Origin of the sequence: Pseudomonas sp. LA5, assembly GCF_028640825.1 — a bacterium.
Lineage (GTDB): Bacteria > Pseudomonadota > Gammaproteobacteria > Pseudomonadales > Pseudomonadaceae > Chryseomonas > Chryseomonas aestiva.
Window position 1 is genome coordinate 1 of sequence record NZ_JAQYZY010000025.1, and the last position, 56,915, is coordinate 56,915.

The following is a 56,915-nucleotide window of genomic DNA, read 5'->3' on the forward strand; positions in this document are numbered from 1 at the left end:
GCCATACCGGCATCTCGCGCATGGGATCGGTCCGCTTACGAAGTGCGCTATACCTACCCGCCGTCGTGGCGCTGACCTACAACCCGGCTATCAAGGCGCAAGCCGAGCGTCTGAAAACCAGGGGGAAGAAAGGTAAACAAACCGTCTGCGCCGCCATGCGCAAGCTGCTGACCATCGCCTATGGCGTGCTCAAATCAGGCAAGCCTTTCGACCCTGCTTTAGCGATTGCACACTGAGGGGCGAAGACGGTATCTACGACGGTGGTACCTTTGCGGGACCGGCCGCGTCTGCAGATCGCCATGGCCGTAAAAGGTCAATCAAGTCGTAGGTTGGGCTGAGCGCAGCGAAGCCCAACAGCTCCTGCCTCTGCGTCGGTCCCGTTGGACTTCGACGAGGGAGCCGTCTCGGCCCACTCTACGCTTCATCGCAACCCAGGCAGCCTGTCGTCAAAGCTCAGCCGAAGGCTTTTTGGGCGCCAGCGGATACAGATCCACCTCGTCCGCCAGCTTGGGCAGCTCGTCGAGGAAGGCGAGGGTGTGTCGCTGGTTGAAGTGGTCGTCCTGGGCGGCGACCGAGATCCAGCGGGCCTGGACCACCCAGACGTCATTGTCCTCGCTACCCTGGAATACCCGATAATCCAGGCACCCCTCGTCGTGCACTGCCACCGCGGCCAGATCCAGCAGGTGGGCGCCCAGCGCCTGGGAACGTTCGGGTTGGGCTCTGAACAGGGTAAGGCTGTGGACGTCCGCCATGGCGTGCAGGTCTCCTGGAGATTCCAGGCTTCGACCCTCCGGGCTGGCGGACGTCGCGGCCGACTCAGCGATTGATCAGGCTGAGGAATTCGGCGCGGGTGGCATCGCTGGCGCGGAACTGGCCGAGCATCACCGAGGTGACCATGGAGGAATTCTGCTTCTCCACGCCACGCATCATCATGCACATGTGCTGCGCCTCGATGACCACCGCAACACCGGCCGCACCGGTGACCTTCTCGATGGCTTCGGCGATCTGCCGGGTCATGTTTTCCTGGATCTGCAGTCGGCGGGCGAACATGTCGACGATGCGTGCCACCTTGGACAGCCCCAGCACCTTGCCCTTGGGCATGTAGGCGACGTGGGCCTTGCCGATGAAGGGCAGCATGTGGTGCTCGCACAGCGAGTAAAGCTCGATGTTCTTGACCAGCACCATCTCGCTGTTGTCCGAGGTGAAGAGCGCCTCGCCCACCACCTCTTCCAGCGTCTGGGTATAGCCGCGGCAGAGGTACTGCATGGCCTTGGCCGCGCGCTTGGGCGTGTCCACCAGCCCCTCCCGGCCGATGTCTTCGCCGAGTCCGGTCAGGATCGAGGAGTAGTGCTGTTCGAGAGACATTTGGGTTCCTGTTTGTCGATAAGGAGGTTGGCGCTCGGATGAGACGTCATCCGAGTCGCGGAGTCACTCGTCGCGACCTTCGAGCATGGTGCGCTTGAGCAACACATAAAGCGAGCCGGTGCCGCCGTGGCGGGGCAGGCAGGAGGTGAAGCCCAGCACCTGGGCGTGCTGGCGCAACCAGGTGTTGACGTGACTCTTGATCAACGGCCGACGCCCATCGACGCGCGCGGCCTTGCCATGGGTGATGCGCACGCAGCGGATTTCCAGGCGGGTGGCCTCGGCAAGAAAGTCCCAGAGGGTCTCCCGGGCTCTTTCCACGGTCATGCCGTGCAGGTCCAGGCTGCCCTCGAAGGGGATCTGGCCGCTCTTGAGGCGCTTCAGCTGGGTGTCCTGGACACCATCGCGGCCCCAGTAGAGTTCGTCTTCGGCGCCTACATCAATGACGAAGGCATCGCTCAGGCCATCCACCCGGGTCGTGGTCGAGGTCCTGGTCGCATCAGCCCGGCGCTGGGCGATCTGGCCCAGGTCGGCGCGTGACTTGCCGGTGTCGGCGCGATCCTGCCTGAGCGGACGGATCCCGCGGGTGAAGTCAGCGAAAGAGGCATCGTCGTCGTGCATGGCGTTCTCCGGTGTAGGACGTCATTCTACCGACGGGTCAAGACTCGTGCAGCAATCGGCTCACCGCGGCCAGCGCGGCCCTTTGCCGCTCGGGCCAGTCGCCGGCGATTTCCAGCACCGGCTGGCCATGGGTCCGCAGCCAGTCCCGGCAGTTGGCGAAGAATGCCAGGCGCTCGGTGAGCTCCGGCTGGCAGCGCTGACCGTCGTCCTGCCAGGCGACGTCGCGCGGGTCGAGCAGCAGATGCAGGTCATGGCGGCGTGCCAGCAGCGCCGGTTCCAGCCAGGCGGGCGCGGCATCGAACAGCAGGCGACTCCACAGCAGGTTGCTCAGCAGATGGGTATCCAGCAGCAGCAAGGCCGGTGCACTGGCCCGCGCCTGGTCTTCGCGACGCAATTGCTCGCGGGCGATGAGCTCCACATCCGCCAGGCTGGTGTCGGTGCCATGCGCCTCGCAGTATTCGCGAACGTACTCGTCGACCCGGACACCGCCGAATCTCTCGCTCAGGATCGTCGCCAGCCAGGATTTGCCACTCGATTCGGGGCCGGTCAGCACCACCACCTTCATCGTGCGGTCGCCAGGGCGCGGCGCCAGTCCAGCCAGCCATAGGCGGCGAGGCCGACAAAGACCGCATAGAGGATCGCGGTGGGGTAGAGGCCCTTGTAATAGAAGAGGCCCACATAGATGACGTCCAGCACGAACCACAGCATCCAGCATTGCAGCCGCTTCTGCGCCATCCAGAACTGCGCGACCAGGCTGAAACCGGTAAGCGCGGCATCCAGCCAGGGCAGGGCGGCGTCGGTATGGGTGCCCATGAGATAGCCGAGGGCAAGACTACCCAGCGCACCTACGGCCAGACCCGTCAGCAGGGGCCTCGCCGCGAGGGAGCTGACCACCCGACCCCGGTGCTGCTGGCCACCCCTCAGCCATTGCCACCAGCCATAGAGCTGCAGCACTGCATAGATGCACTGCAGCAGCATGTCGGAATACAGCTTCACGTCCAGGAAGATCCAGGCGTAGAGCACCACCATCACCAGCCCGATGGGCCAGGCCCAGATGCTCTGGCGGACCGTCAGCCAGACGGCGATCACCCCGAGAACGGCGGCCAGCAGCTCCACAGGCGACATGCCCAGCAGGGTGGTGAGGGACTCCAGAAACGACATGCTTCACATCCGGAAAGATTGGATTTGTCATTGTACGGCACCTAATGGCCGTCTATCGGTCTCTTCAACCGGTCTCGCTCTGGTAAGGTGCCGGGCGCTGACTTCAGCACATGCTGTCTTGGGTACCGCGAAGGGCCATGCCCTGCGGAGCGTCACGGTTCGAACCCCGTTGCCGCCGGAGCCTGCAGCTCCGGCTACCTGCAAATGTTTCACTTGGATGGAGTAATACCATGGACCTATGGAGTGCCTTGCAGGCGCTGATTCTGGGGATCGTCGAAGGCATCACCGAGTTTCTGCCGGTTTCCAGTACCGGCCACCAGATCGTGGTGGCGGATCTGATCGGCTTTCGCGGCGATACCGTCATTGCCTTCAACATCGTGATTCAGTTGGCGGCCATCCTGGCCGTGGTCTGGGAGTACCGCTTCAAGGTCTTCGAGATCGTCACCGACCTGCCGCGCAAGTCCTATGCGCAGCGCTTCACCGGCAATCTGATCGTCGCCTTCCTGCCCGCTGCGGTGCTGGGCGTGATCCTTGGTGATCTGATCCACGAATACCTGTTCAACCCCATCACCGTGGCCTTCGCCCTGGTGATCGGCGGCGTGATCATGATCTGGGCGGAAAAGCGCAAGCATCGCATCCGCGTGGAGGAGGTGGACGACATGCGCTGGCATGACGCCCTCAAGGTCGGCTGCGCCCAGTGCCTGGCGATGATTCCGGGCACCTCGCGCTCCGGTTCCACCATCATCGGCGGCCTGCTATTCGGCCTGTCGCGCAAGGCGGCCACCGAGTTCTCCTTCTTCCTGGCCATGCCGACCATGGTGGGTGCGACGGTCTACTCGGTCTACAAGTACCGCCACATGTTCGTTCCCAGCGATGCGATGATCTTCGCGGTCGGCTTCGTCACCTCCTTCATCTTCGCCATGCTGGCGGTGAAGGCGCTGCTGAAATTCATCGGCAACCACAGCTATGTGGTCTTCGGCTGGTACCGCATCGTCTTCGGACTGCTGATCCTGGCCACCTGGCAATTCGGCTGGATCGACTGGCACGCGGCCAAGGCGGCCGGGTGAAACCCGAGCAGGAACAGCAGAGCCGGCGCAAGCCGGCTCGTGCGGCTACGCAGAACGCGTCCCCCAAGGCCGCCAAGCGGGCAGGGTCGCTGACGCCCTACCAGCAACGCGCGGCCATCGCCCGCCAGGACATGCTGGCGCTGTTGCAGATCGCGGTCTTCATCCTGCCCTCGGTGGGCATGCTGTCCCAGGCCTTCGGCCGCGGGGTGCTCTGGCCGTTGCCGCTCTATCTGGTCGCGAGCATCGTCACCTACCTGCTCTACAAGCACGACAAGCAGCGCGCCCGCGACAAGGGCTGGCGCGTGTCGGAGCGCATGCTGCACCTGGGCGAACTGCTCGGCGGCTGGCCGGGCGCCCTGATCGCCCAGCAGCGATTCCGCCACAAGACCGTCAAGCTGAGCTTTCGGCTGGTGTTCTTCGCCATCGTCGCCCTGCACCAGCTGCTCTGGCTGGATGTGCTCTGCGGCGGCTTTCTGCATCGTCACCTGCCGCTCTAGGGCAGGCGCGGCGGCGCAGGGCCGGATGATGGGCTAGGCTTGGCGGGCGAAAGCCCCCGTTGCCCAGGAGCCCCACGTTGCGAACCCCCTTGTCGATCCTTACGCCTCTCTTCCTGTCCCTGACTCTCGCGGCCTGTAGCCAGAGTCGCGAGACCTCCTTGCCCACGGCTCCCGAGGCCGGTTCCGGTTACCGCCCTGGGTTGACGGCCAGCGCAGCCACCCGGCAGATGGCGGCGGCGGCCAACCCCCTGGCCGCCGAGGCAGGGCAGGAGATCCTGCGCCAGGGTGGCTCGGCCATCGATGCCGCCATCGCCATGCAGGCGGTCCTGACCCTCGTCGAGCCGCAATCCTCGGGAATCGGCGGCGGCGCCTTCCTGCTCTACTGGGACGGTCGCAAGGTCCAGGCCTACGATGGTCGCGAGACCGCGCCGGCGGGCGCCACGGAAAGGCTCTTCCTGCATGCGGATGGTAGCCCCATGGCCTTCGAGGAGGCGCGTATCGGCGGCCGTTCGGTCGGGGTGCCCGGGGTGTTGCGCGCCTTGGAGCTGGCGCATCGCGACCACGGCAAGCTGGCCTGGCAGGTGCTGTTCGAGCCGGCCATCCGCCTGGCCCGCGAGGGTTTCCCGTTGTCGCCGCGACTGCATAACCAGCTTGTGCACGATCCCTTCCTCAAGCAGTCGCCCGGCATGGCCGCGCTGTACCTGGATGCCCAGGGCCAGGTGAAGCCGGTGGGTACCCGGCTGCGCAACCCCGAGTTGGCCGAGACCCTGGCGCTGATCGCCCGGGAAGGCGCCGCGGCGCTCTATCGTGGCGAGCTGGCCAAGGCCATCGCCACGGCGGTGCAGCAAAGCCCCAATCCCGGCAGCCTGAGTCTCCAGGATCTGGCCGGCTATCGAGCCAGGACCCGTACGCCACTGTGCACCGACTACCAGCGCTGGCGTGTCTGCGGCATGCCACCGCCCGCCGGCGGCATCACCGTGGCCCAGACCCTGGGCATCCTCCAGGCCCTGGAAGCCCGTGATCCGGCCTGGGCCCTGGCGCCGCTGCGGCCGGTGCCGACCGCGCTGCCGGCGGGCCAGGAGCCGCGTCCCGAAGCCGTGCATCTGATCGCCGAGGCCGAGCGCCTGGCCTATGCCGATCGTGCCCAGTACGTGGCTGATCCGGAGCTGGTGCCGGTCAATGTCAAGGGCCTGCTCGATCCGGGCTATCTGGCCAGTCGCGCCCAGCAGGTTGGTGAGCGCAGCCTGGGCAAGGCCGCGCCGGGTGTTCCGCCCGGACCGACCCTGGCCTGGGCGCCGGATCGCTCGCCGCTGCGCATCTCTACCTCCCAGGTGGTGGCCGCGGATGCCTGGGGCGGCGCCCTGTCCATGACCACCACGGTGGAGAGCTACTTCGGCTCCCATCTGATGGTGAGGGGCTTCATGCTCAACAATCAGCTGACGGACTTTTCCTTCGTGCCGCAGGAGAAGGGCCTGCCGGTGGCCAATCGGGTGGAGCCGGGCAAGCGACCGCGCTCGACCATGTCGCCGACTCTGGTATTCGATCGCCAGAGCAATGAGCTGCTGGCCGCGCTGGGCTCGCCGGGCGGTTCGCAGATCGCCGGCTATGTGGTCAAGACCCTGGTCGGCCTGCTGGACTGGCAGCTGGATCCCCAGGCGGCGGCGGGCCTGCCGAATTTCGGCAGCCGCAACGGCCCCACCGAGCTGGAGCGCGGCGAGACCACCTCGGCCCTGCGCCAGGCGCTGGAGCAGCGTGGGCATCAGGTGCGCGAGGACGAGATGACCAGCGGCATCCAGGTCATTCGCCGGGTCGGATCTGGCTGGCAGGGGGGTGCCGATCCGCGGCGGGAAGGCGTGGCGCTGGGGGATTAGGCGGAAGCCTGGCGGATAAAGACTCCCTCACCCCAGCCCTCTCCCGGGCGAGGAGGAGGCGATTGGACGGGATAAGGAGCTTCGAAGCAGGTTTGCGGGGAAGAAGACGCCGGACCGGGTGAACGGTCCGGCATCTGCGGCATCACGCCGGCTGGTCGAGTTGCAGCACCCGGGTGGTGCGTTCGCGCACTTCGCGCAGCAGCTCCGGTTCTTCCGCCAGCTTGTGGCCGAAAGCCGGGAACATGGTGCGCAGCTTCGCCTGCCACTCTGCGCTCTGATAACGGCTGGGGAAGCAGCGCTCGACCAGGGTCAGCATGATGGACACCGAGGTGGAAGCGCCCGGGGAGGCGCCCAGCAGGGCGGCGATGGTGCCGTCGCCGGAGGCGACGATCTCGGTACCGAACTGCAGGACACCGCCTTTCTGCGGATCCTTCTTGATGATCTGCACCCGCTGGCCGGCCACTTCCAGGCGCCAGTCCTGCTTGCGCACGGCGGGGTAGAAGGCGCGCAGTTCCTCGACGCGCTGGTCGAAGGACTGCAGCACCTGGCCGACCAGGTAACGGGTCAGCGGCATGTTGTCCCGCGCCACGGCGAGCATGGGGCCGATGTTGCCCGACTTGATTGACTTGGGCAGGTCGAGGAAGGAACCGCGCTTGAGGAACTTGGTGGTGAAGCCGGCGAAGGGTCCGAACAGCAGCGACTTCTTGCCATCCACCACCCGGGTGTCCAGGTGCGGGACCGACATCGGCGGCGAATTGACCCCGGCCAGGCCGTAGACCTTGGCCTGGTGGCGCTCGACGATGTGCGGGTCGTCGCAGCGCAGCCACTGGCCGCTCACCGGGAAACCGCCATAGCCAGCGCCTTCGGGGATGCCCGACTTCTGCAGCAGCGGCAGGGCCGCGCCACCGGCGCCGAGAAAGACGAACTTGGCGATCAGCGTCCGGGTGGCACCCGAACGACTGTCCTCGATGGTCAGGCGCCAGCGCTGGTCGGCCTCGCGGGTCAGGTCCACCACCTTCTGGTTGTAACGGACCTGGGTGCCGGGGCGGGTCTGCAGGTGACCCAGCAGGCTCATGGTCAGGGCGCCGAAGTTGACATCGGTCCCCCCGGCCACATGGGTCGCCGCCACGGCTTCGGTGGCCGGCCGGCCTTCCATCACCAGCGGCATCCACTCGCGCAGCTTGGCGTGATCCTCGGAATACTCCATGCCGTCGAAGCAGGCGTGGTCCTTGAGCGCTTCATAGCGCTTGCGCAGGAAGGCGATGTCCTTGGCGCCATGCACGAAGGACATGTGCGGCACCGGGCTGATGAAGGCACGCGGCGAACCGAAGTGGCCTTCCTCGACCAGGTAGGACCAGAACTGCCTGGAGGCCTCGAACATGCCGTTGATGCTGAGGGCCTTGGTGACGTCGATGCTGCCGTCCGCCTTTTCGGGCGTGTAGTTCAACTCGCAGAGGGCCGCATGGCCGGTTCCGGCGTTGTTCCAGGGGTTGGAACTCTCCGCCGCGCCTACGTCGAGCAGTTCGAGTACCTCGACGGTACTCGTGGGCTCCAGCTCCTTGAGCATGACCGCCAGGGTCGCGCTCATGATTCCCGCGCCGACGAAAACGAAATCCGACTCTTCGTTACCACTGTGCATTCATCGTACTCCTGAGACAGTGTCTCGCTTTACACCTGAGGGAGAGCGGGCGTCGGAGCCCGACCTCGAGTTGGGCAACCCCGAGCTGGCCGCGAACGGACAGGCAGGGGTGGGCAACCGGTAGGGCATGGCAGTCAGTTGCGACAGCAGCCGTCCGGCAATGTTCTGATTTATTGAGTGGGGGCCAAGCGTCCTGGCAGGCCGGCGGAGGCCGGTGCCAGGAGGGGCGATCAGGATGCGACAGGGAACCCGTCGAGCGTGCCGGAAGGGGGCGCTACGTGTTACGAGACGTGGCAGGAGACCCCTGGTCTCCCGGCGCAAACGATAGGTGATGATCGCGGCGATCCTGGTCGAGTACCCGTTTCGGTGCGAAATGATACCTAGGGTAACTGCTTAGGGCACCATCTATTTTGTTCGTGTAGTGGGTGGCGCGACCCACTACACGAACCCTGGGGTCAGCCGTTGATGCCCTGGCTGCGCAGGTAGTCGTCGTAGCTGCCGCTGAAATCGACCACGCCGGTCTCGCTCATGTCGAGGATGCGGGTCGCCAGGGACGAGACGAATTCGCGGTCGTGGCTGACGAAGATCAGGGTGCCCGGATAGTTTTCCAGCGCCAGGTTCAGCGCCTCGATGGATTCCATGTCCAGGTGGTTGGTGGGCTCGTCCATCACCAGCACGTTGGGCTTCTTCAGGATCAGCTTGCCGAACAGCATGCGCCCCTGCTCACCACCGGAGATGACCTTGATCGATTTCTGGATGTCGTCGCTGGAAAACAGCATGCGACCCAGGGTGCCGCGTACCATCTGCTCGCCGCCCTGCGTCCATTGGCCCATCCACTCGAACAGGGTGGCATCGTCAGCGAAGTCCTCGGCATGGTCCTGGGCGAAATAGCCGACATCAGCGCTGTCGGTCCACTTCACTTCACCGCTCTGAGGAGCCATCTCGCCCACCAGGGTGCGCAGCAGGGTGGTCTTGCCAATGCCGTTGGGGCCGATGATGGCGACCCGCTCGCCGGCTTCGATCTGCAGACCCAGACGCTTGAACAGCGGGGTGCCGTCGAAGCCCTGGGTGACGTTTTCCAGGGTCACCGCCTGGCGGTGCAGCTTCTTGTTCTGCTCGAAGCGGATGAAGGGGCTGACGCGGCTGGACGGCTTGACCTCGTCCAGCTGGATCTTGTCGATCTGGCGCGCCCGGCTGGTGGCCTGCTTGGCCTTGGAGGCGTTGGCCGAAAAGCGGCTGACGAATTGCTGCAGTTCGGCGATCTGGGCCTTCTTCTTGGCATTGTCCGACAGCAGGCGCTCGCGTGCCTGGGTGGCGGCGGTCATGTACTCGTCGTAGTTGCCCGGGAACAGACGCAGTTCGCCGTAATCCAGGTCGGCCATGTGGGTGCAGACGCTGTTCAGGAAGTGGCGGTCGTGGGAGATGATGATCATGGTGCTGTTGCGCGCGACCAGGATGCCTTCCAGCCAGCGGATGGTGTTGATGTCCAGGTGGTTGGTCGGTTCGTCGAGCAGCAGCAGTTCCGGATCGGAAAACAGTGCCTGGGCCAGCAACACCCGCAGCTTCCAGCCGGGGGCGACGGCGCTCATGGGGCCGAAGTGCTGGTCCTGGGGGATGCCCAGGCCGAGCAGCAGCTCGCCCGCCCGCGCTTCGGCGGTGTAGCCGTCGTATTCGGCGAACTGCACCTCAAGCTCGGCCACGGCCATGCCGTCGTCTTCGCTCATTTCCGGCAGGGAGTAGATGCGGTCGCGCTCGGCCTTGACCTTGGCCAGCTCGGCGTGGCCCATGATCACGGTGTCGATGACCGTGCAGTCCTCGTAGGCGAACTGGTCCTGGCGCAGCTTGCCCAGGCGCACGTTGGGTTCGAGCATCACCTGCCCGCCGGTGGGCTCGAGATCGCCCCCGAGAATCTTCATGAAGGTGGACTTGCCGCAACCGTTGGCGCCGATCAGGCCATAGCGATGGCCGTTGCCGAATTTGACGGACACGTTCTCGAACAGCGGCTTGGCGCCAAACTGCATGGTGATGTTAGCGGTGGAGATCAAGGGGGGTACCTGTAAGGGGTTTCGGACCGGAGTTCGGCCGCTGTCCGGGCCGGCAGGCGGCCAGGACAGAGCGTTTCGATCGGATGGGCAGAGGTCCAGCGGGCAGGGTCAATGGGCAGCGACGGTGCGCGGCGGCCTGGCTGGGCTGCGGTAAAGGCGGGCGGTGCCCGACATGCCGCCTATTGTGTCATAGCTGCGAGGTCGTTTGTACGGGGCAGGCGGCGGCCGGGTGTCGCTGGACTAGTGGGCGGTCGGGCCGGGAGAGCCAGGGCGTGGTACCACGTTCCAGACCGCGTCGGTCAGTTGATCCAGCGTCCAGGGTTTGTGTAGGAAGGGTATTCCGGACGGAATGTCATTGCGCAGGCCGGTGTAGCCGGACATCAGCACGACGGGCACCCCGGGCCAGCGTTCGCTGACGATCCTGGCCAACTGCACGCCATCGATCACCCCCGGCATCCGCACGTTGGACACCACCACGTTGACCTGCTGCCAATGCCGTTCGAGAAACTGCAGGGCGGCATCGGCAGTGCCAAAGGTCTCCACATGGAAGCCTTCCTGTTTCAGGACCTCACGGACCAGCGCTTGCAGCAGCAACTCGTCTTCCGAAACGACCGCGAGCAGATTCGAGGCGTGAGGGGGGAGAGCGTTGGTTTCCATGGACGGCCTTTCCTGGGTGGAGAATCTTCTCAGTCTAGTCAGGCCTGGACCTTCCGCCTGGCCAATCGCCAGGATGTGCGGCCGCACCTGCTGCCAGGCTTGGCGAATTCTGTCCTGGAAGGTCACCAGCCGCTCTGGCGTACACCAGTCAGTTGCCTGCCATCCGGCGACGTGCGGTAGGGGTCTGGATGAAACATCCGGCCCCGCCGACCTACTAATCTCTGAGACCGACAGGCACAGGAGCCACGGCATGACCCTTTCTCTTTCTCCCGCGCCCGACACCACCTCGCCGCTGGCCCTCTGGCTGGGCGGCGATCAGGCACCGCTGAACGACTCCGACATGGCCGACGAGGAAATCGATACCGAGATCCCCGACGAGGTGGTCGAGAACCTGACCGAACCCGCCAAGCCCCCGGCGCCGATCCCGGATCCTGGTCCGCTGTAGGCACCACAGGAAGCCGGCAGGCGACAGCTGCTTGGTGATGCAGCCGCCGCCTGTCGCTGAGCCGGTCAGCCGCTCAGGCTGGTGTGAGGCCGGGACGCTCACGCAATGCACGGCGGTAGAGCAGGGCGCTAAGGCCCAGGCCAGCCAGGGCCATGAGGCCGGCGAACAGGAAGATGGCACTGAAGCCGAAGCCATTGGCGATGGCACCGGCCAGCGGCCCGGTGATACCGAGCGCCAGGTCCAGGCACAGCGAGTAGGCACCCAGTGCGGCACTGCGATTGGTGGGCGGCACCTTGACGATGGCCTCTACCCCCAGGGCGGGATAGACCAGCGACAGCCCGAAGCCGGCCATGGCCGCGCCGATCAGTGCCATCTGCGGGGTGACTGCCAGCCAGAGCAGCAGCAGGCCCAGGCTCTCGACGGTGAAACAGGCCAGGGCGACCCGAAAGCCACCCAGTTTGTTGATGGTGCCGGCGAACAACAGCCGCGCACAGATGAAGGCTGCGCCGAAGGCAGTCAGGCAGAAGGCGGCATTGGGCCAGCCATTGCTCGCATAGTAGAGCGTGACGAAGGTGGCAATGGCGCCGAAGCCGATGGAGCTCAGCAGCAGGCAGAGACCGAAGGGACTGATGCGCCAGAACACCTTGTGAAAGGGCAGTCGCTCACCGGGAATCACCGGCGCCGGTTCTTTGTTCCAAGCCAGGGCCAGGCCCAGGGCACCCAGCAGCGCGATCGCTACGCCCAGGCTCCACAAGCCGAGGCCGGCGACCATGGCCACGCCCAGCGGCGCGCCGATCGCGAGGGCGCCGTAGGCGGCTATGCCATTCCAGGAGATCACCTTGCTCACGTGCTGCATGCCGACGCTGCCCATGCCCCAGCTCAGGCAGCCGGTGCCGATCAGGGCCTGGGACATGCCGAGGATGACCCGGCCGACGATCAGCAGGCCCAGGCTGAGACCAGGCAGGCTCTGCAGCGAGGTGGCCAGTAGGGTCAGCACGCCGCAGGCGACGCAGCCGAACAGACCGTAGATCACGCCGCGCTTGGCGCCAATGCTGTCGGCCAGCTTGCCGGCCAGGGGCCGGGTGAACAGGGTGGCGAGGTACTGGATGCTGATCGCCAGTCCCGCGATCACCGAGCCGTAGCCGAGATCGTCGTGCACGTAGCCCGGCAGGATCGCCAGCGGCAGGCCAATCGCCAGGAACAGCAGGAAGCTGAAGACGACGATTGAGACGATGCGCAGCGTGATGGCGAGCGAGGTAGCGGGAGGGACTGTCGTGGTCATGGCTGTTCTCGAGAGGACTCGTCGAAACGGCAGAGGAGGCGGACGCTGAGGGCGAGCCCGGCGAGCGCGGCCAGGGCGGCGCAGAGAAAGCTGGCGGCATAGCCGAAGTGGGTGGCCACGGCGCCGATCAGGGGCCCGGTCACCGCCAGCGAAAGGTCGATGAATACCGAATAGCCGGCCAGGGCGGCGCCCCGGTTGGAGGACGGGACCCGCTGCACCGCTTCCACGGCGAGTGCCGGGAATACCAGCGAGAAGCCGATCCCGGTAAGGGCGGCACCCATAAGGGCGGTGGTCACGCTAGGAGCCAGCCAGAGGACCGCCAGACCGACCGCTTCCACCGCCAGGCTGACGATGGCGACGCGAAAGCCGCCGTGGCGGTTGATGGCGTTGGCACAGACCAGGCGTACACCGATGAAGAAGGAACCGAATACGGTCAGGCACAGGGCCGCGCCGCTCCAGCCCTGGCTGGCGTAATAGAGGGTAATGAAGGTCGCCAGGGTACCGAAGCCGATGCCGCCCAGCGCCAGGCCGAGGCCGAAGGGCAGGACCCGACCCAGCACGGTGGTGAAGGGCAGGCGTTCGCCGCGCACCGGGACGATTGGCGGACGGGGTTTGGCGATGCGATAACCCACGGCGGCCAGCCCGATGATGCTGACGCCCATGATCCACAGCCCCAGGGTATCCACCAAGACCACCCCCAGCGGCGCGCCTATGGCCAGGGCACCGTAGCTGGCGACGCCATTCCAGGAAATCACCTTGGCGGTATTGGTCGGGCCGACCCGGCCGATCGCCCAGGAAATGGCACCGGTGCCCGACAGGCTTTCGGCGCAACCCAGCACCAGTCGGCCGAGCAGCAGGGCGGTGAGGCTGACCCAGGGCCAGGCCTGGAGAAGCACCGAGGCCAGCATTAGCACGCCACTGAGGCCGCAGCCGAGCATGCCGTAGAGCACCGACTGCTTGGCGCCCACGGTATCGATGATGCGTCCGGCGTGGGAGCGCGAAAACAGGGTCGCCAGGTACTGACTGCTGATCACCAGGCCGGCGATGATGGAGTTGAAGCCCAGCTGGTCATGCACGTAGCCCGGCAGCACGGCCAGGGGGATGCCGATGGTAAGGTAGGCGATAAAGGTAAAGAGCACCGTGCCCAGGGTAATGCGGGTGGCCAGAGCGGGTGAGGGTGCGGGCGGTAGGCTGGCGGTCGACATCGGACTCGAGAGGTTGTCTGACAATGTGGGATAGATTGCTTTCGTCCGGTAAAGGTCACATGCGATGACATTTTTTGTCCATGCGCGCGAGGAAGCGAAACGAGCGCCAGGTCCTACTTGGGTCGGTTTCCTGCTGTTGGTCGCCATGCCCGGTTGGGCAGCGGAGCGGATCGAATTGCGGATCGGTGGGCAGCGCCTGGCCGTCGAGGTGGTAGCGACACCTGCGCAGCGGGCTCGGGGACTCATGGGGCGACCGCCACTGGGCGCCCGTGAAGGGATGCTGTTCGTCTTTGCCGGGGATGACGAACGCTGCCTGTGGATGCGCGATACCCCCAGCGCATTGGCCGCCGCCTTCATCGACAAGAGTGGCAGGATCCTCAATACCGTCGAGATGCAGCCACTGACCGATACCCATCATTGCTCTAAGGCCCCGGCGCGCTACGCGCTGGAAACCCAAGCCGGCTGGTTTTCAGGGCGTGGGATCAAGCCGGGCGAAGCTGTACAGGGGCTGGAGACGGTCGCGCCTGCCTCCCGATAGTCCTTCGATTTGGTATCGAGATAATTTTATATTTTGTTCTAAATCAATTAGATACGGTTATTTTATAATCTTAATTAGAATCTACTTTTAAGACGTTACCTTAAGTTTTTTACGAATCTGAATTGCTTGGCGACCGCTGTGCGTGCACTGCCGGCTGGCGCTGTAGGGGTGTGCTATACCTCTTCACGTTCTTGGCATAACACCTTGATTACTATTGAATCCAGGCCTCGACACGCCGGTTCTTTACTCGGCCATTGGGCGACAGTCCTGCAACGGGCAGCTGGTCGCCAAGAGAAAGCAATTCGCCGGCAAAGGCCTGCTGGTGACGCAACGCCGTGGCGACCGCGGTGGCTCGCAGGCGTGCCAGCAGGGAGGCGCGTGCCGGATCTTCAGTGGCATCGTTGAAGCCCACCAGAATCAGCTGCCGACCGGCATTTTCCGGCTGGCGCATGAAGGTGGCCAGCCGCTCGACATCACGCAGCGCCTTGTTGTCCAGGCGCGCGCTGCCGGCGGTGAAACGGAAGTTTACGGTGAGGCGCTGCGCCCGGCGCGCCAGTTTGCCGTAGGCCGGTGGCATGCCGCGGGTGCCGTCTATGGTCAGAGGCTCGATGCGCTGGGCGACAAAGCCGCTTTGTTGCACCACCGCCTGACCCGTCGGGGTCTGGCTGAATTCCAGCAGACTCTGCGCCCAGTCCGAACGCTGGGCAGGCGGCGCATAGAGGAAGAGGCGGCGGGCGAGCGGATAGTCTTCGGTGGCGATGCTGGCTTCGCTCGGCGCTATGGCGCGGCCTTCACCGTCGCGCAGGGCGAGCTTTGGCGACCCGGCAGCCGCCGCCAGGCTGGTGAAGCCTATGCCGGCGGGATCCTCGGCCACCCGCTGCGCCAGTTCTTCGTTGGATTCGAAGCGCCTGGCGGCAGCACTCAGGCGTTTGCCGGCAGGACTCAACACCAGCTCGCGAAAGGTGTCGTAGGTGCCCGAGCGATCATCCCGCGCATAGAGTCGGATCGGGCTGGCCTTGCCGCCCAGTTGCTGCCAGTCGCCGATGTCGCCGGAGAAAATCTGCGCCAGCTGCTGCAGATCGAGTTCTCGCAGCGGATTGCCGGGATGCACGATGATCGCCAGGCCGTCCAGGCCGATGACGTACTCCGCCTCCTTGCTGCGCAGGTCACCCAGGCCGGCCAGGGTGTTCACCTCGGCATCGGTGACCGGGCGCGAGGCGGCAGCGAGATCGGCAGTGCCCGCCGCCAGGGCGGTAAAGCCGGTACTGGAGCCATGGGCCGCGATCTGCACGGCCACGCTAGCGCCGTTCGGGGCGCGCGCCACCAGCTGCCATTCGTCCATCACCGCGGTGGGTACCACCTGGGGATCGCGGAAGCCGCGCTCGGCGAGCAGGGCCGCGACCAGGCGCGGACCCAGGCGGGCGTTGATGGTATTGGAGCCCTGCAGGCGCAGGCGGGTGGTTGGGGCGTCGTTGGCCAGCAGGGGGAGAGGCAGCAGCGGAAGCAAGGTCGCGAGCGCCGCTCGCCGCAGCAAGGCGCGACGGAATACCGGAGCAGAGCAGTTCATGGGTCGGCCTCGAGCCTAAGGCGAGGCCGACACCTTAGGGATGTCGCATGACGTCGATGTGACAGGACCTCACGTCAATTCCAGCCAGATCGGCGCGTGGTCGGAGGGTTTCTCCATGCCGCGGATGTCGTAGTCCACGCCGGCGGAGACGATACGCTCCTGCAGGATCCGCGAGGCCAGGATGGTATCGATGCGCAGGCCGCGCTTGGGTTCGTCTTCGAAGCCGCGACTGCGATAGGGGAACCAGCTGAAGCGGTCGTCGACCTCAGGGTGCAGCTGGCGGTAGCTGTCGATCAGGCCCCAGCCGAGCAGCCGCTGCATCCATTCGCGTTCTTCCGGCTGGAAGCTGCAGGCGCCGGTACGCAGCCAGCGCTTGGCGTTGGCTGCGCCGATGCCGATGTCGTGATCCTGGGCGGAGATGTTGAAGTCGCCCATGAGCAGCAAGGGTGTGTCCGGTGAGAAGCGCTCTTCAAGTAGATTCTGAAGATCCGCGTAGAACTTCCTCTTGCCTGGGAATTTTGTCGGGTGGGCAATGTTCTCGCCTTGAGGAAAATAGCCGTTCATGACCACCAGCGGCTGACCCTGGCGATCCGCGAAGACGCCATAGATGAATCTCTTCTGGGATTCTTCACCATCGCCCGGAAAGCCCTTGTGCAACTCCAGCGGCGCCAGGCGTGACAGCAGGGCCACCCCGTAGTGGCCCTTCTGCCCGTGGTAGTGCACGTGATAACCCAGGGCCTCGACCTCAGCCAGGGGAAACTGGTCATCCGCGACCTTGGTTTCCTGAAGACCGATCACATCTGGATCATAGCGTTCGATGATGGCGGAAAGTTGATGAGGTCTTGCGCGCAAGCCATTGATATTGAAGCAAACTACCTTCATGACACCCTCCCGAAACGTGGATGGCCCTAGCCTAGCAGAAAGCTTCTTGCCGAAACGGCCACCTGGCGAACCCTGGCCACTCCCGTTTGTCTCACAGCGCAACGCCCGTTAGCATCCCTGTATGAATAAGCCGAACGCTCTACGCCGCGCCCTGATTGGAATTTGTTGTCTGCACGGCGTGGCCTGGGCGGCACCGGCCGAAGTCAGCGTTCGCGTCCAACCCGCCAACAACGCGTTGCGAGACAACATCCAGGCCTATATCGGCTCGGTCGAGGGACGGGATGTCGCCGGGCTGCAGCGCCTGCGTCCGGCGACGGAACGGCAGGCCGAACAGGCCGCTCAGGCACTCGGCTACTACCACGCGCAGATCGAGACCCGGGTCGAGCCGGGGGAGACGCCACGGCTGGTGGTCGAGGTACGCCCGGGCGAGCCGGTCAGGCTGCGCAACGTCGATATCCGCATCGAAGGTCCGGCGCGCGAGTTGCGCGCCTTTCGCCAGCCGGTTCCGGCCGGGCTCAAGGCGGGCCAGCCGCTGAACCAGGGTCTCTACGAAGACGCCAAGAGCCTGATCCAGAACCAGGCGCAGCGGTATGGCTTCTTTCGTGGCACCTTCACCCAGCATCAGCTGCGTATCGATCCCGCCACCGGCTTTGCCGATATCGCCCTGGTGTTCGCCAGCGGGCCACGCTTTGTCCTTGGCAAGGTGTCCTTCGAAGGGGATGCGCCCTTCGATCCCGATCTGCTCCAGCGCATGGTGCCTTTCGCCCAGGGCACGCCCTACGATTCCGAGCTGATCGCCGACTTCCAGAGCAACCTGCTGGCCAGCGGCTTCTTCGATGGCGCACGGCTCGACACCTATCCCAAGCAGGAAGGCGCCGCCGAGGTGCCGGTGACGGTCACGCTGCGGACCCGCAAGCCACGGACCTTCGGCTTCGGCCCCGGCTATTCCACCGATGTCGGCCCACGGCTGAGATTCACCTGGGAAAACCACTGGCTCAATCCCCAGGGGCACAGCCTGGGTGCGGAAGCGGAGTTGTCGGCGCCACGCCAGAGCATTGCCACCTGGTACGACATTCCCGGGCAGGACCCGATCAATGACAAGTTCCGCTTCGCTGGCGGCTACCAGTACGAGCAGATCGCCAACGACGACTCCCTCAGCCAGTTGCTGACCGTGGGCCCCGAGTGGCATCGCAAGTTTCCCAACGGCTGGGAGCGGGTGCTCTCGCTCAAGTGGCGCAACGAAAGCTATCGGCTGGGTAATGACGAAGGCACCTCCAATCTGGTGATGCCCGGGGTGGATTTCTCCCTGCTGCGCAGCGACAACCGCATCGACCCCAATCGCGGCTACCGCCTGCAATTCGGCATGTCGGCGGCGAAGGAAGGACTGCTCTCGGATGCCAACATGATCCACGCCACGGCGCTGGCCCGTGGGCTGATCACCGTGGGCGACGGGCACCGCTTTCTCGGGCGCCTGCAACTGGGTGGCAACTTCACCAACGGCTACAACAAGGTCCCGCCGTCGCTGCGCTTCTTCGCCGGCGGCGATCAGAGCGTTCGCGGCTACGACTACCAGACCCTGTCGCCGGAAAACGATGAGGGCGACTACGTGGGCGGTCGCTACCTGGTCGCCGGTGGGGTCGAATACCAGTATCCCCTGCGGGACAAATGGCGCCTGGCGACCTTCATCGACCAGGGCAGCGCCTTCAACGACCTCAACAACTACGAACTCAAGACCAGCGTCGGCGTGGGCGTGCGCTGGGTCTCGCCGGTAGGACCGATCCGTGTGGACCTGGCCCACGGTCTCGACGAACCCGGCGGCATCCGCCTGCACTTTTCCATAGGGCCTGAGCTGTGAAGTCGGTAGGCGGTGTCATCCTCGGTGTACTGGCGGCCCTGCTGGGCGCCCTGGCCCTGATGCTGGGTAACGGCAGTATCGGCCGCCTGGTGCTGGATCACGTTCCTGGTCTGACCCTAAGCGATTTCCAGGGTCGCCTCGGTGGCCACTGGCAAGCCCGGCAGCTGGTGTGGGACGGTGGTGCTACCCGGGTGACGGTCGAGGCGCCCGAATTCGCCTGGCGACCCGGCTGCCTGCTCAGATTGCAGCTGTGCATCGATACCTTGGTCGCTTCGCGCATCGCCATCGACCAGGCGCCCAGTCCCGAGCCTACGCCCGAGCAAAACGGGCCCATCCAGTTGCCCAGCCTCGGCTTGCCGCTGGGGGTGCAGCTGGGCGAGGTGCGAATCGGCGAAATCCGCTACAACGGCGCCGAACAGGCTCGCGACCTGGCACTCCAGGCGCGCTGGCAGGCTGAGGGCATCGTCATCGAGCGGCTGGCCGGCCTGGCCCACGGCATCACCCTGGATATCCATGGCCAGCTGCAACCGAGTGGCGCCTGGCCGCTGCAGTTGCAGGGCACCCTGGGTCTGCCCGCGCCGGAGGCCGCGCCCTGGTCGCTGGCGCTCAAGCTGGACGGTGAATTGCAGAAGACCTTGCAGCTGGAGGCTGACAGCAGCGGCTATCTGCCCGGACGCCTGACCGGCACGGTGCAGCCGCTGGTGGAAAACGTCCCGGCCGACCTGCAGCTGGTGGCCGATGGCTTCAAGGCGGCCGCCAGCCTGCCCGATACCCTGCGGCTCAACGATCTCAAGCTGACCGCACGGGGCGACCTGGCCGCGGGCTACGCCCTGGTCGGCCAGGCCCGGTTGCCGGGCAAGGGCGGTCCGGTGGAGCTGAATCTGGATGGCCGCGTCGATGCCCAGGGCGCGCGGATCGCGGCGCTGCGCTTGCAGGCCGCGCCCGAACAGCGCGTGGCACTGGCCGGACAGGTCGACTGGCACCAGGGACTGGCCGCCGATGCCACGCTGGATTGGCGTGATTTCCCCTGGCGGCGGCTGTATCCCATGGCGGAGCCACCGGTGAGTCTGCAGCGCCTGCAAGGCGAGGTGGCCTACCGGGACGGCGCCTACCTGGGCAATCTCAAGGCCGCCGCCACCGGCCCGGCCGGCGCCTTCACCCTGGCCACCCCCTTCAGTGGCGACACCACCCAGCTCAATCTGCCATCGCTGGATCTCCAGGCTGGCCAGGGGCGGGCGCAGGGCAAGGTCAATCTGGGCTTCACCGACGGCGTCAGCTGGCAGGTGGCCCTGGACCTGAGCCGCCTCGATCCGGCCTTCTGGGTAGCCCAGCTGCCCGGCAGCCTGGGCGGTCCGCTGCGCAGTTCGGGCGCCTTCAAGGATGGGCGCCTGCAGCTGGATGCCGATCTGGACCTCAAGGGTCGACTGCGCAACCAGCCGGCCGTGCTGGCGGCCAAGGCCAAGGGCGCCGGCGAGCAGTGGCAGGTATCCGAGCTCGACATTCGCCTGGGTGACAATCGGATTCAGGGGCAGGGCGCCCTCGACCAGCGTCTGCGAGGTCAGCTCCAGCTGGACCTGCGCCGCCTGGCCCAGCTCTGGCCCGACCTTTCCGGAAGCGCCCAGGGCCGCCTGGACGTGGCCGGGACCCTCAAGGCCCCTGCCGGTCAGTTGCGCCTCAACGGTCGCCAGCTGGCCTATGCCGACAACCGCATCAGCAGCCTCGCGCTGGCCGCCAACCTGGATGATCGCCAACGCGGCACCCTGGACCTTACCGCCCAGGGGCTGCAGGCCGCTGGTCGTGATTTCGGTGTCCTGCGCCTGCAGGGGCAGGGTGATCGTCGTCAGCAGCAGGCGGATCTCTCGCTTAAGGGGTCGCAACTGAACCTGATGCTCGCAGCAGGTGGCACGCTGGCCGACAACGGGGACTGGAAGGGTCAGCTGGCGCGTGGCTCGGTCGCCGCCAGTGGCCAGAACTGGTCGCTGCAGAGTCCGGCACGCATCGAGCGCCTGGTCGACGGGCGCCTGGAGCTGGGCCGCCACTGCTGGCGTTCCGGTGCGGCCAGCCTCTGTGGCGACGATCAGCAACTGCTACCCGATACCCGCCTCGCCTGGCACCTGCGCGCCTTCCCGCTCGCCAGTCTGCAACCGCTGCTACCGCCGGAGCTGGCCTGGCAAGGCACCCTCGACGGCGACGTCGACCTGCGCCTGCCCAAGGCCGGACCCGATGGCGAAATCCGCCTCCAGGCCGGGCGCGGCAGCCTCAGGCTGCGCGACACTGCCGGTCAGTGGCAGACCTTCAGCTACGACAGCCTGGACGTCACCAGCGCCCTGAAGCCGCAGCAGGTCGACACCCAGGTGCACCTGGCCAGTGCCGATCTGGGCCGGCTCGACGTCCAGGCCCGGCTGGATCCCCGTGATCCGAGCCAGGCACTGACCGGTCGTTTCCAGTTGCAGGGCCTGAATCTGGCCCTGGGCAAGGCCTTTGTCGAAGGCATCGAACACCTCGAAGGCAAGATCAATGGCGCCGGCGAACTGGGAGGGACGCTGCTGCAACCGCGTGTCAATGGTCAGCTCCAGCTCAGCGGTGGCGACATCGGCGGTGGCAGCGTGCCAACGCGCCTGCAGGATCTCGGTCTGACCGCCCGCATCCAGGGCGATAGCGCCGTGCTCGATGGCGGCTGGCGCAGCGGACCCCCGGGGCGTGGCCAGATCCGGGGCAGCGTCGGCTGGGCCAATGGCCTGGACGTCAACGTGGCGGTCACCGGCGACAGGCTGCCGGTCAACGTCGAGCCCTATGCCCAGCTGGAAGTGGCGCCCAATCTCAAGATCCTGATGAAGGATGGTCGTCTGGCCCTGGCCGGCGAGGTGCGGGTGCCGCGCGGGCGCATCCGGGTCCAGCAGCTGCCGCCGTCCACGGTCAAGGTGTCGGACGATGCGGTCATCGTCGGCCAGGAAGCGCCCGCCAGGCAGCAGCCGATGCAGATCGCCATGGACGTCGATGTGCTGGTCGGTTCCGACAAGCTCACCTTCGATGCCTTCGGCCTGTCCGCCGAAATCGTCGGCAAGGTGCATATCGGCGACAATCTCGACACCCGCGGCGAGCTGAATCTACGCAACGGACGCTACAACGCCTACGGCCAGCGCCTGACCATGAGACGCGCCCGGCTGTTCTTCCAGGGCCCCATCGCCCAGCCCTATATCGACGTGGAAGCCGTGCGGGTGGTGCAGGAGAAAAATGTCACCGCGGGCCTGCGGCTCTCGGGCTTTGCCCAGCAGCCCCGTATCGAGGTGTTTTCCGAGCCGAGCATGAGCCAGGAGCAGGCGCTGGCCTACCTGGTCCTGGGCCGCCCGCTGTCCAGCGGCAGCGAAGGGGACAACAACGTGCTCGGCCAGGCGGCGCTGGCCCTGGGCCTGGCCGGCAGTTCCGGCACCGCGGGTGCCCTGGCGCAGCGGTTGGGCATCCAGAACTTCCAGCTGGATACGGCGGGTTCGGGGGACAAGACCAGCGTGGTGGCCTCGGGCAACCTGACCGACAGGCTGTCGGTGCGTTATGGGGTCGGGGTGTTCGCTTCGGCGAACACCGTCGCCCTGCGCTACCAGCTCACCCGGCGGCTCTATCTGGAGATCGCCAGCGGTCTCGCCAATTCCCTGGATTTCTTCTATCGCCGCGATTTTTGAAGCCGGGGCGCGTAACGCTTTGATCGCCTGCGGAAAACGTGTTTACTCCCTGTCCCGTCTCATGAGAAAGGAGCAGTTCATGGCAACCGTCAATTTGCGTGGCAACCCGGTCGACGTGCAAGGCAGCCTGCCGCAGCCTGGGCAACAGGCCCCGGCCTTCAGCCTGGTCAATGGTGATCTGCAGGACGTCACCCTGGCCAGCCTCGCCGGCAAGCGCAAGGTGCTCAACATCTTCCCCAGCGTCGATACCCCGACCTGCGCGACCTCGGTACGCAAGTTCAACTCCGAAGTCGACAAGCTGGATAACACCGTGGTGCTGTGCATCTCCGCCGACCTGCCGTTCGCCCAGAAGCGTTTCTGCGGCGCTGAAGGCCTGGAGAAGGTCGTGAACCTCTCCACCCTGCGTGGTGCCGAATTCCTCCAGGACTATGGCGTCGCCCTGGCCAGTGGTCCGCTGCAAGGCCTGGCCGCCCGCGCCGTGGTCGTGCTGGACGAGCAGGACAAGGTGCTGCACAGCGAGCTGGTGCCCGAGATCGGCCAGGAGCCGGATTACGCGGCGGCACTCGCCGTTCTCGGCTGATCGCCGACGACCCAACGCCCAGTGCGGTGGGTGCTTCGAAACGGGCAGGCGCCTCTCGTGCCTGCCCGTTTTGCTTTAGGTAAAAACGCAGTAAAGGGGCTGGTTAGCCGTCTCGCTACTGCTTATCTTCCGTCTTTCCCAGCGTGTACGTATTCTCGATGTCCGACTCTTCGCCTCGCTCTTCCTCCCGTCGCCGACTGGTCTGGCTGCTCGTCCTCGTGGCGCTGGCGGCCGCGGGTGGCTGGTATTGGTATCACCAGCACGGACAGAAGGGCGAGGCCGCCGCCGGCAAGGGCGCGCGCTCGCCCTTCGGCATGACCGGTCCGACTCCGGTACGGGTGGTGGCGGTGGAGCAGCGCAGCTTTCCCATCGTGCGCAAGTCCATCGGTACGGTGACGGCCCTCAATACCGTCAATGTGCGCACCCGGGTCGCCGGCGAGCTGGTACGCGTCGCCTTCGACGAAGGCCAGAAGGTCAAGGCCGGCGACCTGTTGGCCACCATAGATCCACGACCCTATCAGGTGGCGCTGCAGCAGGCCGAAGGCACCCTGCAGCAGAATCAGGCGCAGCTGCGCAATGCCGAGCTGGACCTCAAGCGCTACCAGGGTCTGTTCCGTGAAGACAGCATCGCCAAACAGACGCTGGATACCCAGGAAGCCCTGGTCAACCAGTACCGCGGCACCCTCAAGAACAGCCAGGCGGCGGTGGCCGATGCCAAGCTGAATCTGGCCTTCACCCAGATCAAGGCGCCCATCGCCGGGCGCGTCGGCCTGCGCCAGCTCGACGGCGGCAACCTGCTGTCCGCCAACGACAGCACCGTGGTGGCCGTGATCACCCAGACCCAGCCGATCTCGGTGGTCTTCACCCTGCCGGAAAGCCAGCTCGGCGAGCTGCTCAAGCGCGCCCGCGCCGGCCAGACCCTGGCGGTCGAAGCCTGGGATCGCGGTGGCTCGCGCAAGGTCGCCGATGGCACCCTGCAGAGCTTCGATAACCAGATCGACACCGCCACCGGCACCCTCAAGTTCCGCGCCCGCTTCGCCAACGGCGACGAGGCGCTGTTCCCCAATCAGTTCGTGACCGTACGGGTGCGCGAACAGGTGCTGGACCAGGCGCTGGTGGTGCCTTCGGCAGCCATCCAGTTCGGCTCCAATGGCACCTTCGCCTACGTGGTGGGGCCCGACAACAAGATCCAGGTGCGCAGCCTCAAGCTGGGCCCGGATGACGGCAGCCTGACCGTGGTTACCGAAGGCCTGGCCGCTGGCGACCGGGTGGTGACCGAAGGCACCGATCGGCTGCGCGAGGGCAACGAGGTGGAGGTGGTCACCGGGGCTTCGGCGGCGCCCAGCGAACCGGCCAAGCCGGCGGTACGCAAGCCCGGCAAGACCCAGGGCTGATCGGCCGCGATGGATATCTCGCGCCCCTTCATCCTGCGCCCGGTCGCCACCACCCTGTTGATGGTGGCGCTGCTCATCGCCGGTCTGCTGGCCTATCGTCTGCTGCCGGTGGCGGCCTTGCCGCAGGTGGACTATCCCACCATCCGCGTGCTCACCCTCTATCCCGGTGCCAGCCCCGATGTCATGACCAGCGCCGTCACCGCGCCGCTGGAGCGTCAGTTCGGCCAGATGCCGGGCCTGTCGCAGATGGCCTCCACCAGCTCTGGTGGTGCCTCGGTCATCACCCTCAGATTCAACCTGGAACTGGACCTGTCGGTCGCCGAACAGGAAGTCCAGGCCGCGATCAATGCGGCCAACAACCTGCTGCCCAACGATCTGCCGGCACCACCGGTGTACAACAAGGTCAATCCGGCCGATACGCCTATCGTCACCCTGGCGATCAGCTCCAGGACGCTGCCGCTGCCCACGCTCTACGACCTGGTCGACACCCGCATGGCGCAGAAGCTCGCCCAGGTGACCGGGGTCGGTATGGTCAGCCTCGCCGGCGGCCAGCGCCCGGCGGTGCGCATCCAGGTCGATCCGGACAAGCTCGCGGCCCACAACCTGACCCTGGCCGATGTGCGCAGCCTGGTCACCAGCGAGAACACCAACCAGCCCAAGGGCAGCTTCGACGGCCCCACCCGGGTCGCCACCCTGGACGCCAACGACCAGTTGCGCGATCCCAAGGCCTATGGCGACCTGATCCTCAACTACGCCGACAACGGCGCCCTGCGCCTGGGTGACGTGGCCACCATCGCCCAGGGTGCGGAAAACGACCGCCTGGCTGCCTGGGCCAATCGCAGCGGTGCCATCCTGGTCAACGTCCAGCGCCAGCCGGGTGCCAACGTCATCCAGACCGTGGATCGCATCCAGGCGCTCCTGCCCAGCCTCAGGGAAAGCCTGCCGGCCGGTCTCGACATCGCCGTGCTCAGCGACCGTACCGAGACCATCCGCGCCGCGGTCACCGACGTCCAGTACGAGATGCTGCTGGCGGTAGGACTGGTGGTGATGGTCACCTTCGTCTTCCTGCGCCGGTTCAGCGCCACCCTGATTCCCTCGGTCACGGTGCCGCTGTCGCTGATCGGCACCTTCGGCGCCATGTACCTGGCCGGCTTCTCGCTGAACAACCTGTCGCTGATGGCCCTGACCATCGCCACCGGCTTCGTCGTCGACGATGCCATCGTCATGCTGGAAAACATCTCCCGGCATCTGGAAGAGGGCGCCACACCCATGGAAGCGGCGCTCAAGGGCGCCCGCCAGATCGGTTTCACCCTGGTGTCCCTGACCGTTTCGCTGATCGCGGTGCTCATCCCGCTGCTGTTCATGCAGGACGTGGTCGGCCGGCTGTTCCGTGAATTCGCCATCACCCTGGCGGTGGCCATCCTCATCTCCCTGGTGATCTCCCTTACCCTGACACCGATGATGTGCGCGCGGCTGCTCAAGCGCGAGGAGGCGGGCGAGCACCAACTGGTCTGGCTGGAGCGGCTGATCGCCGGCTATGGCCGCGCGCTGCGCTGGTCGCTGGCGCACCGGGCGCTGATGCTGCTGCTGGCGGTGGCGACCTTCGTGCTCACCGCGGTGCTCTACCTGCTGGTGCCCAAGGGCTTCTTTCCGGCCCAGGACACCGGCTCCATCCAGGGCATCACCGAGGCGCCCCAGTCGATCTCCTTCCGCGGCATGAGCGAGCGCCAGCAGGCACTGGCCGAGGTGGTGCTGCAGGACCCGGCGGTGGCGAGTCTGTCCTCCTACATCGGCGTCGACGGTGACAACGTCACCCTCAACAGCGGTCGCCTGCAGATCAACCTCAAGCCGCAGGGCGAGCGCGACGTCACCGCCCAGGAGGTCATCGACCGGCTGCGTCCCGCAGTCGCCAAGGTGGTGGGCATCACCCTCTACATGCAGCCGGTGCAGGACCTCAGTGTCGAGGACCGGGTCAGCCGGACCCAGTACCAGCTGAGCCTGGACTCGCCCGACGCCAGCCTGCTCGACACCTGGGTGCCGCGCCTGATCGAGGCGTTGCACGAGCGCCCGGAACTCACCGATGTCACCAGCGACCTGCAGAACAAGGGGCTGCAGCTGTACCTGACCATCGACCGCGACGCCGCGGCGCGGCTCGGCGTACAGGTCTCGGCCATTACCGATGCCCTCTATGACGCCCTCGGTCAGCGGCAGATCTCGACCATCTATACCCAGGCCAACCAGTACCGGGTGGTGCTGGCCAGCGCCGCCGCCGACAGCCTGGGACCGGATGCCCTCAGCCAGGTCTGGGTGAAGGCGGGCAGTGGCTCCTCGTCCAGCGGCAGCAGCGGCACCGGTACGGCCACCAACACCGAGACCACCACGGACACCAGTCGCGCCCCGGTGCGGCTGTCCAGCCTGGTGAAGATGGAGCAGCGGCCGACCCGGCTGGTGATCAATCACCTGAGCCAGTTCCCGGCGGTGACCCTGTCGTTCAACCTGGCCAGCGGCGTTTCCCTGGGCGCCGCGGTGGCGGCCATCGACGCGGCCAAGCAGGAGATCGGCCTGCCGGTAGGCATCAATACCCATTACCAGGGCGCGGCAGCGGCCTTCCAGGCGTCGCTGTCCAGTACCCTGCTCTTGATCCTGGCGGCGGTGGTGGTGATGTATATCGTCCTGGGGGTGCTCTATGAGAGCTTCATCCATCCGCTGACCATCCTCTCGACGCTGCCCTCGGCGGCCATCGGCGCGCTGCTGGCGCTGCTGCTCACCGGCAATGACCTCGGCCTGATCGCGGTGATCGGCATCATCCTGCTGATCGGCATCGTCAAGAAGAACGCCATCATGATGATCGACTTCGCCCTCGATGCCGAACGCCACCAGGGACTGCAGCCGGAGGAGGCCATCTACCAGGCGGCGCTGCTGCGATTCCGGCCGATCCTCATGACCACCCTGGCGGCGCTGTTCGGCGCGGTGCCGCTGATGCTGGCCACCGGCGCCGGCGCCGAGTTGCGCCAGCCGCTGGGCCTGGTGATGGTCGGCGGCCTGCTGGTCAGCCAGGTGCTGACGCTGTTCACCACCCCGGTGATCTACCTGGCCTTCGACAGCCTGGGCGAGCGCCTGGGTCGACGCAGGGCGGTCTGAGGTGAATCTCTCGGCGCCCTTCATCGCCCGGCCGGTCGCGACCCTGCTGCTGAGCCTGGCGTTGCTGCTGCTGGGCGCCATCGCCTTCCGGCTGTTGCCGGTGGCGCCCCTGCCGCAGATGGACTTTCCCACCATCACGGTCTCGGCGACCCTGTCCGGGGCCAGTCCCCAGGTGATGGCCTCCAGCGTCGCCACACCGCTGGAGCGTTCCCTGGGCACCATCGCCGGCATCAGCTCCATGACCAGCCGCAGCAGCCAGGGCTCGACGCAGATCATCATCCAGTTCGATCTGGACAAGAACGTCAACACCGCCGCCCGCGAGGTGCAGGCGGCCATCAATGCCTCGCGCAACCTGCTGCCGAGCGGCATGCGCCAGATGCCACGCTATCGCAAGGTCAATCCGTCCCAGGCACCCATCATGGTGTTCTCGCTGACCTCCAAGACCCTGAGCAAGGGCGAGCTCTACGACCTGGCGTCCACGGTGCTGGCCCAGAGCCTGTCCCAGGTCAGCGGCGTGGGCGAGGTGCAGATCGGTGGCAGCTCCCTGCCGGCGGTGCGCATCGAGCTGGAACCGCGCCAGCTGGAGCATTACGGGCTGGCGCTGGACGACGTCCGTACCGCCATCAACAGTGCCAACCAGCGCCGCCCCAAGGGCGCGGTGGCCAATGACGAACACAATTGGCAGATCCAGGCCAACGACCAGCTGTTCAAGGCCGCCGACTATGCGCCCCTGATCATCCGCTACCAGGATGGCGCGACGTTGCGCCTGCGCGATGTCGCCAAGGTCAGCGATGCCGTGGAAGACCGCTACAACGCCGGCTTCTACAACGACCAGAGCGCCGTGCTGCTGGTGGTCAATCGGCAGGCCAATGCCAACATCATCGAGACCATCGCCGCGCTCAAGGCGCGCCTGCCGGCGCTGGAGGCCATCGTCCCGGCCAGCGCGCGCCTGGAAGTGGCCATGGACAGATCCGGGGTGATCAAGGCCACCCTGCATGAAGCCGAACTGACGCTGATCATCGCCGTCTTCCTGGTGATCGGCGTGGTCTGGCTGTTCCTCGGCCGGCTGCGCAGCGCGGTGATCCCGGCCCTGGCGGTGCCCATCTCCCTGGTAGGTACCTTCGCCGTCATGTACCTGCTCGGCTTCTCGCTCAATACCCTGTCGCTGATGGCCCTGATCCTGGCCGCCGGGCTGGTGGTGGACGATGCCATCGTGGTACTGGAGAACATCGCCCGGCACATCGATAACGGCATGGCGCCGCTCAAGGCGGCCTACCAGGGCACCCGCGAGGTGGGCTTCACGCTGTTGTCGATGAACGTTTCCCTGGTGGCCGTCTTCGTCGCCATCCTCTTCATCGGCGGTATCGTCGAAAAGCTGTTCCGCGAATTTTCCCTGACCCTGGCCGCCGCCATCCTGGTGTCGCTGGTGGTGTCTCTCACGCTTACGCCCATGCTCTGCGCGCGCTGGCTCAGGCCCCACGATCCCGCCACCGAAAGCCGCCTGCAGCGTTTCAGCGAGCGGGCCCATCGCCGGCTGGTGGCCGGCTACGACCGCAGCCTCGGCTGGGCCCTGCGTCATCGGCGGCTGACCCTGCTGAGTCTGATCGCGACCATAGCGCTCAACGTGCTGCTCTATGTGGTGGTGCCCAAGACCTTCATGCCGCAGCAGGACACCGGCCAGCTGATCGGTTTCATCCGCGGCGACAATGCGCTGTCGTTCCAGGTCATGCAGCCGAAGATCGAGATCCTGCGCAAGTCGCTGCTGGCCGATCCGGCGGTGGCCAGCGCCTCCGGCTTCGTCGGCAGTTCCGGCTCCGGCAGTGGGGTGAACAACGCGGTGATGCTGATTCGCCTCAAGCCCATCGCCGAGCGCCAGCTGGATGCGCAAAAGGTCATCGAGCGCATCCGCGCCAACGCGCCCAAGGTGCCGGGCGCCCAGCTGTTCCTCATGGCCGACCAGGACCTGAGATTCGGCGGTCGTCAGCAGAGCACCTCGTCCTATGAGTACAACCTGCTCTCGGGCGACGTCGGGCTGCTGGAAACCTGGCAACCCAAGGTATTGGCCGCACTCAAGGCGCTGCCGGAGCTGACCGCGGTGGACGGCCGCGAAGGCAGCACCCAGCAGATCACCCTGCAGATCGACCGCGAGAAGGCCAAGCGCCTCGGCGTGGACATGGAGACCGTCGCTGCGGTGCTCAACAACTCCTTCGCCCAGCGGCAGATCTCGACCATCTACGAGCCGCTCAACCAGTACAAGGTGGTGATGGAGATCAATCCGCGCTATGCCCAGGATCCGACCGTCCTCGAGCAGGTGCGGGTCATCACCAGCAGCGGCGCCCAGGTCCCGCTGTCGGCCTTCGCCTACTACACCAACAGCCTCGCCGAGGACCGGGTTACCCACGATGGCCAGTTCGCCTCGGAGAGCATCAACTTCGACCTGGCGCCGGACGTCAGCCTGGAACAGGCGACCCGGGCGGTACAGCGCGCGGTGGCGGCCATCGGCTTGCCGACCGATGTCCAGGGTCGCCTGGGCGGATCCGCCAACATCTTCGCCAGCACGGTGTCGGGGCAACCGCTGATGATTCTCGGCGCCCTGGTGCTGGTCTATATCGTCCTAGGCGTGCTCTACGAGAGCTACGTGCATCCCCTGACCATCCTCTCGACGCTACCGTCGGCCGGGGTAGGGGCCTTGCTCGCCATCCAGCTCACCGGTGGCCAGTTCAGCCTGATTTCCATGCTCGGCCTGTTCCTGCTGATCGGGGTGGTGAAGAAGAATGCCATCATGATGGTGGATCTGGCCCTGCAGCTGGAGCGCCAGCAGGGACTGACGCCCGAGGAGGGCATTCGCCAGGCCTGTCTGTTGCGCCTGAGGCCCATCCTGATGACCACCATGGCCGCCATCCTCGGTGCCGTACCGCTATTGATCGGCAATACCGAAGGCGCCGAGATGCGCCAGCCACTGGGCCTGGTGATCGTCGGTGGCCTGGTCTTGAGCCAGATCCTCACCCTCTACACCACCCCGGTGGTCTATCTCTATTTCGAACGCCTGCGCCGCCGCGTCAATCGCTGGCGCGGCATCCGTACCGACGCTGCCCTGGATACGCCGCTATGACTCCAACCCTGCGCCTGCCGACGCTGACCCTGGCTCTGCTACTGGCCGGCTGTACCCTGGGCCCGGATTACCAGCGGCCGACCACTGCGGTGCCGGTCGCCTACCGTCATGCCGAGGGCTGGCTGGCCGCCGCGCCCAGGGATCTGGAGGTCCGTGGCGACTGGTGGCGCCGCTACGATGATCCGACCCTGGATCGCCTGATGGTCCAGCTGAACCAGCGCAACCAGAGCCTGGCCCAGGCCGAGGCGACCTATCGGCAATCCCTGGCCCTGGTCAGTCAGGCGCGGGCCGCGTTGTTCCCGACCCTGTCCAGCAGCCTGGGCGCCACCCGCTCCGGGCGCGGGGGCGGTTCGGGCAGCAACACCGTCATCCGCAACTCCAATGGCACCAGCAGCACCTTCAGCAGCGGTGGCACCAGCACCATCAGCAACGCCTACGACGCCAGCCTGGGGGTGAGCTGGGAGCTGGATCTCTGGGGGCGCGTAAGGCGCCAGGTGGAGGCGGATCGGGCTTCCGCCCAGGCCAGCGCTGCGGAGCTGGCGGCCACCCGCCTGAGTCTGCAGACGCAACTGGCGACCAACTATTTGCAGTTACGGGTGCTGGACGCCCAGCAGCGGTTGCTCGACGCCACCGTGTCCGCCTACGAGCGATCCCTGCGCCTGACCCAGAACCAGTACCGCGCCGGCATCGTCACGCCGGCGGATGTGGCCCAGGCGACCACCCAGCTGAAGAGCACCCAGGCCGACGCCATCGACCTCAGGTACCAGCGTGCCCAGCTGGAAAACGCCATCGCGGTGCTGGTCGGCGAAGTCCCGGCCAATTTCCAGCTGGGCGCGGTCAAGACAGTTCCCGAATTGCCGCCGCTGCCGAGCGCCGTGCCCTCGACCCTGCTGGAGCGGCGTCCGGACATCGCCCAGGCCGAGCGCCAGGTCATGGCCGCCAATGCCGCCATCGGCGTCGCCGAAGCGGCCTACTACCCGGACCTGACCCTGAGTGCCAGCGGTGGCTACAGTGCCAGCCAGTGGGGCAATCTGATCAGCACGCCGAATCGCTTCTGGTCGATCGGGCCATCCTTTGCCCTGTCGCTGTTCGATGGTGGCCTGCGCCGCGCGCAGGTGGAGTCGGCCGAAGCCAGCTACGACGCCAGCGTCGCCGGTTATCGCCAGACCGTGCTCGATGGCTTCCGCGAGGTGGAGGACTATCTGGTGCAGCTGCGCACCTACGGCGACGAAGCCGGCGTGCGCCAGGAGGCCCTGGATGCCGCGCGCCGCGCCCTGCAACTGGCCGAGAACCAGTACCAGGCCGGGCTGATCGGCTATCTCGACGTGGTCACCCTGCAGACCACCGCACTGAGCAACGAACGCACCAACCTGACCCTGCTGGGCAGCCGCCTGAGTGCCAGCGTCCAGCTGATCGCCGCGCTTGGCGGTGGTTGGGATGGCAACGTCACCCCACCGGCGCCGCCGCAGCGACCCTGACTTCGGGCACAAAAAAGCCGGGCGATTGCCCGGCTTTTTCATGACTGGCGCTTAGTTGGGGAAGAGTTCGCCCAGCTTCATGCTCAGCATCATGTTGCCTTCGACGCGCAGTTTGCCGGACATGAAGGCCTGCATGCCGTCGGTTTCGCCGCTGACGATGCCAGCCAGGGTGTCCTGGTCCATGATCAGGGTGCAATCCGGGTCGGCGGCGTCGCCTTGCTGGACGTCACAGGTGCCGTCCTTGACGACCACGTAGTAGTTGTCACCGCCCTCGACGTCGAATTGATAGGTGAGATCCAGGCCGGCCGCGGCGGAGGGGTCGAACTTGCTCTTCAGGGTGGCGATGGCTTCGGCTGCGCTCATGGCGAGGGTCCTTGTGGTCTTTTTCGATGAGGCCCACTCCGGCGGGAGGGGCAGGGCACTCGACCGAGGGTAGGGGGCGGCAGGAGGCCTGTCAACGGATATTCATACGCTTGTTTGAAAGGCGGGTACGTGCGCACGGCCCGATGGCCGCCAATGGCTAGCGGGTGCCGGAAGACCGCCCGTGAGTCGCCGAGTTTCTATCAGTCGGGCGACTCGGTATGCTGGGCAGGGCACTGCTGCCGCCATCCTAGGAGAGTCCGTGGAGTTTCTTGCCGACTATGCCAGTTTCCTGGCCAAAACCGTCACCGTGGTGGTCGCCATCATCGCCGTGCTGCTGTTCACCGTCGCCGTCCGCGGCCGCAACCGGCGCAGCTCCGCTGGCCAGTTGCAGGTACAGAAGCTCAATGACTTCTATCGCGATCTGCGGCTGAGGTTGCAGCAGAGCGTGCTGGGCAAGGAAGCCTTCAAGGCCCTGCGCAAGCGCGAGACCAAGGCCGAGAAGACCAAGCGCAAGAGCGAGACCGGCAAGTCGCGGGTCTATGTGCTCGATTTCCATGGCGACATCAAGGCCACGGCCAACGAACACCTGCGCAACGAGATCACCGCCGTCCTGACCCTGGCGACGCCCAAGGACGAGGTAGTGGTGCGGCTGGAAAGCGGCGGTGGCCTGGTGCACAGCTATGGCCTGGCCGCCTCGCAGCTGGCGCGCATCCGCCAGGCGGGAATTCCCCTGACCATCTGCGTCGACAAGGTAGCGGCCAGTGGCGGTTACATGATGGCCTGCATCGGCGACCGTATCCTCTGTGCGCCCTTCGCCATCCTCGGCTCCATCGGTGTGGTCGCCCAGTTGCCCAATGTCCACCGCCTGCTGAAGAAGCATGACGTGGACTTCGAGGTCTTCACCGCCGGCCAGTACAAGCGCACCGTTACGGTGTTCGGCGAGAACGACGAGAAGGGCAAGGAAAAATTCCAGCACGATCTGGATACTACCCATGTGCTGTTCAAGAATTTCGTCGCCCACTACCGGCCGCAGCTCAATATCGACGAGGTCGCCACCGGCGAGGTCTGGCTCGGCCAGGCCGCGCTGGGCAAGCAACTGGTGGACGAGCTGCGCACCAGTGACGAATACCTGGCCGAACGGGCCCAGGTGGTCGAAGTCTTTTCGCTGCGCTTCGTCGAGAAGAAGTCGTTGCCCGAGCGCCTGGGCATGGCCGCGAGCCTCGGGGTCGATCGTCTGGTGAGCACCTGGTGTGAGCGCCTGGCCGAGTCGACCCGCTGGCGCTGAGGTCCAAGGGACTGACGGCCCATAACAAGACTCCAATGGAGGTTATGCGATGAGCAATTTTCAGGCGCTCTGGGTGACGGAAGGGGCCCATGGTGCTTTCCGGCAAGAGGTGGTGACGCGCAGCCTGGACGACCTGCCCGCGGGCGAGGTGCTGATCCGGGTGCGCTACTCCTCGCTCAACTACAAGGACGCCCTGTCGGCCATCGGCAACCGCGGCGTGACCCGGCGCTATCCCCATACCCCGGGTATCGACGCTGCCGGGGTGGTGGAGCACTCCAGCGCTGGCGAATTCGCCGTGGGCGATGAGGTCCTGGTCACGGGCTACGACCTGGGCATGAGCACTCCCGGCGGCTTCGGCCAGTACATCCGGGTGCCGGCCGCCTGGGTGATCCGCCGCCCGGACAATCTCGGCCTGCGTGAAGCCATGGTGCTGGGCACCGCGGGGCTCACCGCGGCGCTGTGCGTCGAGAAGCTCGAACAGATGGGCCTGACCCCTGAAGCCGGTACCGTGCTGGTCACCGGTGCCAGTGGTGGCGTGGGCAGTCTGGCGGTCAAGTTGCTGGCACGCCTGGGCTATCACGTGGCGGCGTCCACGGCCAAGCTGGAGCGCGCGGAGTGGCTGCATCGGCTGGGTGCCCGGCAGATCCTCGACCGTGCCACCCTGGCCGATGGCGTCGGCAAGCCGCTACTGGACCAGCAGTGGGCCGGGGCGGTGGATACCGTCGGCGGCGACATCCTCTTCAACGTCATCAAGTCGCTGGAATACGGCGGCAGCGTGGCCTGTTGCGGCATGACCGCCGGCACCACCTTCGCCGCCGGGGTCTTTCCCTTCATCCTGCGCGGGGTGAATCTGCTGGGCGTGGATTCTGTCGAGTTGCCACTGATGGCCAAGGCCGCGCTCTGGGACAAGCTTTCGGTGCAGTGGAAGCTGGACGACCTGGACAGCCTGACCCGCGAGGTCGGCCTTGCCGAACTGCCCGACACCATCAGTCAGATCCTGGCGGGCAAGATGGTGGGGCGTGTGGTGGTCGATCTCGGTTGAGCGAAGGCCAGACAAAAAGAAACCCGCCGCGGCGGGTTTTCTTTTGCGTCCGCGGCGATCAGGCCTGGCGGCGGCGGAACAGCGGCTCGGCCTGGTCGACCGCGCCCTGATAGGTCACGCTGAAGTCGCGCAGACCGGCCAGGGCCGCTTCCGGATCGCGGTCGGCACGGACCACGTAGGCATCGAAGCCGCAACGCTTGAGGAAGAACAGCTGGTCCTGCAGGACATCGCCGATGGCGCGCAGCTCGCCGGTCCAGCCGAAGCGTTCGCGCAGCAGGCGGGCATAGGAATAGCCACGCCCGTCGACGAAGGCCGGGAAGTTGATGGCGATCAGGGCGAAGTGCGCGAGGTCGCCGGCAATGCTCTCCGGCTCTTCATCGCTGTCCAGCCAGATGCCCAGCTTGCCATCGCGGCAGGTGAGGGCATGGCCGTGCTCCAGCCACAGGGCGGCCGGGATGATCACGTCGTCGCTGTTGGGGACGTCTGCCAAGGCGACGTCCTTGGGCAGCAGATGCCAGTTGTCGGTGACCAGCTGGTCGCCCTTAATGATTCTTTGCATAGACGCGCTCCTTGAAGGGGTCGATACCGATACGGCGGTAGGTGTCGATGAAGCGCTCGTCTTCGGTGCGTCGCTCGACGTAGACGTTGATCAGCTTGCCGATCACCTCGGGCATCTGGTCCTGGGCGAAGGAGGGGCCGAGGATCTTGGCCAGGGTGGCGTCACGGCCGGCGTCGCCGCCCAGGGACACCTGGTAGAACTCCTCGCCCTTCTTGTCCACGCCGAGGATGCCGATGTGGCCGACGTGGTGATGACCGCAGGCGTTCATGCAACCGGAGATGTTGAGGTCCAGCTCGCCGATGTCGAACAGGTAGTCCAGGTCGTCGAAACGGCGCTGGATGGCTTCGGCGATGGGGATCGACTTGGCGTTGGCCAGGGAGCAGAAATCACCGCCCGGGCAGCAGATCATGTCGGTCAGCAGGCCGATGTTGGGGGTGGCGAAGCCATGCTCGCGCAACTCGTGCCAGAGCTCCAGCAGCTGGTCCTGACGGACGTCGGCGAAGATGACGTTCTGCTGGTGCGAGGTGCGCAGCTCGCCGAAGCTGTAGCGATCGGCCAGCTCGGCCATGGCGTCCAGCTGGAGATCGGTCACGTCCCCCGGCGCGACGCCGGTGGGCTTGAGCGACAGCGTCACGGCGACATAGCCCGGACGCTTGTGGCGGAAGGTGTTGCGCTGGCGCCAGCGGGAGAAACCGGGGTGCTCGGCGTCCAGGCGGGCGAGGGCGGCGTCCTGGTCCTGCAGCTCGGCATAGGGCGGATCGACGAAGAAGGCGGAGACCCGCGCGACCTCGGCGTCGGTCAGGGTGACGGGGCCGTCCTTGAGGTGGGCCCACTCGGCCTCGACCTTTTCGGCGAAGGCGTCGGCACCCAGCGCCTTGACCAGGATCTTGATGCGCGCCTTGAACTTGTTGTCGCGGCGGCCGTAGCGGTTGTAGACCCGCAGGGTGGCTTCCAGGTAGCTGAGCAGGTGCTGCCAGGGCAGGAATTCACGGATGAATTCACCGGTGTGGGGAGTACGGCCCTGGCCGCCGCCGACCAGCACGCGGAAGCCCAGCTCACCGGCCTCGTTACGCACCGCTTCCAGGCCGATGTCGTGCACCTCGATGGCGGCGCGATCCAGGGCGGCGCCGTTGACGGCGATCTTGAACTTGCGCGGCAGGAAGGCGAATTCGGGGTGGAAGGTCGACCACTGGCGGATGATCTCGCACCAGGGGCGCGGATCGATCAGTTCGTCATGGGCGACGCCGGCGAACTGGTCGGTGGTGGTGTTGCGGATGCAGTTGCCGCTGGTCTGGATGGCGTGCATCTGCACGGTGGCCAGCTCGGCGAGGATCTCGGGGACGTCTTCCAGCTCCGGCCAGTTGAACTGGAAGTTCTGCCGGGTACTGATGTGGGCGTAGCCCTTGTCGTAGTCACGGGCGATCTGCGCCAGCTTGCGCACCTGGGTAGTGTTCAGCAGGCCGTAGGGCACCGCGACCCGCAGCATGGGCGCGTAGCGCTGGATGTAGAGACCGTTCTGCAGGCGCAGCGGGCGGTATTCTTCGCCACCCAGCTCTCCGGCCAGGAAGCGGCGGGTCTGGTCGCGAAACTGGGCGACACGCTCTTCGACGATCCGCTGATCGTACTGATCGTAAACGTACATGGTCATCCTGCTGTCAGGCGGCGCGCACGGCTGCGCGTGATCGAAGTCCTGGGCACCCCTGGGGTGCTCTGGAGACTTTTCTAGGCCGTGCACGATAGCAGCAGGTCTATATGCTTAAAAGCGATGTTTCTTTATATATAAATCTATTCCGGCGATAAGCGAGAGCAGGGTGGGCGGCGCCGGATACCACTTATGAATACCGTGGTTGATAAAACGTAGCGAGCGGCTGTCAGGCGGGTGCGCGCGGCGCGCAGGAACCGGAGTGTACGAGCGGTACATGAGGATTCCGAGCACTGCACGCGCCCGTTTGGCGGACGCGCAGTAGTTTTAGCAGCCGCGGTTAGTTCAGGCCCAGCTTGCCGCGCAGGGTGGAGAGATCTTCCGCCAGGGTGTTGACCGGACCGACCAGGGCCTTGCGATCACGCTCGCTGACCTTGTCGTAGGTCTCGAAGCCGCCGTCCTTGGTCTTGTACTTGGCCAGGATCCTGTCGACCGTGGCGAAGTTCTTGTCGACCTTGGCGACGAAGGCCTGGTCCTGCTTCTCGATCTGCGGGCGGAACAGGTCGACGATCTTCTTGGCGCCATCGACGTTGGCCTGGAAGTCATAGAGGTCGGTGTGGCTATAGCGCTCTTCCTCGCCCGACACCTTGGTCGCCGCCACTTCCTCCATCAGCGCCGCGGCGCCACCCACCACCTTTTCCGGCGGGAAGGTCAGGCCATCGACGCGGGCCTGCAGGTCCTTGACGTCTGCCAGCAGCTTTTCGGCGAGGGGACCCTGGCCTTCGGTGGTGTTCTGGGTAAAGAGGGCGTGCTCCAGGCGATGGAAGCCGGTGAAGTCCTCGGATTTGACCCCCTGCTCGTGGTCGTCTTCGCGGGAGTCGATGGCGGCGTCGAGGTCGCTGAAGAGTTCGGCGATGGGCTCGACCTGCTCGTAGGAGACCCGCGTCAGGGCATAGAGCCTGCGCGCGGTGGCCAGGTCGCCGCGCTTGACCGCCGCGGTGAAGGCCTGGGTCTGCTCGGTGAGCTTGGCCAGGTTGTCGGTGACATAGATCTTGTAGTCGGAGATGGGGCCGACCAGATCCAGCGGCGAGTTGGCAGCGAAGGCCGGCGTGGCGAGGGCCAGACTGAGGGCAGCGGCGAGGAACGAGCGTTTCATTCGACTTCTCCTGTCGAGGTTTTAAAGCGATGCGGCGGCCAGCAGGCTGCGGCCGAGATAGTCCTTGGCATCGGTGATCCCCGGCAGGACGAAGAAGTAACCGCCGCCGATGGGCTTGATGTATTCCTCCAGGGGCTCGCCATCCAGGCGTTTCTGTACGGCGATGAAGCCCTGCTCCAGATCGGCCTGGTAGGCGATGAACAGCAGGCCCATGTCGAGCTGGCCGTTCTTGCGCACGCCATTGGAGTAGTTGAAGGGGCGGCGCAGGATCAGGTTGCGCTGGCTCTCCGGGGTACGGGGATTGGCCAGGCGGATATGGGCGTCCAGCGGCGTGACCTTGCCCTTGGGATCGCTGGCGTAATCCGGCACATCGGTCTCGTGACCGCCGGCCATGGGCGCGCCACTGGCCTTGCGCCGCCCGAAGATGGCTTCCTGCTCCTGCAGCGGGGTGCGATCCCAGCGCTCGACGAAATTGCGGATGATGCGCACCGCCTGGTAGCTGCCCTGGGCGGCCCAGGCGGGCTCGCCGCTGCCGGGCTGGACCCAGACGATCCGGTCCATCGCCTGGGCGTTGGTGGAATCGGGGTTGGCCGAGCCGTCGCGAAAGCCGAGGAAGTTGCGCGCGCTTTCCGCCGGTTGCCCGGGTGGCGGATCCTGCACCGGCACGCTGCCTTCCTGCTTCCAGCGGATCGCCAGCAGGTCGGGCAGATTCTTCAGGAGGTCGCGCAGGGCGTGGATATTGGTGTCCGGGGTATTGGCGCAGAACTGCAGGCAGAGATCGCCGTGGCAGCAGTCCGCTTCCAGGGCGTCGTTGGGAAAGCCGGTCATGCGCTGCAGCTGGCGCGGCTTTACCGCGCTCAGGCCGAAACGGTCATCGAACAGCGACTCGCCCACCGAGACGGTGATGGTGAGGTTGTCCGGCGTCACCACCGGACCGAGGATGCCGGAATCCAGCGGTGGCAATCTGGGATCGACCTCCGGCACCGGACCGCCCTGCATGAGAAAGCGGATGCGCTCGTCGAGGGTCCGCAGCAGGCGTTCCAGGTCCTCGCGGTCGCTGGCCAGCACATCGAAGGCCACGATCATCCCCGCCGCCGGCCGTGGGGTGACGATGCCGCTCTGGTGCTGGCCAAGGAACGCCTGGCGCTGGTGGGTATTGGCGCTGCCGGGGGCACGGGTCACCTCGGCGGTGCTGGCCGCCCGGGCGTGCATCGGGCAGAGCCCGGCACCGGCCAGGGCCACGCTGGCGGCGCCGAGGCCACCCAGCAGGCGGCGACGGTCGATATTGGGCTGATCGGGAGCGGACTTCTTCATGGCGTGGTCTTGGTCGCGGCCAGGCCCAGGGCCGGGGCGACTTGGTCGAGGGAGTCGGCCAGGGCCTGGGCCGCGGCGGCGATGCGCTGGCGGTCGTCAGGGGAAAGGGAAGAGTAGGGACGCTGAACATCGCCCAGGGCCGCGGCCAGGGCGTCGGCCTGGGTATCCAGGCTTTGCTGCAGCTCGGGATGCCCCTTGCCGAGCAGCGGGCGCAGCAACTCGATCACCTTGCGCGTGCCGTCCAGATTGGCGGCAAAGCCGGGCAGCACGAGCTGGCTGTAGCGTTCTTCCTCGCCCGAGATCCGGGTGTTGGCCAGGTTGTGCAGCAGGCGTGCGGCGTTGCCGCTGAGTTGCTCGGGCGGCAGCGACTGGCCAAGCAGGGCATCGCGCAGGGCGGCGGCGTCCTGTTGCAGGCGGGCAGCAACGGGTTCCAGGTCCCGGGTGCTGTTGCCGGCGAAGAGGCCTTGTTCAAGACGATGGAAGCCGCCGAAGGCCGGATCCTGTTCGCGCTTTTCGTAGTAGTCGGCGCGGGCATTGAGGCGATTGTCCAGTTCGGCGAAGCGCTGCGCGGTCGCCGCCAGGCGCTGGTAGGGCAGGCGGGCGGCGGCATAGGCGGCGCGCGCCTGCGCCAGGTCGCCCGCGGCCAGGGCCTGCTGGAGGGTAGTGAGGCCCTGCAGCAAGAGGCGGCTCTGCTGATTCAGGTAGACGCGGTATTCCGACAGCGGACCGACGAACTGGGTCAGGGTCGGGCCGGCCTTGCTGGCGGCTTCCGAGGCGGCGGTCGGGAGTACCTTCAGCGTGCCCCGAGGATTGCTCAGCAGACCGCAGGTGATGGCGTAGTCGCCAGGTGCCAGGGTGGCATTGATGACCTGGCTGAGACCGGGGGCGATGTTCTCGCGCTCCTCGACCACCAGGACGCCATCGAGGATTTCCCACTCCACCGCCCGATCCGAGCGGTTGACGATACGAAAGCGCGCCGGCCCGGCAGGCACTTCCAGGGCGTTGGGCTCGCAGCGATTGGCCAGGATATCGACCTTGATTTCGCCGTCGGCCACGGTGGCGTGACGCTCGCCTGCGGAGCGCGAGGCGTAATAGAAGGCGGCGGCCGCGGCGATCAGCAGGGTTGCCGAGCCGATCACGGCCAGGCGCATGGCCGTGGAGCCCTGCTTCGGCGAATGGGGGTTGGCGTTGTTCAAGACGGGCGCTCCAGCGAGGCGGGGGTGGTTACCACAGGACGCTGGGGCGGCGCCGGGGTGCGGAAGAACAGCGGCAGGGTGACCGCCAGGAACAGCAGATAGGCGCCGAGGGTGCTCACGGTCGGGGTGTCCTGGTAGCCGAACATGCCGGCCAGCACCGTACCCACCGGGCCGTCGGCGGGCAGCACGTGGCTCCAGTCGAACAGCACCTGCTGCAGCGAATTCCACAGGCCGGCTTCATGCAGGGCCTTGACCGAGTTGGTGAACAGGCCGGCCGCGACGAAGAGGATGAATAGGCCGGTGAAGCGAAAGAACTTGCCCAGGTTCAGTCGCACGCCGCCGGTATAGAGGCCGTAGCCCACCGCGATGGCGATGATCAGGCCGAGCAGGGCACCCAGGGGCGCACCGGGGCCGGCGCTCTGCTGGAAGATGGCGAGCAGAAAGAACACGGTTTCCAGGCCCTCGCGGGCCACCGCCAGAAAGACCATGCCGATCAGGGCATAGACCTGGTTGCGCGAGGCGGACAGGGCGTTTTCCAGGGAGTCGTGGAGTTCGGTCTTGATCGAGCGCGCCGCCTTGCGCATCCAGAACACCATGGAGGTGAGGATGGCGGTGGCGGCAAGGCCGACTACCGCTTCGAACAGTTCCTGCTGACGCTGCGGGAATTCGGCGCTGGCCAGTTGCAGTCCGGCGCCCACAAACAGGGACAGGGCGGCGGCCAGCATCACCCCGATCCAGACCGCGGGCATCCAGTGGCCACGACCGGTGCGTTGCAGATAGCTGGCGATGATGCCAACGATGAGCGCCGCTTCGATACCTTCGCGGAGCATGATCAGAAAGGGAACGAGCATGAAAGCTATCACCGACGGAAGCTGAGGGCGCAGAGGCGCCCGGAGGTCGGTGATTTGTATCACAATGATTCGGATTGTTAAATGCGGATGATTCTCGTGCCTTGCGGATCCGCCGACTGGTTGGCAGCGGATCAGCGTGCAGGCGCGCGTCAGGCCTGGAAGACCACGGCGGTATCCGGAGCCTTGCCGGTGGCGAAGCGGCGGATCTCGCGCCAGTTGCGCAGGTCGACCACTGCCAGCTGATTATCTTCCAGCGCCGCGAACAGCCACTCGCCGCGGGGATCGAGGTTGAGGCCGGGCACCGCACTGCCCATGGGCAGATAGGCCACTTCGGCGAGGGTATCGGGCCGCAGCAGCGAAAGACTCTTGTCCGCCAGATTGGACACCAGCAGGCGGCCATCGGGCAGGGCGGCTACCCGTACCGCTTCGCCCCGCAGCTTGATCTGGCGGATCGGCGCCAGGTCGCGGGCATCCAGCGCATGGAGGATGCCGGCGAAACGGTCGAGTACATAGAAGGTACGCTCGTCCGGACTCAGGCAGCAGCCCTCCGGCGCCTGGCCGAGGTATTTCTTGACCGGCAGCACGGCGGGATTGTGCGCGTCCACCAGGATCACCAGGCCGCTCAGGGTATCCGCGACGTAGGCACGGCGTCCGTCACGGGTCAGGACGAAGTAGTGGCTGCGGGTCCCGCCGACCGGGACGATCTGGCTGGGCGATTCGGCGGTGGCGGGGCGATCGAAGCGGATGAGCAGCGAGTCGGTTTCGCTGAGCACATAGAGGCGACCCTGGTCGTCCAGGCGCATGCCGTGCAGGCGGTGATAGGGCGACAGGTCGATGGATCTCACCAGGCGGCGCTCGGCGAGATCTATCACACTGACCTGGTGGCCGCCCTCGCCAGGCGCCTGCCAGCTCTTGACCCCATACTGGCCGATATAGGCATAGCGACCCTGGCGGTCGGCGACGATCTCATGAGGTTGCTCCGGCAATTCCAGACTGCCGACGCGCTTGCCATCGGCCAGGCGATAGAAGCCGATGCCGGGGGCTTCCTTCTCGACCAGGGCGAGGTATTCATCGCCCGCTGCGAAGGCGCGGAGCGGATAGCCGCCCAGCAGGGGCAGGGCGGCACTGGCAGCCAGCAGGCCGAGGGTCTGACGGCGATTCAGGTGGGGCATAGGAGGTCTCCCAAGGGGCAAGCCTCCCTGCCAGGGTCAAGCGAATCCGTGCTACTCGAATAGACCCTTGAACCAGGTCCAAACTCCGAAGGAGTAGTCGGGAAAGATGTCGATGCCCAGCGCGGACTTGAGCAGATAGAGCAGCAAGAGGCCCACCAGGCCGCAGGCCAGCAGGATCACCGCCAGCACCGTGGCCTTGCCGAGCAGGGACAATTCCTGCTCCAGGCGCGAGAGTTGACGGTAGTTGCGACCGGCGAGGAAGACGAAGTAGTAGCGGCGGTGCCAGAACTTGACGGTGCCGCGCAGATCGACGCTGTGCTTGCCCCAGCTGCGGGTGCCGAACGCCAGCTTGAGGGCTTCCAGCTGCTCCTCGGTAAAGGATTCACGCAGCGCTTCGGGCAGGCGTTCCTTCAGACCGGCGATGAAGGGGTCGTGGCGTTTGATGCGATCCTGCATGGAAAAGCTTCCCTCTGAATGGTGCGAATGCACTCTGAGGGGGCGCCCGACCGGGCGTTCCGCCGCACCTGATGGGCGGGGCCCCGCGCAGGACGATCGGTCAGGCGCTGACCCGTACGGGGCGCAGCACCTCGGCCCGGGCGCGCAACTGGCCGCAACCGCCGTCGACATCCTGGCCCGCGGAATTGCGCACCTTGGTGAGCAGGCCGCGGCTGTGCAGGTAGCGCACGATCTGCACGATGCGCTCGCCGTCGGGGCGCTGGTAGTCGTCCACTTCCAGGCTGTTGTAGGGAATCAGGTTGAGTACGCCGTACTTGCCCTTCATCAGCCGCAGCAATTCGTCCATCTCGTCCTGGCCGTCGTTGATGCCGGCAAGCAGCGTCCACTGGTACTGGATCGGATAGCCGATCAGTCGGGCATAGGCTTCACCCTGTTCGATCAGCTCGCTGGGTTCGTAGCGGGGCGCCTTGGGCAGCAGGCGGGCCCGACGCTCGGCATTGGTGCTGTGCAACGACAGCGCCAATGCCGGCCTGACCGTCTGCTGGGGCAGTCGCTCGAACACCCGCGGATCGCCGACGGTGGAAAACACCAGGTTGCGATGGCCGATACCGCCGGCGGTGCCCAGCAGGTCGATGGCTTCCAGCACGTTGTCCAGGTTGTGCGCCGGCTCGCCCATGCCCATGAAGACCACCTTCTTGACCGCCCTGAGGCGTCGCGCCAGGGCGACCTGGGCGACGATCTCGGCGCTGCCCACCTGGCGCAGCAGGCCGGTCTTGCCGGTCATGCAGAAGACGCAGCCCACCGCGCAGCCGACCTGGGACGACACGCAGAGCCCGTCGCGCGGCAGCAGCACGCTTTCCACCGCCTGGCCATCGCCCAGGGTCACCAGCATCCGCGCCGAACCGTCGGCTCCCGGATGCTCCGAGGTCACCCGGGCCAGGCCTTCCAGCCGCGCGGTCAGTGCCGGGATGGCCTGGCGTACCTCCAGCGGCAGGAAGTTTTCCGCCTGCTGGCGCCGGGTGCCGGTATCCAGGGCCAGTCCCTGGCACCAGGCGCGCAGGATACGGGCACTGTGCTTGGGCTTGGCGCCGGCATCGGCGAGCAACTGGACGACATCGGAAATACGCATGGGAAAAGGGCAGGTCGAGGGCGGGCGGCGATAATAGGACAGGGCAGGGATGCTATCCTAGTCCTTTGCAAGACGAGGACCCGTCATGAAGTTCATCCACCAGCGCGAGCATCTCAACGAGGGCGATCTGGTCGTCATCCAGAGTTCGGGGGTGTGCAACATCCGCCTGATGAACGATGCCAATTTCCGCAGCTTCAAGAACGGCGGCCGCCACTCCTATCACGGCGGCGCCTTCGACACCTTTCCGGCGCGCATCACCGTCCCGAGCACCGGCTTCTGGAACATCACCCTGGACACCGTCACCAAGCGGCCGATCAGCGTTACCCGCAAGCCCGAGATCAAGCACTCGATCAAGATCGTCCGTCGCTCGCCTTCCGAGTTGCGTTGAGACAGCGGTCACCCGTCCCTGGGTGATCCTGCTGGCTATTTCGGCTGCAACTCCAGCAGCCGTGCGTTGGCGCCGTCTTCCAGTACCCAGAGGCTGCCGTTGGGACCTTCCTCGACGTCGCGGATGCGCGTGCCCATGGCATAGCGCTCGACTTCGCGTGCCTCTTCGCCCTTGAGTTCGATCCGCACCAGCGCCTTGGAAGACAGGCCGCCGATGAATGCATTACCTTTCCAGGCCGGGAAGCGGCTGCCCTCGTAGATCATCAATCCGGCCGGGGAAATCACCGGCGTCCAGGTGATCTTCGGCGGGATGAATTCCGGGCGGGTCGCGTGATCCGGGATCGGCTTGCCGCCATAGTGATCGCCATTGGAGACCTCGGGATAGCCGTAATTGCCGCCGCGCTGGATCAGGTTCAGCTCGTCACCGCCCTGGGGACCCATCTCTTGTTCCCACAAGCGGCCTTGGGCATCGAAGGCGATGCCCAGCGGGTTGCGGTGACCCAGCGACCAGACCTGCGCCGCTACGCCGCCCTGCTGGGCGAAGGGGTTGTCCGCAGGCGTACTACCGTCATCGTTGAGGCGGATGAGCTTGCCCAGGTTGCCGGTCATATCCTGGGCCGGGGTGAATTTCTGCCGCTCACCCGAGGTGATCCACAGCTTGCCGTCCGGGCCGAATCTCATACGATGGCCATAGTGACCATTGCCACTGACCTTGGGGGTCTGCCGCCAGATCACCTTGAGGTCACTGAGCGACCCGCTGCCATCTTCTTTCAAGGTCAGCTTGGCACGGGCCACGGCAGCACCCTGGGTACCGTCTTCGCCGGCTTCGGCGTAGCTCAGGTAGATCAGCTGATTGCTGGCGTATTGCGGATGCAGGATGACATCGCCCAGCCCGCCCTGGCCGGCGGCGACCACCTTGGGCACACCGCCGATGTCCTGCGCCTTGCCAGTCTGCACGTTCAGGTGCTTGAGGACGCCGCCTTTCTCGGTGACCAGCGCCGTGCCGTCCGGGAGAAAGGCGATGGCCCAGGGCGCATCCAGGGTGGCTCGTGACGTCGCGGTGAAGGGCCACTGAGCTTCACTCAGCGCCTGGGGTGCGGCATTGGCGTTCAGGGTGGCGAGACCGAACAGGAGACTGCCGGCGGCTAAGGTAAGGCCTTTCATGGGCACGCGGTCCTCGTCGATGGAAGTCCCTACACCCTAGTAGGGACGCCCGCGAAAAGGGCTGCGTTTTTGTTACCTGAGGCGTCTGCCGGGCTAGTTGTCATACCCCAGATTCGGCGCCAGCCACCGCTCCATCACCGCCAGCTCCTGGCCCTTGCGCTCGGTGTAGCTGCCTACCTGATCCCGGTCGATCTTACCCACGGCGAAGTACTGGGCTTCGGGATGGGCGAAGTACCAGCCGCTGACGGCGGCGGCCGGGAACATGGCGTAGTGCTCGGTGAGGAAGACGCCACTGCGACCGGCCTCGTTGAAGCTGGCCTCGGGGTCCAGCAGCTTGAACAGGGTGGCCTTCTCGGTGTGATCGGGGCAGGCCGGATAGCCGGGGGCAGGGCGGATGCCCTTGTACTGCTCGCGGATCAGCGCCTCGTTGTCCAGGGTCTCGTCCGCGGCATAGCCCCAGTGCTCCTTGCGCACCTGCTCGTGCAACCATTCGGCGCAGGCCTCGGCGAGGCGGTCGGCGAGGGCCTTGACCATGATCGAGTTGTAGTCGTCGCCCTTGCGCTCGTAGTTCTTGGCCAGTTCCTCGGCGCCGATGCCGGCGGTGACGATGAAGCCACCCATGTAGTCGGTCACGCCCGTCTCCTTTGGCGCGACGAAGTCGGCCAGGGACAGGTTGGGCTTGCCCTCGGGCTTGATGGTCTGCTGGCGCAGGTGGTGCAGGGTGGCCAGGGGCTGGCCGTCCTCGCCGTAGACTTCCAGGTCGTCGTCACGGACCTGATTGGCCGGCCAGAAGCCGAACACGGCGCGGGCCTTGATCAGCTTCTCGTCGATCAGCTTGCGGAGCATGGCCTGGGCATCGTCGAACAGCGCGGTGGCGGCTTCACCCACCACCTCGTCGCTGAGGATGCGCGGGTACTTGCCGGCCAGGTCCCAGGAGATGAAGAAGGGGGTCCAGTCGATGTACTCGGCCAGCACCGCCAGGTCGATGTCTTCCAGCACCCGGGCACCGGTAAAGGTCGGTTTGGGTGCCTTGTAGCCGAGCCAGTTGAAGGCCGGCTTGTTGGCCACGGCCTTTTCGTAGGACAGGCGTTCGGTGCGGGCGCTGCGGTTGGCGGTGCGCTCACGGACCTCGACGTAGTCGGCGCGAGTGCGCTCGACGAAGCCGGCCTTGAGTTCCTTCGATAGCAGCTGGGTAGCCACGCCCACCGCACGGGAGGCGTCGGTGACATAGACCACGGCATCGTTCTTGTACTGCGGCTCGATCTTGACCGCGGTATGGGCCTTGGAGGTGGTGGCACCGCCGATCATCAGCGGCAGGGTGAAGCCCTGGCGCTGCATTTCCTTGGCGACGTGGACCATCTCGTCCAGCGAGGGGGTGATCAGGCCGGACAGACCAATGATGTCGCACTTCTCGGCGATGGCGGTCTGCAGGATCCTTTCCGCCGGGACCATGACGCCCAGGTCGACGATGTCGTAGCCGTTGCAACCCAGCACCACACCGACGATGTTCTTGCCGATGTCGTGGACGTCGCCCTTGACCGTGGCCATGAGGATCTTGCCCTTGGCCTCGGGCTTGTCGCCTTTTTCCGCTTCAATGAAAGGGATCAGGTGCGCCACCGCCTGCTTCATCACCCGGGCGGACTTGACCACCTGGGGCAGGAACATCTTGCCCGAGCCGAACAGGTCGCCGACCACGTTCATGCCACTCATCAGCGGGCCTTCGATGACCTCGATCGGGCGCGCGCACTGCTGGCGGCATTCCTCGGTGTCCTCGACGATATGGGTGGTGATGCCCTTGACCAGCGCATGCTCCAGTCGCTTGCCCACCGGCAGGCCGCGCCATTCCTCGGTCTCGGCTTCCTTGACCGCGCCACCGCCCCTGTAGTCGTCGGCGATGGCCAGCAGGGCGTCGGTGCCGGCCGGGGTGCGGTTGAGCACCACGTCCTCGACGCGCTCGCGCAGCGCGGCCGGGATCTCGTCGTAGATCTCCAGCTGGCCGGCGTTGACGATGCCCATGGTCAGGCCGTTCTGGATGGCGTGGTAGAGGAAGACCGAGTGGATGGCCTCGCGCACCGGGTTGTTCCCGCGGAAGGAGAAGGAGACGTTGGATACGCCGCCCGAGGTCAGGGCGTAGGGCAGGTTGTCGCGGATATAGGCGCAGGCGTTGATGAAGTCGACCGCATAGTTGTTGTGCTCCTCGATCCCGGTCGCCACGGCGAAGATGTTGGGATCGAAGATGATGTCTTCCGGCGGGAAGCCGACCTGGTTGACGAGGATGTCGTAGGAGCGCGCGCAGATCTCGTTCTTGCGCGCCTCGGTGTCGGCCTGGCCGTCTTCGTCGAAGGCCATGACCACCACCGCCGCGCCGTATCTCTTGCACAGCCGGGCGTGATGGATGAAGCACTCGACGCCTTCCTTCATGGAGATGGAATTGACGATGCCCTTGCCCTGGATGCACTTGAGACCGGCCTCGATCACCTCCCACTTGGAGGAGTCGATCATGATCGGCACCCGGGAGATGTCCGGCTCGGAGGCGATCAGATTGAGGAAGGTGACCATGGCCGCCTTCGAATCCAGCATGCCCTCGTCCATATTGATGTCGATGACCTGGGCCCCGGCTTCCACCTGCTGCTGCGCCACTTCCAGGGCCTCGGCGTAGTTCTCTTCGCGGATCAGGCGGGCGAACTTGGCCGAGCCGGTGATGTTGGTGCGCTCGCCGACGTTGACGAACAGCGACTCGCGGCTGATGGTGAAGGGCTCCAGGCCGGAGAGGCGGCAGGCCTTGGAGATATTCGGCAGCCGCCGCGGCGCATGGCGGGCGACGGCTTCGGCGATGGCCTGGATATGCGCCGGCGTCGTGCCGCAGCAGCCACCGACGATGTTGAGCAGGCCGCTGGCGGCGAATTCCTCGACCACCGCCGCCATCTGCTCGGGGCTTTCGTCGTATTCGCCGAAGGCATTGGGCAGGCCGGCATTGGGGTGGGCGGAGACGAAGGTGTCGGCCTTGGTTGCCAGCTCCTCGACGTAGGGCCGCAGTTCCTTTGCCCCCAGCGCGCAGTTGAGGCCCACGGAAATCGGCTGGGCATGCCGCACCGAGTTCCAGAAGGCTTCGGTGGTCTGGCCGGAGAGGGTGCGGCCGGAGGCGTCGGTGATGGTGCCGGAGATCATGATCGGCAGCTCGATGCCGACCTCCTCGAACACGCCCTGGACGGCGAAGATCGCGGCCTTGGCGTTGAGGGTGTCGAAGATGGTCTCGATCAGGATGAGGTCGGCGCCACCTTCGATCAGGCCACGGGTGGCCTCGGTGTAGTTCTCCACCAGCACATCGAAGGTGACGTTGCGGTAGCCGGGGTTGTTGACGTCTGGGGAGATGGAGCAGGTCCGACTGGTCGGGCCGAGGACCCCGGCGACGAAGCGTGGCCGATCCGGGGTCTCCAGGGTCTTGGCATCGGCCACCTCGCGGGCGACCCGGGCGCCGGCCAGGTTCAGTTCGTAGGTGATCTCCTCCATGCCGTAGTCGGCCTGGGAGACGCGGGTGGCGTTGAAGGTGTTGGTCTCGAGGATATCGGCGCCGGCGTCCAAATAGGCCTTTTCGATCTCGGCGATGATCCGCGGCTGGGTCAGCAGCAAGAGGTCGTTGTTGCCCTTGACGTCACTTGGCCAGTCGGCAAAGCGCTCGCCGCGGTAGTCCGCTTCTTTCAGCCGATAGCTCTGGATCATGGTGCCCATGCCGCCGTCGAGGATGAGGATGCGCTGCGCAAGGGCGTGGCGGAGGGCGGCGAGGCGAGAGCTGCGATCGGTCATGGGCATTCCACAGAGATGAAGAGACGCTGGACAAAGGGTGGCAGCATAGCAAAAGCCGGCGCCCGCCTCGGTATCGGCAGTGGTCCATGATGAGCAGCGCTCATGAAGGGTCGGCGAGTCTTTCATGCCAGGGATATTTGGCGATCTAGAGCGGCCGGTGGGCAAGCCCTCGAAGTGCTGCTTTACTGACAGATGACCGACGTTTACTGTGCGTCAAAACTGCGTCATGGAAGGTGGCCGTGATTCCTCTGGTGATATGCGACGACTCGAACATGGCGCGCAAGCAGCTGGTTCGCTCCCTGCCCGAAGGCTGGGCGGTATCCATCACCCAGGCCACCCATGGCGAGGAAGCCCTCACGGCGCTGCGCCAGGGTCTGGGCCAGGTGATGCTGCTTGACCTGACCATGCCGATCCTGGATGGCTATGGCACCCTGGCGGCCATCCGCAACGAAGGCCTGGCGGTCAAGGTGATCGTCGTCTCCGGCGACGTCCAGGAGCAGGCGGTGGCCCGGGTACGTGAACTGGGCGCCCTGGACTTCCTGCGCAAGCCCGCCGATCCCGCCGAACTGGCCGCGGTGCTCGCACGCCACGGCCTCTACAGCCCCAATCCGGCGGTGCCGGCGGAGCCCGTCCCGCGCCCCGAGCTGGAGGTCAGTTTCCGCGATGCCTTCCGCGAGGTGGTCAACGTTTCCATGGGCCGTGCGGGGGCGCTGCTGGCCAAGGCGCTGAACGTCTTCGTCCAGCTGCCGATTCCCAACGTCAATATCCTGGAAGTCAGCGAGCTGCACATGACGCTGGTGGACGCCCAGCGTGAGGATCGCCTCAGTGCGGTCTGCCAGGGCTACATCGGCGAGGGCATCGCCGGCGAGGCGCTGCTGATCTTCCATGATTCCGAACTCGGCGACATGGCCCAGCTGGTGCGCTGGCGCGAGGCGGGGGAGTCCGGCGACATCGAGATGCTGCTGGACCTGTCGAGCATCATCATCGGCGCCTGCCTGGCCGGCATCGCCGAACAGTTCGACATCCGCTTTTCCCAGGGCCACCCGACCATCCTCGGTCACCATGCGTCCATCGACGAACTCATCGTCGTCAACAAGACGCGCTGGAAGAAGACCCTGGCGGTCGAACTCAGCTACAGCCTGGAAGGCCATAACGTCCACTTCGATCTGCTGCTGCTGTTCACCGAGGATTCGGTGAAGCGCATCACCCGCAAGATCGGCTACCTGATGAGTTGAGCATGGCCGCACAGATCGATATCAACGAACTCCACTGGTTGCTGGACATCGTGCAGAACATCGATGTCGGCGTGGTGGTGCTGGATCTCGACTACCGTATCGAGGTCTGGAACAGCTTCATGGAAAACCATTCCGGGCGGATCCTCAGCGAGGTCAGCCAGCAGTCGCTGTTCGCCGTCTTCGCCGAGATCGACGAAGCCTGGTTTCGCGCCAAGGCCGAGAGCGTGGTGCTGCTGGGCACCCGGGCCTTTTCCATCTGGGAACAGCGACCCTACCTGGTCCACTTCAAGAGCTACCAGCCGATCACCGGCGTGGAAGCCTTCATGTACCAGAACGTGACCCTGCTGCCGCTACGGGATTCCACCGGGGCCATCGCCCATATCTGCGTGGTGATCTACGACGTCACCGATGTCGCCATCAACAAGCGGCAACTGGAGCTTTCCAACGACAAGCTGCAGGAGCTGTCGCGCACCGATCGCCTCACCGGGCTGGCCAATCGCGGTTACTGGGAAGAGCGGCTCACCGAGGAATTCGCCCGCCACCAGCGCTATGGCGGCCGCCTGGCGCTGATGATGCTCGACATCGACCACTTCAAGCGCATCAACGATACCCACGGCCACGCCGTGGGTGACCAGGCGATCAAGGCGCTGGCCGGGGTGATCAAGACCCATGTGCGCAATGCCGACATCGCCGGGCGCTACGGTGGCGAGGAATTCGGCGTGGTGCTGCTCGACACCGGCGTGGAAGGCGCGCGGCTGCTCGCCGAGCGCCTGCGCGAGGCAGTGGAGGCCATGCGTCTCGATATGCTGGGAACACCCATCGCCTTCACCATCAGTATCGGCCTTACCGATCTGTCGGTGCCCCTGGGCAATCACGAGCAGATGATCCAGCAGGCGGACAAGGCGCTCTACGAGTCCAAGCACGCCGGGCGCAACCGGGTGACCAGTTTCGTGCAGCGGCTCGATTGAGTCGATTATCCGACTGTTTCACTAGGGCTTTCGTCGCGGGGTGGGGTGGCGTAAACTTGGGACACCTGTTGAGGAGTGACCATGAGCGCCATCACGATTACCGACGCGGCTCAGGATTACCTGGCCGACCTGTTGGAAAAGCAGAACACCCCCGGGATCGGTATCCGCATCTTCATTACCCAGCCCGGCACCCAGTACGCCGAGACCTGCATCGCCTATTGCAAGCCTGGCGAAGAGAAGCCCGATGATCAGCCCGTAGGGTTGAAGAGCTTTACCGCCTACCTCGATGCCATCAGCCAGCCCTTCCTCGAAGATGCCCTGGTGGACTACGCCACCGACCGTATGGGTGGCCAGCTGACCATCAAGGCGCCCAATGCCAAGGTGCCCATGGTCAACGAGGACAGCCCGCTCAACGAGCGTGTCGACTACTACCTGCAGACCGAGATCAATCCGGGGCTCGCCAGCCACGGTGGCATGGTCAGCCTGGTGGACATCGTCGATGACAACGTGGCCGTGCTGCGTTTCGGCGGTGGTTGCCAGGGCTGTGGCCAGGTCGATCTGACCCTCAAGGATGGCGTCGAGCGCACCCTGCTGGAACGGATCCCCGAGCTCACCGCCGTGCGCGACGTGACCGACCATACCAACCGCGAAAACGCCTACTACTAGAGATAGCGCGTTTTGCGGGTACGAAGGGCTATCGACCGGTTCGATAGCCCTTCGGCGTTTCAGTGGCGCGCGGCGTCAGCCGGCAGGGCCATCAGGCGCTGTTCCTGCGCCCAGTCGAAGACCTCGCCGCGGGATTCCGCCTCGTGACGACGCTCGTCCAGTCGCTGATAGAGCGCCAGCTCTTCGTCCGGCATGAAGTGCAGGCAATCGCCGCCAAAGAACCACAGCAGGTCGCGTGGTACCCGGTGGGCGATCTGCGGATAGCGGCTGAAGACCTGGCTGAGCAGGTCCTGGCCGAGATAGGCGTATTCTTCGGGCGCCTGCGGCAGGCCGGCGACCAGTTCGTCGAAGCGGTCGAGGAACAGCGCGTGATTTTCCGACGGCACCTGCTCGGCCGTGCCGACGTCGGCCAGGAGCGCACGCAACTGGGCGAGGAGGGCAACGTGGTGGTCGAGATAGGAAGTGGCCATGGGTGTCTCCTGAAAAAGCGGCTGCGCAGTATAGGGGCACTGTCCGACGTTGTCTGGTTCGACTAGGATCGAACCTTTGCCCTCTGCCGGGGTTATAGGAAGTAGCACTTTTCTTTGCGAATCAGTTCTTGCCGGGAGGCACATGAGTCTAGCTCTCTCCATTCGCGGTCTGACCAAGACCTACAACAACGGCTTCACCGCCCTCAAGGGCATCGACCTCGATGTGGTCGAAGGTGATTTCTTCGCACTGCTCGGTCCGAACGGAGCGGGCAAGTCGACCACCATCGGCATCCTCTCGACCCTGGTCAACAAGTCGGGCGGTGAGGTGTCGGTGTTCGGCAACGACCTGGACAAGGATCCGGCGGGCCTCAAGCGCTGCCTCGGCGTGGTGCCCCAGGAATTCAATTTCAACCAGTTCGAGAAAGCCTTCGACATCGTGGTGACCCAGGCGGGCTACTACGGCATCCCGGCACGCATCGCCGGTGAACGCGCCGAGGAGTACCTGACGCAGCTCGGGCTGTGGGACAAGCGCGATACGCCGTCGCGCATGCTCTCCGGCGGCATGAAGCGCCGTCTGATGATCGCCCGCGCCCTGATCCACAAGCCGCGCCTGCTGATCCTCGACGAACCCACCGCCGGGGTCGACATCGAGTTGCGCCGCTCCATGTGGAGCTTCCTCACCGAGCTGAACAAGCAGGGGACCAGCATCATCCTCACCACCCACTACCTGGAAGAGGCCGAGCACCTCTGCCGCAACATCGCCATCATCGACCATGGCGAGCTGGTCGAGCACACCAGCATGCGCAAGCTGCTGCAGAAGCTCAACGTCGAGACCTTCATCGTCGACGTGGTCCAGCCGTTGACGGCAGCGCCGCAGCTGGACGGCTATCCGGCCAAGCTGTTGGGCGATCACTCCTTCGAGGTGCAGATCGACAAGGCCAGTGGGGTCAACGCCCTGTTCCGCCAGCTGGACGCCGCCGGCATCCAGGTGCAGAGCCTGAGAAACAAAGCCAATCGCCTGGAGGAGCTGTTCGTCTCCCTGGTGGAAAAGAATCTAGCCAAGGTCGCCCGATGAGTACCGAATTCCAAGCCAACATGGTGGCGCTGCGGACCATCGTCCATCGCGAAGTGCGCCGCTTCACCCGCATCTGGGCGCAGACGCTGCTGCCCCCGGCGATCACCATGGTCCTGTACTTCGTGATCTTCGGTAATCTGATCGGCAATCGCATCGGTGGCATGGGTGGCTTCACCTACATGCAGTACATTGTGCCGGGCCTGATCATGATGTCGGTGATCACCAACGCCTACAGCAACGTGGTCTCCAGCTTCTTCAGCAGCAAGTTCCAGCGCTCGGTGGAAGAACTGCTGGTCTCGCCTGTGTCGCCGCACGTCATCCTCATCGGCTATGCCATGGGCGGCATCCTGCGCGGCCTGGCCGTGGCCGCCATCGTCAGCGTGCTGTCGCTGTTCTTCACCCACATGCAGGTGCACCACCTGGGCATCATGCTGCTGGTGATCATCCTCACTGCAGCGATCTTCGCCCTGGGCGGCTTCATCAACGCCGTCTACGCGCGCAACTTCGACGACATCTCCATCGTGCCGACCTTCGTGCTGACGCCGCTGACCTACCTGGGCGGGGTCTTCTACTCCATCGACCTGCTGCCGGCCTTCTGGCAGAAGGTGTCTTTGATCAATCCGATCCTGCACATGGTCAACGCCTTCCGCTATGGCATCCTCGGGGTGTCCGACATCCGCATCGGGGTGGCGATCGCCTTCATGCTGTTCGCCGTGGTCGTGCTTTATCTGGTCAGCATCCGCCTGCTCGTGAGCGGGCGCGGCATGCGTCATTGAGTGTCAGAGCTTCATGCATAGCGTAGAACAATCGCCCTTGGGCAAAAGCACCGAGTACGTCAGCCAGTACGCGCCGACGCTGCTGTATCCGATCCCGCGCGCGCCCAAGTGGGCGGAGCTGGGCCTGGACGGGCAGGACCTGCCGTTTCACGGGGTGGACGTCTGGACCTGTTACGAGCTGTCCTGGCTGCTGCCGTCCGGCAAGCCGGTGGTGGCCATTGGCGAATTCGCCATCCCGGCCGATTCGCCGAACATCATCGAGTCCAAGTCCTTCAAGCTGTACCTCAACTCCCTGAACCAGTCGATGTTCGCCAGCCCGGCCGAACTCGAAGCCGTACTGGTCAAAGATCTGAGCGCCGCAGCCGGCGGTACCGTCGGTGTCAGCCTGGTATCCCTGGATGACTGGACGGCACGGGGTGTGCGACGCCCCGCTGGCCAGTGCGTCGACGATCTGGATATCAGCCTGGATCGCTACGCCCACCCGCAGGTTGAACTGTTGAGCGTGAGTGAGGCGCGGGATAGTCAGAGGTTTTACAGCCACCTGCTCAAGTCGAACTGCCCGGTCACCGGCCAGCCGGACTGGGGCACGGTGGTGATCGACTATGAAGAGGGGTTGGCGCTGGACGCGGCCAGTCTGCTGCGCTACCTGGTCGCCTTCCGCCAGCATGCGGATTTCCACGAGCAGTGCGTCGAGCGCATCTATCTGGATCTGTGGCGGCTGCTCAAGCCGGCGAAGCTAACCGTGTTCGCCCGCTATGTGCGGCGTGGCGGACTGGACATCAATCCCTACCGGAGCAGTGACGCCATCCAGCCCGCCGCGGAACGTTACGTCCGGCAGTGATCAGATGCCCATGCTGCTCAGGCTGTTCATGATCGAGCGGAGCGTGCCGGCCATGGTCGGGTGACTGACCTCGAAGCGCTCCACCGCCAGATTGACGCCTTCCACCAGGCTGCCATCCCGGGTATGGGTGGCATCTTCGTTGGCCAGCTGGAATTCGATATCCCGGATCAGCAGTTCCAGTTCTTCCCGGTCCTCGGGCGAGGCGGGCGGATCCTGGTCCAACTGGTGGCGGAGGTGGTCGAGTTGTTCCTGCAGATGAGAGGTGGTCATAAGGCGTTTCTCCTGTGTTCGGATTCTTTGACCGCAACCTTGGGTCAAAGATCGAGTCACAGCGCCGGGCCCTAAGCCAAACTGGCAAAGCTATGACTATAATCGGCGCCTTTCAGGCGTCTGAGTGCAACGAGGAGAGAAGCGATGACGGTCGAGCGACGTGGTTCCAAGGTTTGGGGAGCGCTCCTTGCAACGGCCCTGACGTTTGCCGGTCAGGCGATGGCGGCCGAAGCCGAGAATCCCGATCCCTGGGAAGGCTTCAACCGCAAGATCTTCGTGTTCAACGATACCCTGGATACCTATGCCCTCAAGCCGGTCGCCCAGGGCTATCAGCGCTTCACGCCCGGCTTCGTGCAGACCGGCGTGAGCAACTTCTTCAACAACCTGGGTGACGTGCGCAACCTGGCCAACGATCTGCTGCAGGGCAAGGTCGAGCACGCCGGGGTCGATACCGCGCGCCTGCTGATGAACACCACCCTGGGTGGCCTCGGCCTGGTCGACGTGGCGACCAAGGCCGGTCTGCAGCGCAACGACGAGGATTTCGGCCAGACCCTGGGCAAGTGGGGCGCCAACAGCGGTCCCTACCTGGTGTTGCCATTCTTCGGTCCCAGCAGCGTGCGTGACGGCCTTGGCCGCATTCCGGACAGCTACACCAGCGCCTATCCCTATGTCGACGATGTCGCCGTGCGCAACAGCGCCTTCGCCCTCAGCACCGTCGACACCCGGGCCGGTCTGCTGCAGGCCGAGCGCCTGATCACCGGCGACAAGTATGTTTTCATCCGCAATGCCTACCTGCAGACCCGCGAATTCAAGGTCAAGGATGGCCAGGTGGTCGACGACTTCTAGTCGCCGTCCAATAAAAAAGGCAGCCTACGGGCTGCCTTTTTTATTGGGGATCGGAGCCTCTAGCGCATTTCCAGTACGGACAGGCCGAGCAGCTGCTTGCCAGAGTCCGTCGCCTGGACGCGCAGGACCTCGGTATCGGCTTCCAGGCCGGGGAGTTCGGCATGGCTGGAGG

49 protein-coding genes, 1 other RNA gene and 1 pseudogene (1 of these 51 running past the window's edge) are annotated in these 56,915 nt (G+C 65.5%); 23 read left to right on the top strand and 28 right to left on the bottom strand.

All coding sequences use genetic code 11. The features are described 5' to 3' along the window. Positions 1-236: pseudogene (locus tag PVZ72_RS06670) on the top strand (IS110 family transposase); the annotation flags it as partial. A gap of 210 nt (positions 237-446) precedes the next feature. Here PVZ72_RS06670 and PVZ72_RS06675 read toward each other — a convergent pair. From PVZ72_RS06675 to pnuC, 5 genes are all read right to left on the bottom strand, one after another. Continuing rightward, entirely contained in the window at positions 447-752 is a 306-nt protein-coding gene (locus PVZ72_RS06675; RefSeq protein WP_273861499.1) for a putative quinol monooxygenase, read from the bottom strand. 64 nt (positions 753-816) lie between these two features. Further along, complete coding sequence (gene folE, locus PVZ72_RS06680; protein WP_133863117.1) at positions 817-1,365, bottom strand: GTP cyclohydrolase I FolE; 549 nt, start codon at positions 1,363-1,365, stop codon at positions 817-819. A gap of 63 nt (positions 1,366-1,428) precedes the next feature. Next, positions 1,429-1,983 (bottom strand): Smr/MutS family protein, encoded by a 555-nt coding sequence (locus tag PVZ72_RS06685; protein ID WP_187979345.1) that lies wholly within the window; start codon positions 1,981-1,983, stop codon positions 1,429-1,431. 37 nt (positions 1,984-2,020) lie between these two features. Then, positions 2,021-2,548 (bottom strand): AAA family ATPase, encoded by a 528-nt coding sequence (locus PVZ72_RS06690; protein ID WP_273861500.1) that lies wholly within the window; start codon positions 2,546-2,548, stop codon positions 2,021-2,023. Beyond that, positions 2,545-3,108 (bottom strand): nicotinamide riboside transporter PnuC, encoded by a 564-nt coding sequence (gene pnuC / locus PVZ72_RS06695; protein WP_273861637.1) that lies wholly within the window; start codon positions 3,106-3,108, stop codon positions 2,545-2,547. The genes PVZ72_RS06690 and pnuC overlap by 4 nt, the downstream gene beginning before the upstream one ends. A 266-nt stretch (positions 3,109-3,374) precedes the next feature. Here pnuC and PVZ72_RS06700 point away from each other — a divergent pair, with 266 nt between their 5' ends. The 3 genes from PVZ72_RS06700 (at position 3,375) to PVZ72_RS06710 (ending at position 6,579) form a co-directional block, all read left to right on the top strand. Then, positions 3,375-4,211 (top strand): undecaprenyl-diphosphate phosphatase, encoded by an 837-nt coding sequence (locus tag PVZ72_RS06700; protein ID WP_158896727.1) that lies wholly within the window; start codon positions 3,375-3,377, stop codon positions 4,209-4,211. Further along, positions 4,208-4,708, top strand: coding sequence for a DUF1294 domain-containing protein (locus tag PVZ72_RS06705; RefSeq protein WP_273861501.1), 501 nt, complete (start codon positions 4,208-4,210; stop codon positions 4,706-4,708). Before PVZ72_RS06700 ends, PVZ72_RS06705 begins: the two co-directional genes overlap by 4 nt. A gap of 77 nt (positions 4,709-4,785) precedes the next feature. Continuing rightward, entirely contained in the window at positions 4,786-6,579 is a 1,794-nt protein-coding gene (locus PVZ72_RS06710; RefSeq protein WP_443218237.1) for a gamma-glutamyltransferase family protein, read from the top strand. Between the two features lie 142 nt (positions 6,580-6,721). On the opposite strand, the gene mqo is transcribed toward PVZ72_RS06710, so the two are convergent. From mqo to PVZ72_RS06725, 3 genes are all read right to left on the bottom strand, one after another. Further along, positions 6,722-8,218 carry a malate dehydrogenase (quinone) gene (gene mqo, locus PVZ72_RS06715; RefSeq protein WP_187979341.1) on the bottom strand — a complete coding sequence of 499 codons (1,497 nt, stop codon included), beginning with the start codon at positions 8,216-8,218 and terminating at the stop codon, positions 6,722-6,724. Positions 8,219-8,673: 455 nt separating this feature from the next. Continuing rightward, positions 8,674-10,263 (bottom strand): ABC-F family ATPase, encoded by a 1,590-nt coding sequence (locus PVZ72_RS06720; RefSeq protein WP_187979340.1) that lies wholly within the window; start codon positions 10,261-10,263, stop codon positions 8,674-8,676. Positions 10,264-10,503: 240 nt separating this feature from the next. Continuing rightward, complete coding sequence (locus PVZ72_RS06725; protein ID WP_273861502.1) at positions 10,504-10,920, bottom strand: response regulator; 417 nt, start codon at positions 10,918-10,920, stop codon at positions 10,504-10,506. Positions 10,921-11,170: 250 nt separating this feature from the next. On the opposite strand from PVZ72_RS06725, the gene PVZ72_RS06730 reads away from it, so the two are divergent. Further along, positions 11,171-11,365: a hypothetical protein gene (locus PVZ72_RS06730; RefSeq protein ID WP_273861503.1), complete on the top strand. Its 195-nt coding sequence runs from the start codon at positions 11,171-11,173 to the stop codon at positions 11,363-11,365. Positions 11,366-11,438: 73 nt separating this feature from the next. On the opposite strand, the gene PVZ72_RS06735 is transcribed toward PVZ72_RS06730, so the two are convergent. Both PVZ72_RS06735 and PVZ72_RS06740 read right to left on the bottom strand, forming a co-directional pair. Next, entirely contained in the window at positions 11,439-12,647 is a 1,209-nt protein-coding gene (locus PVZ72_RS06735) for an MFS transporter (RefSeq protein ID WP_273861504.1), read from the bottom strand. Further along, positions 12,644-13,852 carry an MFS transporter gene (locus PVZ72_RS06740; protein ID WP_187979335.1) on the bottom strand — a complete coding sequence of 403 codons (1,209 nt, stop codon included), beginning with the start codon at positions 13,850-13,852 and terminating at the stop codon, positions 12,644-12,646. Before PVZ72_RS06740 ends, PVZ72_RS06735 begins: the two co-directional genes overlap by 4 nt. Positions 13,853-13,997: 145 nt before the next feature. On the opposite strand from PVZ72_RS06740, the gene PVZ72_RS06745 reads away from it, so the two are divergent. Next, on the top strand, positions 13,998-14,390 hold the full coding sequence (locus tag PVZ72_RS06745; RefSeq protein ID WP_273861505.1) for a DUF192 domain-containing protein: 393 nt from the start codon (positions 13,998-14,000) through the stop codon (positions 14,388-14,390). Positions 14,391-14,601: 211 nt separating this feature from the next. On the opposite strand, the gene PVZ72_RS06750 is transcribed toward PVZ72_RS06745, so the two are convergent. Both PVZ72_RS06750 and xthA read right to left on the bottom strand, forming a co-directional pair. After that, positions 14,602-15,957, bottom strand: coding sequence for a substrate-binding domain-containing protein (locus PVZ72_RS06750; protein WP_187979333.1), 1,356 nt, complete (start codon positions 15,955-15,957; stop codon positions 14,602-14,604). Between the two features lie 69 nt (positions 15,958-16,026). Beyond that, positions 16,027-16,839, bottom strand: coding sequence for an exodeoxyribonuclease III (gene xthA / locus PVZ72_RS06755; protein ID WP_187979332.1), 813 nt, complete (start codon positions 16,837-16,839; stop codon positions 16,027-16,029). A 121-nt stretch (positions 16,840-16,960) separates the two neighbouring features. Between xthA and PVZ72_RS06760 the strand changes: the two genes are divergently transcribed. The 7 genes from PVZ72_RS06760 (at position 16,961) to PVZ72_RS06790 (ending at position 32,076) form a co-directional block, all read left to right on the top strand. After that, positions 16,961-18,694 carry an autotransporter assembly complex protein TamA gene (locus PVZ72_RS06760; protein ID WP_273861506.1) on the top strand — a complete coding sequence of 578 codons (1,734 nt, stop codon included), beginning with the start codon at positions 16,961-16,963 and terminating at the stop codon, positions 18,692-18,694. Continuing rightward, complete coding sequence (locus tag PVZ72_RS06765; RefSeq protein ID WP_273861507.1) at positions 18,691-22,371, top strand: translocation/assembly module TamB domain-containing protein; 3,681 nt, start codon at positions 18,691-18,693, stop codon at positions 22,369-22,371. Before PVZ72_RS06760 ends, PVZ72_RS06765 begins: the two co-directional genes overlap by 4 nt. Before the next feature lie 79 nt (positions 22,372-22,450). After that, positions 22,451-22,951, top strand: coding sequence for a thiol peroxidase (gene tpx, locus PVZ72_RS06770; RefSeq protein WP_273861508.1), 501 nt, complete (start codon positions 22,451-22,453; stop codon positions 22,949-22,951). A gap of 158 nt (positions 22,952-23,109) precedes the next feature. Next, positions 23,110-24,345, top strand: a complete 1,236-nt coding sequence (locus PVZ72_RS06775) for an MdtA/MuxA family multidrug efflux RND transporter periplasmic adaptor subunit (protein ID WP_133863099.1) — start codon at positions 23,110-23,112, stop codon at positions 24,343-24,345. Positions 24,346-24,354: 9 nt separating this feature from the next. Next, positions 24,355-27,486 carry a multidrug efflux RND transporter permease subunit gene (locus PVZ72_RS06780; RefSeq protein ID WP_273861509.1) on the top strand — a complete coding sequence of 1,044 codons (3,132 nt, stop codon included), beginning with the start codon at positions 24,355-24,357 and terminating at the stop codon, positions 27,484-27,486. A 1-nt stretch (position 27,487) separates the two neighbouring features. Continuing rightward, entirely contained in the window at positions 27,488-30,598 is a 3,111-nt protein-coding gene (locus tag PVZ72_RS06785) for an efflux RND transporter permease subunit (RefSeq protein ID WP_273861510.1), read from the top strand. Further along, positions 30,595-32,076 (top strand): efflux transporter outer membrane subunit, encoded by a 1,482-nt coding sequence (locus tag PVZ72_RS06790; protein WP_273861511.1) that lies wholly within the window; start codon positions 30,595-30,597, stop codon positions 32,074-32,076. Before PVZ72_RS06785 ends, PVZ72_RS06790 begins: the two co-directional genes overlap by 4 nt. A gap of 51 nt (positions 32,077-32,127) precedes the next feature. Here PVZ72_RS06790 and PVZ72_RS06795 read toward each other — a convergent pair whose 3' ends face one another. Continuing rightward, entirely contained in the window at positions 32,128-32,439 is a 312-nt protein-coding gene (locus PVZ72_RS06795) for an SCP2 sterol-binding domain-containing protein (protein ID WP_017640561.1), read from the bottom strand. Positions 32,440-32,698: 259 nt separating this feature from the next. On the opposite strand from PVZ72_RS06795, the gene sohB reads away from it, so the two are divergent. Together sohB and PVZ72_RS06805 are read left to right on the top strand one after the other, a co-directional pair. After that, positions 32,699-33,724, top strand: a complete 1,026-nt coding sequence (gene sohB / locus PVZ72_RS06800; RefSeq protein ID WP_273861512.1) for a protease SohB — start codon at positions 32,699-32,701, stop codon at positions 33,722-33,724. Between the two features lie 49 nt (positions 33,725-33,773). Continuing rightward, a complete protein-coding gene (locus PVZ72_RS06805) occupies positions 33,774-34,766 on the top strand; it encodes a YhdH/YhfP family quinone oxidoreductase (RefSeq protein WP_273807310.1) in 993 nt (330 codons plus the stop codon). Between the two features lie 58 nt (positions 34,767-34,824). Here the strand turns inward: PVZ72_RS06805 and PVZ72_RS06810 are convergent, their stop codons facing one another. The 10 genes from PVZ72_RS06810 to PVZ72_RS06855 form a co-directional block, all read right to left on the bottom strand. Further along, a complete protein-coding gene (locus tag PVZ72_RS06810) occupies positions 34,825-35,325 on the bottom strand; it encodes a DUF934 domain-containing protein (RefSeq protein WP_133863093.1) in 501 nt (166 codons plus the stop codon). After that, positions 35,309-36,967 carry a nitrite/sulfite reductase gene (locus PVZ72_RS06815; RefSeq protein ID WP_273861513.1) on the bottom strand — a complete coding sequence of 553 codons (1,659 nt, stop codon included), beginning with the start codon at positions 36,965-36,967 and terminating at the stop codon, positions 35,309-35,311. Before PVZ72_RS06815 ends, PVZ72_RS06810 begins: the two co-directional genes overlap by 17 nt. 203 nt (positions 36,968-37,170) lie before the next feature. Next, a non-coding RNA gene (locus tag PVZ72_RS06820) (sX9 sRNA) lies at positions 37,171-37,246 on the bottom strand. Positions 37,247-37,307: 61 nt separating this feature from the next. After that, positions 37,308-38,123: an iron uptake system protein EfeO gene (efeO, locus tag PVZ72_RS06825; protein WP_273861514.1), complete on the bottom strand. Its 816-nt coding sequence runs from the start codon at positions 38,121-38,123 to the stop codon at positions 37,308-37,310. Between the two features lie 21 nt (positions 38,124-38,144). Continuing rightward, a complete protein-coding gene (gene efeB, locus PVZ72_RS06830) occupies positions 38,145-39,437 on the bottom strand; it encodes an iron uptake transporter deferrochelatase/peroxidase subunit (protein WP_273861515.1) in 1,293 nt (430 codons plus the stop codon). Next, positions 39,434-40,588 carry an iron uptake system protein EfeO gene (efeO, locus tag PVZ72_RS06835; RefSeq protein ID WP_273861639.1) on the bottom strand — a complete coding sequence of 385 codons (1,155 nt, stop codon included), beginning with the start codon at positions 40,586-40,588 and terminating at the stop codon, positions 39,434-39,436. Before efeO (PVZ72_RS06835) ends, efeB begins: the two co-directional genes overlap by 4 nt. Positions 40,589-40,629: 41 nt before the next feature. Beyond that, positions 40,630-41,484: an iron uptake transporter permease EfeU gene (gene efeU, locus PVZ72_RS06840; protein WP_133863088.1), complete on the bottom strand. Its 855-nt coding sequence runs from the start codon at positions 41,482-41,484 to the stop codon at positions 40,630-40,632. 149 nt (positions 41,485-41,633) lie between these two features. Next, the gene (locus PVZ72_RS06845) at positions 41,634-42,656 is read right to left on the bottom strand and encodes a twin-arginine translocation pathway signal protein (RefSeq protein ID WP_273861516.1); all 1,023 of its coding nucleotides are present in this window, start codon (positions 42,654-42,656) and stop codon (positions 41,634-41,636) included. A gap of 51 nt (positions 42,657-42,707) precedes the next feature. Next, positions 42,708-43,112, bottom strand: coding sequence for a 3-phosphoshikimate 1-carboxyvinyltransferase (locus PVZ72_RS06850; RefSeq protein WP_133863086.1), 405 nt, complete (start codon positions 43,110-43,112; stop codon positions 42,708-42,710). A 100-nt stretch (positions 43,113-43,212) separates the two neighbouring features. Further along, positions 43,213-44,241, bottom strand: a complete 1,029-nt coding sequence (locus PVZ72_RS06855; protein ID WP_273861517.1) for an RNA methyltransferase — start codon at positions 44,239-44,241, stop codon at positions 43,213-43,215. A gap of 85 nt (positions 44,242-44,326) precedes the next feature. On the opposite strand from PVZ72_RS06855, the gene PVZ72_RS06860 reads away from it, so the two are divergent. Then, the gene (locus PVZ72_RS06860; protein ID WP_133863084.1) at positions 44,327-44,629 is read left to right on the top strand and encodes a DUF1883 domain-containing protein; all 303 of its coding nucleotides are present in this window, start codon (positions 44,327-44,329) and stop codon (positions 44,627-44,629) included. A 35-nt stretch (positions 44,630-44,664) separates the two neighbouring features. Here PVZ72_RS06860 and PVZ72_RS06865 read toward each other — a convergent pair whose 3' ends face one another. Together PVZ72_RS06865 and metH are read right to left on the bottom strand one after the other, a co-directional pair. Continuing rightward, positions 44,665-45,792, bottom strand: a complete 1,128-nt coding sequence (locus PVZ72_RS06865) for a PQQ-dependent sugar dehydrogenase (protein ID WP_187979320.1) — start codon at positions 45,790-45,792, stop codon at positions 44,665-44,667. A 93-nt stretch (positions 45,793-45,885) separates the two neighbouring features. Continuing rightward, on the bottom strand, positions 45,886-49,602 hold the full coding sequence (gene metH, locus PVZ72_RS06870) for a methionine synthase (protein ID WP_273861518.1): 3,717 nt from the start codon (positions 49,600-49,602) through the stop codon (positions 45,886-45,888). A gap of 227 nt (positions 49,603-49,829) precedes the next feature. Between metH and PVZ72_RS06875 the strand changes: the two genes are divergently transcribed. From PVZ72_RS06875 to nfuA, 3 genes are all read left to right on the top strand, one after another. Beyond that, positions 49,830-50,831 (top strand): response regulator, encoded by a 1,002-nt coding sequence (locus tag PVZ72_RS06875; protein ID WP_273861519.1) that lies wholly within the window; start codon positions 49,830-49,832, stop codon positions 50,829-50,831. 2 nt (positions 50,832-50,833) lie between these two features. After that, positions 50,834-51,799, top strand: a complete 966-nt coding sequence (locus PVZ72_RS06880; protein WP_187979318.1) for a sensor domain-containing diguanylate cyclase — start codon at positions 50,834-50,836, stop codon at positions 51,797-51,799. An 81-nt stretch (positions 51,800-51,880) separates the two neighbouring features. Then, on the top strand, positions 51,881-52,465 hold the full coding sequence (gene nfuA / locus PVZ72_RS06885) for a Fe-S biogenesis protein NfuA (RefSeq protein ID WP_133863080.1): 585 nt from the start codon (positions 51,881-51,883) through the stop codon (positions 52,463-52,465). A gap of 59 nt (positions 52,466-52,524) precedes the next feature. On the opposite strand, the gene PVZ72_RS06890 is transcribed toward nfuA, so the two are convergent. Continuing rightward, complete coding sequence (locus PVZ72_RS06890; RefSeq protein WP_187979317.1) at positions 52,525-52,935, bottom strand: PA2817 family protein; 411 nt, start codon at positions 52,933-52,935, stop codon at positions 52,525-52,527. Between the two features lie 142 nt (positions 52,936-53,077). Here PVZ72_RS06890 and PVZ72_RS06895 point away from each other — a divergent pair, with 142 nt between their 5' ends. Genes PVZ72_RS06895 through queF form a run of 3 tightly spaced genes read left to right on the top strand, consistent with a single transcriptional unit; the run spans position 53,078 to position 55,627 of the window. Then, a complete protein-coding gene (locus PVZ72_RS06895) occupies positions 53,078-54,010 on the top strand; it encodes an ABC transporter ATP-binding protein (RefSeq protein WP_133863078.1) in 933 nt (310 codons plus the stop codon). Beyond that, complete coding sequence (locus tag PVZ72_RS06900) at positions 54,007-54,786, top strand: ABC transporter permease (protein ID WP_133863077.1); 780 nt, start codon at positions 54,007-54,009, stop codon at positions 54,784-54,786. The genes PVZ72_RS06895 and PVZ72_RS06900 overlap by 4 nt, the downstream gene beginning before the upstream one ends. Before the next feature lie 13 nt (positions 54,787-54,799). Then, complete coding sequence (gene queF / locus PVZ72_RS06905; RefSeq protein ID WP_273861520.1) at positions 54,800-55,627, top strand: NADPH-dependent 7-cyano-7-deazaguanine reductase QueF; 828 nt, start codon at positions 54,800-54,802, stop codon at positions 55,625-55,627. On the opposite strand, the gene PVZ72_RS06910 is transcribed toward queF, so the two are convergent. After that, positions 55,628-55,897 carry a DUF4404 family protein gene (locus tag PVZ72_RS06910; RefSeq protein ID WP_007158392.1) on the bottom strand — a complete coding sequence of 90 codons (270 nt, stop codon included), beginning with the start codon at positions 55,895-55,897 and terminating at the stop codon, positions 55,628-55,630. It abuts the gene before it with no gap. 219 nt (positions 55,898-56,116) lie between these two features. Between PVZ72_RS06910 and PVZ72_RS06915 the strand changes: the two genes are divergently transcribed. After that, the gene (locus PVZ72_RS06915; protein WP_273861521.1) at positions 56,117-56,743 is read left to right on the top strand and encodes an MlaA family lipoprotein; all 627 of its coding nucleotides are present in this window, start codon (positions 56,117-56,119) and stop codon (positions 56,741-56,743) included. A 59-nt stretch (positions 56,744-56,802) separates the two neighbouring features. On the opposite strand, the gene PVZ72_RS06920 is transcribed toward PVZ72_RS06915, so the two are convergent. Further along, positions 56,803-56,915, bottom strand: the 3' end of a protein-coding gene (locus PVZ72_RS06920) for a PilZ domain-containing protein (RefSeq protein WP_187979315.1). It continues 187 nt past the right edge of the window; only the last 113 of its 300 coding nucleotides appear in the window; its start codon lies beyond the right edge, outside the window; it ends in the stop codon at positions 56,803-56,805.

Bases quoted from the DNA above. Each gene is read 5' to 3' on its own strand.
- PVZ72_RS06675 (WP_273861499.1), bottom strand. From the start codon at position 752: ATGGCGGACGTCCACAGCCTTACCCTGTTCAGAGCCCAACCCGAACGT.
- folE (WP_133863117.1), bottom strand. From the start codon at position 1,365: ATGTCTCTCGAACAGCACTACTCCTCGATCCTGACCGGACTCGGCGAA.
- PVZ72_RS06685 (WP_187979345.1), bottom strand. From the start codon at position 1,983: ATGCACGACGACGATGCCTCTTTCGCTGACTTCACCCGCGGGATCCGT.
- PVZ72_RS06690 (WP_273861500.1), bottom strand. From the start codon at position 2,548: ATGAAGGTGGTGGTGCTGACCGGCCCCGAATCGAGTGGCAAATCCTGG.
- pnuC (WP_273861637.1), bottom strand. From the start codon at position 3,108: ATGTCGCCTGTGGAGCTGCTGGCCGCCGTTCTCGGGGTGATCGCCGTC.
- PVZ72_RS06700 (WP_158896727.1), top strand. From the start codon at position 3,375: ATGGACCTATGGAGTGCCTTGCAGGCGCTGATTCTGGGGATCGTCGAA.
- mqo (WP_187979341.1), bottom strand. From the start codon at position 8,218: ATGCACAGTGGTAACGAAGAGTCGGATTTCGTTTTCGTCGGCGCGGGA.
- PVZ72_RS06725 (WP_273861502.1), bottom strand. From the start codon at position 10,920: ATGGAAACCAACGCTCTCCCCCCTCACGCCTCGAATCTGCTCGCGGTC.
- PVZ72_RS06730 (WP_273861503.1), top strand. From the start codon at position 11,171: ATGACCCTTTCTCTTTCTCCCGCGCCCGACACCACCTCGCCGCTGGCC.
- PVZ72_RS06735 (WP_273861504.1), bottom strand. From the start codon at position 12,647: ATGACCACGACAGTCCCTCCCGCTACCTCGCTCGCCATCACGCTGCGC.
- PVZ72_RS06740 (WP_187979335.1), bottom strand. From the start codon at position 13,852: ATGTCGACCGCCAGCCTACCGCCCGCACCCTCACCCGCTCTGGCCACC.
- PVZ72_RS06745 (WP_273861505.1), top strand. From the start codon at position 13,998: ATGCCCGGTTGGGCAGCGGAGCGGATCGAATTGCGGATCGGTGGGCAG.
- PVZ72_RS06750 (WP_187979333.1), bottom strand. From the start codon at position 15,957: ATGAACTGCTCTGCTCCGGTATTCCGTCGCGCCTTGCTGCGGCGAGCG.
- xthA (WP_187979332.1), bottom strand. From the start codon at position 16,839: ATGAAGGTAGTTTGCTTCAATATCAATGGCTTGCGCGCAAGACCTCAT.
- PVZ72_RS06760 (WP_273861506.1), top strand. From the start codon at position 16,961: ATGAATAAGCCGAACGCTCTACGCCGCGCCCTGATTGGAATTTGTTGT.
- tpx (WP_273861508.1), top strand. From the start codon at position 22,451: ATGGCAACCGTCAATTTGCGTGGCAACCCGGTCGACGTGCAAGGCAGC.
- PVZ72_RS06775 (WP_133863099.1), top strand. From the start codon at position 23,110: ATGTCCGACTCTTCGCCTCGCTCTTCCTCCCGTCGCCGACTGGTCTGG.
- PVZ72_RS06780 (WP_273861509.1), top strand. From the start codon at position 24,355: ATGGATATCTCGCGCCCCTTCATCCTGCGCCCGGTCGCCACCACCCTG.
- PVZ72_RS06790 (WP_273861511.1), top strand. From the start codon at position 30,595: ATGACTCCAACCCTGCGCCTGCCGACGCTGACCCTGGCTCTGCTACTG.
- PVZ72_RS06795 (WP_017640561.1), bottom strand. From the start codon at position 32,439: ATGAGCGCAGCCGAAGCCATCGCCACCCTGAAGAGCAAGTTCGACCCC.
- PVZ72_RS06805 (WP_273807310.1), top strand. From the start codon at position 33,774: ATGAGCAATTTTCAGGCGCTCTGGGTGACGGAAGGGGCCCATGGTGCT.
- PVZ72_RS06810 (WP_133863093.1), bottom strand. From the start codon at position 35,325: ATGCAAAGAATCATTAAGGGCGACCAGCTGGTCACCGACAACTGGCAT.
- PVZ72_RS06815 (WP_273861513.1), bottom strand. From the start codon at position 36,967: ATGTACGTTTACGATCAGTACGATCAGCGGATCGTCGAAGAGCGTGTC.
- efeO (WP_273861514.1), bottom strand. From the start codon at position 38,123: ATGAAACGCTCGTTCCTCGCCGCTGCCCTCAGTCTGGCCCTCGCCACG.
- efeB (WP_273861515.1), bottom strand. From the start codon at position 39,437: ATGAAGAAGTCCGCTCCCGATCAGCCCAATATCGACCGTCGCCGCCTG.
- efeO (WP_273861639.1), bottom strand. From the start codon at position 40,588: ATGCGCCTGGCCGTGATCGGCTCGGCAACCCTGCTGATCGCCGCGGCC.
- efeU (WP_133863088.1), bottom strand. From the start codon at position 41,484: ATGCTCGTTCCCTTTCTGATCATGCTCCGCGAAGGTATCGAAGCGGCG.
- PVZ72_RS06845 (WP_273861516.1), bottom strand. From the start codon at position 42,656: ATGCCCCACCTGAATCGCCGTCAGACCCTCGGCCTGCTGGCTGCCAGT.
- PVZ72_RS06850 (WP_133863086.1), bottom strand. From the start codon at position 43,112: ATGCAGGATCGCATCAAACGCCACGACCCCTTCATCGCCGGTCTGAAG.
- PVZ72_RS06855 (WP_273861517.1), bottom strand. From the start codon at position 44,241: ATGCGTATTTCCGATGTCGTCCAGTTGCTCGCCGATGCCGGCGCCAAG.
- PVZ72_RS06860 (WP_133863084.1), top strand. From the start codon at position 44,327: ATGAAGTTCATCCACCAGCGCGAGCATCTCAACGAGGGCGATCTGGTC.
- PVZ72_RS06865 (WP_187979320.1), bottom strand. From the start codon at position 45,792: ATGAAAGGCCTTACCTTAGCCGCCGGCAGTCTCCTGTTCGGTCTCGCC.
- metH (WP_273861518.1), bottom strand. From the start codon at position 49,602: ATGCCCATGACCGATCGCAGCTCTCGCCTCGCCGCCCTCCGCCACGCC.
- PVZ72_RS06880 (WP_187979318.1), top strand. From the start codon at position 50,834: ATGGCCGCACAGATCGATATCAACGAACTCCACTGGTTGCTGGACATC.
- nfuA (WP_133863080.1), top strand. From the start codon at position 51,881: ATGAGCGCCATCACGATTACCGACGCGGCTCAGGATTACCTGGCCGAC.
- PVZ72_RS06890 (WP_187979317.1), bottom strand. From the start codon at position 52,935: ATGGCCACTTCCTATCTCGACCACCACGTTGCCCTCCTCGCCCAGTTG.
- PVZ72_RS06895 (WP_133863078.1), top strand. From the start codon at position 53,078: ATGAGTCTAGCTCTCTCCATTCGCGGTCTGACCAAGACCTACAACAAC.
- PVZ72_RS06900 (WP_133863077.1), top strand. From the start codon at position 54,007: ATGAGTACCGAATTCCAAGCCAACATGGTGGCGCTGCGGACCATCGTC.
- queF (WP_273861520.1), top strand. From the start codon at position 54,800: ATGCATAGCGTAGAACAATCGCCCTTGGGCAAAAGCACCGAGTACGTC.
- PVZ72_RS06910 (WP_007158392.1), bottom strand. From the start codon at position 55,897: ATGACCACCTCTCATCTGCAGGAACAACTCGACCACCTCCGCCACCAG.
- PVZ72_RS06915 (WP_273861521.1), top strand. From the start codon at position 56,117: ATGGCGGCCGAAGCCGAGAATCCCGATCCCTGGGAAGGCTTCAACCGC.